Consider the following 56031-nt stretch of genomic DNA (forward strand, 5'->3'; position numbering starts at 1 on the left):
ACCGGTGGCGGCGAGGGCGCCGAGCGCCTCCGTACGCACCTTGGAGGGGCCCGCGCCGAAGCGTCCGTCGGCGGGCTTGATGTCAGCGGGAATCTGGATCTCGACCATGATGGAAACCTAGGTGCTGCGCTGGGTCGACTGAGCCCACAGACGCCGGAAGAGGTACCGGCGGTATCGAAGGAAGCATGCCACCCACACCCACCGAGCCCTTGGATGTAAGGCGAGGTGTCGTTTGGGTCCCAGTCTTCCACGCTCCCCACTCGCTTCCTAAGCTCGAACCGGACGTCGCCCCTGTCGGCGGCGTATCGCTACGAAAAGGGGGACTGTGGTGAGTTGGACCGACGTGGGGATCCGCCACCTGCGAGCTTTTCTCGCGGTATCGGAAACACTCAGTTTCACCAGAGCGGCAATCACGCTGCAAACCAATCAGCCCAGTCTCACCCGCAGCATTCATCGTCTTGAAGAAGCCATGAAAGTCCAGCTGTTCGAGCGTACGACGCGATCCGTGCATCTCAGTCCAGCAGGTTGGGGGCTCCGTGACGATCTGCGCGTGCTGCTCCCCCGCCTCGAAGAAGCTCTGTCTTCCCACACAGGCAATTCCGTACTGCGCCTGGGGTTCACCTGGCTCCTTCCGGACGGCTGGATACAAGACGCCGTTTCCCGCTTCGAAGCGAAGACGGGAGTCGGCGTCTCGCTCGTACGACGCGACGAAACGCTGGCCGGGGTCGACCAAGGGGCCGTGGACGTCGCGCTGTTACGTATCGATCCCGCGGCCAGGGGTATGCGGGTGACACGGCTGGGCCAGGAGCGCCGGGCGGCCGCGGTGCCATGCAGTTTGCCGTTATCCAGGCGAAATCAGCTGTACTGGAACGAACTCGCCCACCATTCCCTCGTCATGAACACCGTGAGCGGCATCACTCGCGTCGAGGACTGGCCGGAAGAGAACCGCCCGTCGTCGATCATCGACTGTGGAAACTTCGATGAATGGCTCGAACTGATTGCTGCCGGAAAGGGTGTTGGCGTCGTCCCGGAACTGGTGCTCCGCCGCCGCCTCCACCCGGACGTCCGGTTCATTCCGATTGCCGACGCGCCGGCCATTCCGCTGACCATGCTGCACCCGATTCAGGGTGCCCACCCACTTGCTCGACAGTTCACCGAGCTGGCCCAGGACGCCTTCGCCGAGCACCACACCCGGACGGCCTTCCAGGGGCCGGCCCGGACCGCCGCAGCCGCCTGAACACTGTTACCGGGTGGCGGCGCCCGGACATCGGTTCCCCGGATACCGGATATCCGGGGAACTCTTCCCTCACAGCTGAAAGGACCGCGGACCATGCCGGGCTGCGCCGCACGTACTTCCACCATGCTCGTCAGTGTTTTTGGCAGGGACCAGCCCGAGATCACCGGGAGTCTGTTCAGACAGCTGGCCGCATTCGACGCAACGGTCGTCGACGTAGAAAAGATGCGCACCCGGGACTACATCACGCTGTGTGCCCACATCACCACCCCGAAGGCCGACGGATATGCGGAGGGACGGCTGCGCGCCGCCGTCCATGACTGGGCGGTTTCCCGCGAATTACATGCGGAGGTAACTCCCAGTCACGGCATGGATGATGAGCCCTCGTACGAGCGGCAGCGCTCGCATGTAGCCGTTGTCGGCCATCCGCTCAGTGCGCGCACCACCGCGATGATATCCGCGAAGATAACCGGCCTGGGTGGCACCATTGAGCGCATCTCACCGCTGGCCCGACGCCCGGTGACCGCGGTCGACTTCCTGGTGTCCGGAGTGGATACGAAGCTGCTGCGCGCGGGCCTTTCCGCCATGGCCGGGGAGGTGGGAGCGGACCTTGCGATATCGGAGGCCGGGCTGTCCCGCAGGGCTCGTCGGCTGGTGATGATGGACGTCGATTCCACGCTCATCCAGGACGAGGTCATCGATCTTTTCGCCCAGCACATCGGATGCGGCCAACAGGTAGCGGCGATTACCGATGCGGCGATGCGCGGGGAGTTGGATTTCCAGGAGTCGCTGCGCGCACGGGTGGCACTCCTGGCGGGGCTGGACGCCTCCGTGGTGGACAAGGTGCGCGCACAGGTGCGGCTGACGCCCGGCGCTCTCACCCTGGTCCGCACGCTGCAGCGGCTCGGCTACCGGGTCGGGGTGGTCTCCGGGGGCTTTATGCAGGTGACCAGCTATCTCGCCCAGCACCTCAACCTCGATTACAACGCGGCCAACACGCTGGAAATACAGGGTGGCAGGATCACCGGACGGCTGGTCGGCGACATCGTGGACCGCGCGGCCAAGGCCCGGCTGCTGACGCAGTATGCGCGGGAGTCCGGCGTGCCGCTGGCGCAGACCGTGGCGATCGGCGACGGCGCCAATGACCTCGACATGTTGAACACGGCCGGCCTGGGCGTGGCCTTCAACGCCAAGCCGATCGTGCGCGCGGCGGCGCCCGCGACGCTGAGCGTGCCCTTCCTGGATTCTCTCCTCTATCTGCTCGGGATTCCTCGTGCAGAGGCGGAAGTTGCACAGAGCCACGAAGTCCTTGTGGCTCACTGACGCCAATTGCTCCAAGGCTTCCCGCCATTTTTCATCAACCGCATAGACGGCACTGCGAGAACAGCCTTCGAAGGAGCTATTGCGGGGTCTGCCCATCCCCGCATCGACCGAGGTTCACCGCTTCGAAGGGCACGGATGGGGCATGGGCGGGGTTGGTTTATGGGTCGGGGTACACCGCGGAGCAGGTAGCTCCCGGCGTCGTTCACTGGCGCTGAGACGGGCGATTGACGTGCCGGGGGTTCCCTGCCAGGAGCCTGTGGCCGGGGTTCCTGCAAGGAGCTTGCGGTTTGCAGCCGCCACGCCTGTGCGGGTGTTCCTGCTTGCGCGGCCGTACCTGAGTCTTCCCAGCCGCGAGCCCTACGCGTCGACCACGCCGTCGGCCTCGGCCGGGTCGCGGGAGTCGACGTCCTCCATGAAGCTCAGCATCCGGGCGTTGACCACGTCGGGGTGGTCGATCTGCGGGCCGTGGCCCGTCGCGGCGATGATCTCGGCGCGGGCTCCGGGGATCAGTCGCGGCACCCGTTCCAGCTGCCGCTGCGGATGTACCAGCAGGCTGCGCTTGCCCATGATGAGGTGGAGCGGGGTCCGGATGGAGCGCAGCGCGTCCTCGGTCAGCGGCAGCGGCGCGGGGCGGCGGATCCGGAAGGCGCGGGCGCCCGCCTGGATCCACGTCCGCAACTCGGGAACGGCGATGACCGGTTGCTCCAGCCAGGAGGCGAGGCGTGGGCGCAGGGCTTTGGGGGCGAAGCTGGCGAAGAGACTGACGAAGACCCAGGCGAAGAAGCGCAGGCCCACCTTCTCCAGGCCGCCGGGGTCGAGGGCGGTGACCGACGCGAGCCGTCCGGGCCGGCGGTGGGCCATGTTGAGCACCAGCCAGCCGCCATACGAGGAGCCGACCAGGTGGACCCGGTCGAGGCCGAGTGCGTCGAGCGCCTCGTCGAGCCACTGGGCGGCGCGCTCCGGCTGCCACATGGGCTCGCGGTGGATGCTGCGTCCGGCGTCGCCAGGGGTGTCGAGCGCGTAGACGGGCCGTTCGGCGCTGAGCGCGGGGGTGTTGGGGTACCACATCGCCGAGCAGTAGCCCGCGCCGTGGATCAGGACCACCGGCGTACGGGAGTCGGCTGCCGGGTCCGTGGGGCCGTACCGGTAGACGTGCGTGGTGCCGAAGCTGGTCTCGACGTCCGTCTCGGAGCGGGCGGGCGCACCCATCGCGTAGACGGCGTCGCAGGTGGCGAAGTAGCGCTCGCGCAGCTCGTCGTTCACGTAGCGGCCGACATCGCGGCGCACACGGGTCGTGTTCTCGGGCACGGGGCACCTCCGGGAAGATCCGTTCTTCGTGATACGACGGTACCATGATGATGGTACAGCGGTACCATCAAGGAGTCCGGGTTGATCCGGACCGCGAACCCAACACCGACGGGCGGAGACACCGGCACATGCCAAAGCGCGTGGACCACGAGGAACGGCGCGCCCAGATCGCCGAGGCGCTCATCCAGGTCGCGGGGCGTCGAGGACTGCACGCCGTCGGCATGCGCGACGTGGCCGCGGAGGCCGGCGTATCCCTCCGACTCGTGCAGTACTACTTCGAGACCAAGGAGAAGCTGCTCTTCCACGGGCTCCAGCACCTGACCGACCGCTTCACCGCACGGGTGGGCGCTCGCCTGGCCGCCGCCGGTCCGGACCCGGGTCCCCGCGCGACCGTTGAGACGCTGCTGCTGGCCTCCCTCCCGACCGATGAGGAGAGCCGCACCTTCCACCTCCTCTACAGCTCCTACTCGGTCCTGTCCGTGACCGACGACGCGCTGGCCGCCCAGCCCTTCATCGACAAACCCGACGCCGCCGAGAACGTCCTGACCGGCCTGCTCGAACAGGCCCGGGCGTCAGGTCCGGCCGATCCCGGCATCGACGCGCGCACGGAGGCGATCAGCCTGCTCGCGATGACGGCGACCATGGGCACCAGCATCCTCGTGGGCCAGCGGAGTCCGGAGTCGGCCATCGCGGTGCTCCGGCACCATCTCGACCGGATTTTCGCGACCGTCGAGACGCCGGCGGCCGGGTAGGACCCAATCTGGCGCACTGCTACGGCACTTGTGACACCCGCATGGCACACGGCTCCGAGATCTTCAGCAAAGAAGAAGTCCCGGGTCATCGACCTGGGCCTCAACTGTCGAGCGGGTGACGGGAATCGAACCGGCGCTCCGGGTCAGGAGGCCGCCGATGCGATGCCGTGCCCGCCCCTCGCCTGTAACTGAGTGGTGTGGTAGGCCAGTTGAGCGCATGGGTGGACAGGGTGGCGCGAGCGGGGGGCAACGGGCGGTTTCCGGTGATCTCACCGAGTTGCCGAGTCGCCGAGTCGCTGGTCGCCGGGAAGCCTTGCGAGTTGCCGGCCGTAGACCTGCTGGAAGGCGGTGAAGCGTCACTGTCCGACGGGCCGTCAGAAGTCGTACGGCTTCTTGGTGTTCCAGTTCAGCACATCGGCCTCGTTCCAGCTGAACTGGGTCTTCTCGCCCTGGAGGTCGACCGAGTAGGAGGGGCCGTCGTGGCCGTCCGCGCCGCGCAGTGCGAGGGCGAACGACTGCGCCGTGTGGTTCTTCGAGCCGTAGTCGAAGAGGTTCACCGCGGTGTATGCCTTGCCGCCGGGCTGGAGCGTGAGGTGCTTGTTGCCGCCGGGGTTGTCCTTCTTCGAGTGCGGCAGTGCGGCGCTGTCGACGTCGCCGAGCTTCACGGTCGGGTACGAGGTGACCCTGCCCTCCGGAATGTCTCCGTCTCATGGCTCGGCGACCAAGGCCGGGCACACCCACCTCGTCGGTCTCCTCAGTAGCCACTTGCCGTCGACCAAGGCGAGTTCACCACCGCCCCGGTCTTCGGCCGGCGGCGTCCGGCAGCGGAAGCGGAGCGGCTGGGAGGCGGCCCTGGGCAGGGGCTGGACGGCGAATACAGGCATAGCGGGGCCCACTGATAAAGCCGCTTCGGCCCCGCCCGAAACACCTTCTGCCGTGCGCTGAGCCTCTCTAGCGTCTTGCTTGCGCCGCCATACAAAGCGGCGCCGGGATCGCGCCCACCGCCCACCGGGCGTACTACGGGGACAACTCACGATGAACAACCGCACACGCCTGTCCATCGGCGTTACCGCCCTCGCCCTGGCAGGGGGAACTCTGGGCACCGGCGCCGCCATGGCTGGAAGCAACACACCCGCCCACACCACCGGCAGTCAGATCGCCGCGCAGAGCGCTCAGGACGGCCGGTCCGCCGCAGCCGCCAAGCCCCGTCTCTTCCTGCCGTTCCCCTGCGGGACGAAGTGGCGGGTGTCTTCCGGCGCCGCTTCCCACTCCCCCGCCCTCGACATCGACAAGGGGAACGCGAAGGCGGAAGGGAAGACGGTACAGGCCGCAGCCGCCGGCGAGGTCGTCTTCTCCACCCGCTTCGCCCAGGGCTCGGGCAACACCATCCAGATCAAGCACAAGGGCGGCTACTACACGACCTATCTCCACCTGAAGTCGCGCAGCGTCAGCAAGGGCGACAAGGTCAAGCGCACCACGAAGATCGGCACCGTCGGCAAGGACGGCCCCACCGCCAACGGCCACCCCCACCTGCACTTCGAGGTCGCCAAGGGCAAGAAGAACGCGGACCATTGGGGAGGGACAGACGGCGGGGCGCACCGGAGCACCGCCAGCCTCTACCCGATGACGTACAACGGCGCCGGCCACACCTGGAAGAACGAGGTCTCCCACTCCTGCTCGGCCCCCAAGCCGACCAAGTGGGCACCGTTCAAGGTGGTCAAGTCCGTCAACAAGCGTGCCTGGGCCGGCACCAAGTACAAGTCCTACGGCAAGTTGAAGAAGGGCAAGACGGTCATGCTGGGCTGCAACCACACCCGTAAGCCCGACGGAAAGCTCTACCGCCGTCTGGACGGCGGTGGCGGTGCGGACGGCAAGGGCGCGTGGGTGCGGTCGTCGACCACGTACGTCAAGCAGCTCAAGGGCTGTACGAAGTGAGGTTGAGCCTCTCTCGACTGCGCTGAGGCGCGGTCGGCCCCTTCCATCGGGGTCCCCGTGCACAGGGGCCCCGATGGGAGTTCCGTATGTTCCGGGCAGGCGTTGCATGTCCACCCGCGCGGTCGGGGCCCGCGTGCACTACTGACGGAATGTGACCCCTGGGTTCTCATCCCGCGCGGGATTCGATCAGCACCGGCTCCTCGCCAAAGCTGATCCGGTCACCAGCCTGGAGGCGTACCGTCCTGCCGTCCATGTGACGCAGGCGGTACGTGCCCTCGTTCGCGGACACGTCCGCGCGCCCCTTCGTGGTCCAGCGCACGAAGAACGGCTTGCCGTCCCGCTCGAAGCGGCAGGTGTACGCGCCTTCCGGCAGGCCCATCTGCGCGCCCTGTCCGCAGGCGGCGATCCGGGCGCCGTCCAGCCACTGCCGCAGCCGGCCCATGCGCAGCCCGGCCTCCGTGGGGCGCCCGCCGACAGGCTGCACCACGAGTGGCACGCCAGTGCTCCCCCAGCTGTAGAAGTACATCCGCCGCATTCCGTAATGCCAGCTGTAGAGCCCCGCCAGGTAGAAGCGCACCGCGTAGTCGCGGGCGTGGCGGGCGTCCAGCGGCAGAGTGACGGCGACGCTCCTGTCCGGTCCGGTGTTCCACAGCTGGATTTCCCTCAGGCCCTCCTTGAACAAGAGGTCATGCACATTCCGTGCGAGATCGATGATCTCCTCCGGCGGCGAGTCAGCCCTGTGCGGCGGCATCTTCAGCGCCGCGACGTCGCAGCTCTCGTACGCGCCGGTGCGCGCGAACTGCCGTAACAGCTCCCGGCCGCGTTCCTCCCACAGTTCGCCGAAGGACGGGCAGGCCACCAGCGCCCCGGGGTCCGCGCGATGGATGATCGCGGCCGCCCGCTCGACCATCTTCGCCAGGACGGCGATGCTCCCGGCGTAGTGCAGCGGGTGGCTGGGATAGTCCCAGAGCTCGTACGACCCGATGCGGCCGCGGTAGCGCGTGGCGACCTTCTTCACGAAGTGGTCCCAGTCCGTGAGGTCGGCCGGGGGCGAGGCCAGCGAATCGCCGTAGGCGGACTTACGGCCGCCCGTGGCCGCCCACAGCGGCGTGCCGGAGAGGGTGAAAAGGACCGGCAGTCTGTGCCGTTCGGCAGACTTGACCGTCCGCTCCAGGACTGACCAGTCGTAGTGGTGGCGCCGGGGTTCGATGGTGCCCCAGCGGGTCCCGCTTTCCCACAGGCGTACGGCACCCGTGCGAAAAGCAGGCATCTCTCCCGTATCGGTGTTCATCGTCAGCCCGAAGAATTCCGGCGGCACCCGGCGCGGCGTGACGGACCAGAGCGGCCCCTTGAGCTGCTGACCGGCGGGGGCCCGGCTCCCGCGCCCGGTGCCCGTACCTGAGCTCCTCCCGCCGCCGCTGTCCTCACTGCCGATGATCAGGGCCCCGCTCGCGACGGAGGCGACAACAAGGACGAGCAGCAGTGCCGCTGCGCGCAGCAAGGAGGGTGCGCGAGGCAGCGGCAGCCGGGCCCTGCGCGCGCCCTGGCTCGCATCGGTCTCACTCGCGCCGGCCGCGCGCAGATCCGCTCCCGCGGCCGTCCCGTACTCCTCGTCCGCTTCGTGGTCCGGGAGCTCCTTGTCGCCGTCCGGGGCCTCCTGGGCGGTCGTCCGCGACCACACCCGGTACAGCCGGTCCAGCTCAGCCGGACTCGCCCCGCAGACGCGCGCCACCCGCTCGACCGCGCCGAAGCTGCCCGGGACGGTCATGCCTTGGCAGTAGCGGTGGAGAGTGGACCGGCTCAGGCCGGTGCGGTGGGCCAGCGCGGTATAGCTGCGTCCGCTGCGCTGCTTCAGTTCCTCCAGCAGCTCGGCCAGTTCCGACGGTTCCTGCGTTCCCGTATCGGACGACACCGCACCCCCATTGTCCCGATTCCCCATTGGGCGTGGGACGCGCGCCCTCGTCCCGTCCCACTGGGCCAAAACCTGGCAGCTGAGGCCCGTTCCGGCGTCCCGTTGTCCCATCTCCCCGATTCTTCTTGCCTTGGAACCCGCCGTCGCCGCAAGGTCACAGCACGAACGTCGACAGTCGCTGCTTCCATGACGGTGTCGACGGCGCCGCTCAGGGGGAGCGGTGAACGCGTTCCGCACAGGGGGACACATGCTGCGCATCCACTTCTCGGCCGGAGACCTGGCCCGTACACGTGTTGCTGACGGCCCTGATCCGCTCTGGGAATCCGTACTGAGCCTGCACCAACTACGGGAACGCCAGTCGGACCCCGCCATGGCCCGCTGGCAGAGACATGTCGTCAGGAACTGCCGGGCCGCGCTGCGCCTGCTCGTGCCTCTGGTTCCCGTCCGTGGCTATTTCCCGGACTTCCTCACCCCCGCTGAGAGCGCGGAAGGGTTCGAGGTGGGACTCGACGCGTTGCTGTCGACACCGCGTGCCCAATTATGCGGCCAGATCTCGCAGTTGTCGGTGGAACGGCCGATCGATCCCTGGGTCCGGTCGGTCGCGGAGGGTACGTCGCCCGTGCTCCACCGCCTCGGGGAAGCCCTGCGCGACTACCGGCACCACGCCCTCGGTACGTCGTGGCAGCGTATCCGCGCGCGGATCGAGGCCGACCGCACCTGGCGGGCGCGAACCCAGTGGTACGGCGGCACCGACGCGATGCTGCGCACCTTCGGGCCCGCTCTGTGCTGGCGGCCGCCCGTCCTGGAATCCGACTATCCGGTCGACACTGACCTACACCTGGAGGGCAGGGGGCTGCTCCTGATTCCGTCGTACTTCTGCCACCGGACGCCGGTCGCACTGGCCGACCCGTCCCTGCCGCCGACCCTCGTCTATCCGGCACGCCCCGCAGGGTCCGGCCTGACACCGCCGTCCGCCGCGGAGGGCCCGCACCTCGCGCGGCTCCTGGGACATACCAGGGCCGCTGTCCTGGAGTCCCTCGGTGGCGAATGCACCACAAGCGAACTGGCCCGGCGCGCCGGAGTCTCGCTCTCCTCCGCCAGTGAGCATGCGGCCGTCCTGCGGAGCGCCGGCCTGATCTCCAGCAATCGCCTGCGCAACTGCGTGCATCACAGCCTCACTCCGGTGGGCCTGGCACTGCTCGACGGCCGGCGCACCGCCCGGCCGCCCGGGGCGATCGGCCGGAGCGTCCGGGGCCGGAGCCGATGATGATGATCTCGCGCACGTCCGTGTCCGTCACGGTGCTCACGCCTCCGGCTTCGCGTCGATCTCGGCGATGAGCGCCTCGATGCGGGTCTTGATCTCGTCGCGGATCGGGCGGACGGCCTCGATGCCCTGGCCGGCCGGGTCCTCCAGGGCCCAGTCGAGGTACTTCTTGCCGGGGAAGACCGGGCAGGCGTCGCCGCAGCCCATGGTGATGACGTAGTCGGACGCCTGGACGGCCTCGGTGGTGAGGATCTTCGGCTTCTGGTCGGCGATGTCGATGCCGACCTCGTTCATCGCCTCGACGGCGGCGGGGTTGACCTGGTCAGCGGGGAGGGATCCGGCGGAGCGGATCTCGACGCGGTCTCCGGCGAGGTGGGAGAGGAATCCGGCGGCCATCTGCGAGCGCCCGGCGTTGTGGACGCAGACGAACAGGACGGACGCGGCGGGGTTTGAGGGCATGTGGATCTTCCTTTGCGATCAGCAGGTCCCGCGGAGGGCGGACGACTCAGGCGTCGGAGAGGGTGCTGAGGAGGTCGGTGACGTGGCCGTCGAGCTCGTCACGGATTCTTCGGAGAACGGCGATCGGGGCGCCGTCGGGGTCCGCTACGGGCCGAGACGGGCGGCGCCGGCGGCCGGCCTCTCGTCCGGCAGGAGGGGAGGCGGTGACGGAGATGCGGTCATGAGAACCCCTTCGACGGGCTCCAAGGGTCAGCCTGGACTGGTGTCAGCCTCAAGTGATGTGACAGTATCAGTCCATGATGACGTCAGTCGACACTGACCTGATGCGGGTGCTGGCCGACCCGCTCAGGCTCCAGATCGTGACCCTGCTCGCCCACGAGACCCTGTGCACCACGCACCTGGTCGAGGAGACCGGCGCCAAGCAGACCAACCTCTCCAACCACCTGCGCGTGCTGCGTGAGGCCGGGGTGGTGGAGACGGAGCCGTGCGGGCGCTTCACGTACTACAAGCTCCGGCCGGAGGTCATCGAAGCCGTGGCGGGCTCCTTCACCGCCCTCGCCGCTGCCGCCCGAGAGACCCAAGCCGCCGAGAAGAAGAGGGTCTGCCCGTGACCAGCACCGAACCGACCGCCACCCCATGTGTGGAGCCTGACGGAGACTCGGTCGTCGCCAAGCTCTCCACGTTGGACCGCTTCCTGGCGGTGTGGATCCTCGCCGCGATGGCGCTGGGCCTCGGGCTGGGGCGGCTGATCCCCGGCCTGAACGATGCCCTGGCCAAGGTGGAGATCGGAGGGATCTCCCTGCCGATCGCCGTCGGTCTGCTGATCATGATGTACCCGGTGCTGGCCAAGGTCCGCTACGACAAGCTCGACGCGGTCACCGGTGACCGCAGGCTGATGGTGTCGTCGCTGGTCATCAACTGGATCCTCGGCCCGGCGGTCATGTTCGCGCTGGCCTGGATCTTCCTGCCGGACCTGCCCGAATACCGCACCGGCCTGATCATCGTCGGCCTGGCCCGCTGCATCGCCATGGTCATCATCTGGAACGACCTGGCCTGCGGCGACCGCGAAGCCGCCGCCGTGCTGGTGGCGCTGAACTCGGTCTTCCAGGTCATCGCGTTCGGTCTGCTCGGCTGGCTCTACCTCGACCTGCTGCCCGGCTGGCTCGGCCTCGGTGACGGACAGCACCTCGACATCTCGATGTGGAAGATCGCCCTCAACGTCGTCATTTTCCTGGGCGTGCCGCTGCTGGCCGGCTTCCTGACCCGCCGCATCGGCGAGAAGAAGCTGGGGCGCGAGGGCTACGAGTCCAACTTCCTGCCCAAGATCGGCCCTTGGGCGCTGTACGGGCTGCTGTTCACGATCGTCATCCTCTTCGCGCTGCAGGGGAAGACCATCACGTCGCAGCCGCTGGACGTCGCACGGATCGCGCTGCCGCTGCTCGTCTACTTCGGCCTGATGTGGTTCGGCCCGTTCCTGCTCGGCAAGGCCATCGGTCTCACCTACGACCGCACCGCCACGCTTGCCTTCACCGCCGCCGGCAACAACTTCGAGCTGGCCATCGCGGTGGCCATCGCCACCTTCGGCGTCACCAGCGGGCAGGCCCTCTCGGGCGTCGTCGGCCCGCTGATCGAGGTTCCGGTGCTGGTGGCGCTGGTGTACGTCTCGCTGGCCTGGCGCCGGAAGTTCGCCGCCCGCGCCGAGGCACCGCAGTTGTGACCTGAGTGGCCGGTCCGTGCCAGAGGGGGCGGACCGGCCGACCGGGCGGCCGCATGGGCGGGTCCGGGGAGAAGAGGGGTCTGTACGCGAGCGTGGCCGACCTCAAGGAGGTCGCTGTGGGATACCCGGGCCTCGCGCTTCGGGATGGACGTACGCGGAGTGCTCAACCACCCCGGCGTTTGCACAGCGGTCGGAGACCTGAGTGGCAGAGACCCGGCCCAGCACGGCCCCGTCCGTGCCGAGAGCGGTGAACCGGTGCTCGGGCAGCTTCGCGGCGTCGAAGGCGTCCCAGGTCGGCCCGGTCGTCTCGAAGGTGGCGCTGCCTTCGTCGATGCCTGCCTGGAGATCGCCAGGACGCCGTCGGCGTGCTCGGCGGTCAGCGGAACGATGACCGCGCTCAACGGGTCGGTGTGGCTGGACTCCCTGCTGGCCCCCTCTGTGCTGAAGATGGTCAGGGCGCCGCGGACGTGTTCGTGAGGAGCTGGCCCATCGCGGTAAGTACCGATGGTTCCACGCGGTAATACACCCACGTCCCGCGCCGCTCCGAGGTCAGCAGCCTGGCTTCCTTGAGCTTCTTCAGGTGGTGGGAGACGGTCGGTTGCGAGACGCCGACATCGGAGATGTCGCACACGCATGCCTCGCCCCCTTCGTGCGAGGCGACCGCCGAGAACAGGCGCAGGCGCACCGGGTCACCGAGCGCCTTGAACATCTTCGCGGCCCGCTCGGACTCCTCTGCGCTCATCGGCCGTTCGGTCAGCGGCGGGCAGCACGGCATCACGCCCTCCGGCTCCAGCACCGGCAACGCCTTCGTAGTGGACATGCCCTCCATTCTCCACAGGGATTCGACGACTGTCTATGTTGACGAACGTCGATTCAAGGCCCATGCTGGACCGTGTCAGATATCGACAAATGTCGAAGCAGGGGAAGGGGGTGGCCGTGGACGCACCCACCGCCGAGCTTCCCGTCGTCGTGATCGGAGACGGTCCCGTCGGCCTGGCGGCCGCCGAGTGGGTCGAGCCGGCTGTCCCGGAGACCGGATTCTCCGGCGGCGCCGGCCTCTTCGACGAGCCCGACACCACCACGCCCCAGGAGGGCGCCGGCTGCTGCGCGGTCCCGAGCACCCTCCAGATTGGCACCGGAACACCCGCCGCACGCGGCGGCTGCTAAGACCTCACCTCACCCATCAGGAGATACGCCATGTCCCGCGTACAGCTCGCCCTTCGCGTCCCTGACCTGGCCGCGTCCGTCGCTTTCTACAGCAAGCTCTTCAACACCGAGCCCGCCAAGCGCCGTGACGGCTATGCCAACTTCGCCATCACCGAGCCCCCGCTGAAGCTGGTTCTCCTCGAAGGCGACGCGGACGAGGACACCCGCATGGACCACCTCGGTGTCGAGGTCGAAAACACCGACGACGTGCACGCCGCCACCGCACGGCTGGCCGCCGCAGGTCTGACTACGGACGAGGAGAACGACACCACCTGTTGCTACGCCCTCCAGGACAAGGTCTGGGTTCACGGTCCGGGAAAGGAGCCCTGGGAGGTGTACGTCGTCAAGGCCGATGCCAACTCCCTTGCCAGGCAGGAGAGCAGTACCTGCTGCGCCACCCCGGCCACCGACGACGTCAGCGCCGACGAACCCGCCACCGCCGCCTGCTGCTGACATCACGCCAGCGGGTCGGAGACAGGCCGTGGGCCTTGAGGCATCACCGTCCGTCTGGTCAACTCCGTGCTCTCCGCCATGCAGGTCAGAGCCAGTTACCGCGACTGAATGATCACGACGCCATCGGCAGCGCCGCGCCTTCGCGCCACTTGGGGATCAATTGGCGTGGGGGCCCGGCCTGACCTGCGGCTGCACAGCGAAACGACTGCGGACCGGAGGAGACTACGCTCGGTAGTGCTGGTCACCGGTTGTCATCCTCTGTCGCGCTCGGATGGACAGCCGCCACAGCGTGCAGGAGGTCCCGACCAGGCGTGCTGGTCCGGGTCGCCGGGGACGCGGCCGACGATGGTGGACTGGTCAACCATGGGAATCCGGGTCGTCAGGACCTCCCGCATCGCGGCCTCGGGCACCTCGAACTTCGTGCCGGCCATGATCTCGCGGTAGTGCCGGCCGAGGTGATCCTTCGCGGGTATGCCGTGGATACGTTCCAGGGCAGCGTTGACCGCCACGTACCGCAGACCAGTGTCGAGGATCGCCAGCCCAATCGGCCGGCTTCGTCGGCGGGATGGGTGGCTGCGCGTGATGGGCCAGACGGTGATCAACGTCAAAAACGGGGCCAGGACGCGGCTGTCCGCCTTTCTCGCCGCTTCTTCCTCCGCTGATCTTCTGCATCGCCCCCGGCCGGATCCTCTCCAAGATCCCCATGGCCGTACCGGTCGCCGCGATGGTCCTCGGCTCGGTCGGCACCATCGACTGGCTTGCTGATCAGTCGCCGAGGGAGGCCGGCCGTGCAGCTCGGCTCGATACCGGCTGTCGTTCAGAGGGGCGCGTCAGTGTGGGAAGGCGTCGCTCCTGGCCTTCCGTAGTCCGTAGACGGCAGCGCCGGCCATCAGGACCGCCACCCCGGAGATGACCGAGGCCAGGGGCAGGGCGAAGGCGAGGGCCGCGCAGCCGGCCAGGCCGATCAGGGGAACTGGGCGGGGCGGACGCCCCTCGTTGGGGCTCAGCGTCCAGGCGGCGGCGTTGGCGATGGCGTAGTAGGCCAGCACGCCGAAGGAGGAGAAGCCGATCGCGCCACGCACATCGACGGTAGCGGCGAGCAGTGCGACTGCCGTCCCGACGGCGAGTTCGGCGCGGTGCGGGACGCCGAAGCGGGGATGGACGGCGGCCAGGGCGTGAGGCAGGTGGTGGTCGCGGGCCATGGCCAGCGTGGTGCGGGAGACGCCGAGGATCAGGGCCAGCAGGGAACCCAGTGCGGCGACGGCCGCGCCGACGCGCACGACCGGGGCCAGGCCCGGGGCGTCGGCCGCGTGCACGGCTTCGGTCAGTGGTGCCGCGGCTTGGGCGAGCCGGCCGGCGCCGAGCACGGCCAGGACCGCAACGGTGACGGCCGCGTACACCACGAGGGTGATGCCCAGCGCGATGGGAATGGCGCGGGGGATGGTGCGCTGCGGGTCGCGGACCTCCTCGCCGAGTGTGGCGATGCGGGCATATCCGGCGAAGGCGAAGAACAGTAGTCCGGCCGCCTGCAGGACGCCGCCCGCGGTGGCGTCGGCACCGATGTCCAGCCGCGCGGCTTCGGCGGACCCGCCGGTCAGACAGGCGGTGACCACGGCTGCCAGTACCGCCAGAACGACGGCGACGATGAGGCGGGTCAGCCACGCGGCCTTCTGGACACCGGTGTAGTTGAGCCCGGTCAGTAGCACCACGGCGGCTACGGCGATCGCGTGGGCCTGGCCGGGCCATGCGTAGGACCCGACGGTGAGGGCCATCGCCGCGCAGGAGGCGGTCTTGCCGACCACGAAGCCCCAGCCCGCCAGGTAGCCCCAGAAGTTGCCGAGGCGTTCGCGGCCGTAGACGTAGGTGCCGCCGGATTCCGGGTATCGGGCGGCCAGTTGCGCTGATGATGTGGCGTTGCAGTAGGCCACGATCGCGGCGAGTGCCAGGCCGACCAGCAGCCCGGAGCCGGCGGCACCGGTCGCGGGGCCGAGGGCGGCGAAGATTCCTGCCCCGATCATCGACCCCAGGCCGATCACCACGGCGTCGGACACAGTCAGGCGCCGCTTCAACTCGGTTGTCCCGGTTGGGGTTCGCGCCGCACTCATCGTTCACTCCTTAGTCGAGCCCTACGGACCGCACCCCGAACAGGGACCTCGGCGCACGGTAGCGGAGCAAGGTGTCCGGCCGGGGAGCAGCTCATGAGCGCGGGTGGGCGCCGGTGCGGAAGTCTTCCGTAGACGCTCGCCGCCGATGCAGGCACGGCTGACCGTTGACACGGCTCGATGTAAAGCTTACTTTCCATCCATGCGGAATGAGGTTCGCCGGCTGCGCGGCGCTCAGGGACTCTCCCAGCAAGCATTGGGTGCGGCACTAGGCGTTTCCCGGCAGACAGTGAACGCCATTGAGCAGGACCGCTACGACCCGTCGCTACCGCTGGCCATACGAATTGCCCGACACTTCGGGCTCACCGTTGAGGAGATCTTCCATGCCGAGGACGCATAGCACCTCTCGCGCGGCGTCCCGGTGGGCCGTCCTCGCGCTGACCGTGGCCGCGGGTGCAGTGATGGCGGTGATCATGGCGGTGCGTGGCGAGATTGCCATGGCTGTCGCATTGCCAGTGATCATCATCGGGTACGGATTGACCGTCAGCTTGTCCGCAGGGCGCAGCGATGTCGCCGCGCAGCTCAGCGGGTACGAGGAGGACGAACGGCGCCGCATGGTCAATATGCGGGCTGGGGCGATGACCGGGAATGTGCTGATGCTCGCGCTCGTGTGCGGCACCTTCTACGAGTTGGTCCGCGGTGAACTCAGTGGCCCGTTCACGTGGCTGAGTGCAGTGGGCGGCATTACGTACGCTGCTTCCTCAGCGGCGTACATCCGGGCCGGGCACAAGTCGACCCCTGGTCAGGGTGAATGAATCCGTCTTGCTGAGCTGTAGGGGGTGTCGCCTGTGCACTCTCGCCGCTCCGGGGTGGGCGGGGTAGACGCTGTCGGCCGCCAACCGCCTTTCAACCCTGCGCATTTACGACCCTGCACAAAAAGGTGGCGCAGACCACGAAAAGCGGATCTTGCGATGTGAGACACCCCTGGCTTGCAGGGTCAGGAGTTGGCTCGCCTTGTACTGGCCGGGCTGAGCGGTCGGGAGAGTTGGGGCACGTGGAGGGCACGCCGCCCCGCAAAAGGTCTAGGCAATCAGCAACCCCCAGATCACTGACCTGGGGGTTCGCTATGGAGCGGGTGACGGGAATCGAACCCGCGCTCTGAGCTTGGGAATCACTGGCGTTGTGGCTCCCCTGACATCTCTCACCTGCGTAAACGCCCTGTTCGGACCGATGGCGGAGCAGCGCGGTCGGACCATCATTGACCGTGGTTCACCGCTCCTGTGGGCACGATTAGGGCACGGCTGGGAGCTGGGTGCGGAAAGGGGCCGGAGACGGGTGAGTGCGGTCTCACGTCACGGGATACGTGTTTGTTTGCTTTGCGGGTACGAATCATCGGCCAGGCCCGGGTGCGCAGCGCAAGCCGTGGCCTCCGTCGCAGTGGCGGGATGTGAACTCACGGCCCTTCCTGCCGAATGACGCAGAGGTCGGTCACACCCCATCAACCCGTGGGTGGAGGCGCTTATCAACCCGCTGCTGAACCCAGGGGCCGACGATTGGCGGCTGTGGTCGAAGCAGTCTTGGCGCCGTGAACATCACCGATTACTGCGTCAACGGGATCCTCGTCCTACTCGTCGTGCGCCAGGTGCGTGGTAGCCGCCTGGATCTGATCAACCTGGTGCTCCCGGTCGTGCTGGTCGGCGCCACTGCTGTGTACTACCTGCGGTCGGTGCCGACGGTCGGCAACGACCTCGTCCTTGAACTGGTCCTGGCCGGCTCGGGAGCCGCTCTCGGAGCGCTCTGCGGGCTCACCACGCACCTTCGCCGCAAGGCCGACGGCGTCCACGCCAAGGCGGGCTTCGTTGCCGCAGCTCTGTGGGTCTTCGGCATGACGTTCCGGATGGGCTTCGCCTTCGCTGACGACCACGGCGCCGGCGACGCCATCGCCAACTTCAGCCGTCACCATCAGATCTCATCGGCCCAGGCGTGGATTGCGGCCTTCGTCATGATGGCGCTGGCCCAGGCGGTGACCCGGCTGGTGGTGATTCGCTACCGCGCCTACCGGTTGACCTCCTCCGCAGCCCGCGGCTTGGCGGCGGCGTGAACAGCGTGTACCAGCGGCCGGGCCCGGTTTTCCCGGGGCCGGCCGCTCCTATGCTGTCCGGCATGAGCTCAACGCCGCCCGGCGGTTGTCAGGGGGACAGTCCGAGAGTGGCGGAGGCCCGGTCGCGTGCGGCCGAGCGTGCCGCGCGTCAGGCCGCGCGGATGCACTTGGCGCTGTGGGGGGTCATGGTCCTGACTACCGCCTCGGTTCTGCAGAGTCGGCCGCACCCGGGTGTGGCCGGTGAAGGTCTCGTCATCAGCCTGGCGCTGGCCGGGTGCCTGCTGTCACTGGCTCTCGCGGCCTTGGCCCGGGGCACGGGGAAGTCAGAGGCGGCCACCGCTGCGATACCGCTGATCCTGGGCGCCGGCGGAAACGTGCTGGCGTTGCTCCAGACGACCTCGATGATGATGGTCCCCGTCGCCACCGCTGTGGCGATGCTCTTTGCGCGCCTGCGTCCGCGTCTGGCCGTCCTGCTGGCCGCACCGCTGACCGTGGCGAACGCGGTCATCACCGCCTACGTCAGCCCAGCACGCAACGCGGTCCAGAATGCCGGGGCCAGTGCGTTGCTGTGCGTGGTACTCGGTGTCGCCTACGTCTTCGCTCGCCAGGCACGGCTGCGACATGACCACGCCGAACTGCTGCTCGCCGAGCTGGAGGACTCGCGGGAGGCACAGGCACGTGCTGCCGCCGTCGCTGAACGCACCCGCATCGCCCGGGAACTGCATGACATCCTGGCGCAGTCCCTGTCGGCGCTTTCCGTGCAACTGGAGGGCGCCCGCAAGCTCGCCGAGCGCGGCACAGTCGACCCGGCTCTGCACCAGCTGATCGTACGCAGCGGCGAACTGACCCGGGAGGGTCTGGCCGACGCGCGGCGGGCCGTTGCCGCCTTGCACGGGGACGAAGTGCCCATGGTCGACCAGCTCACCACCCTGGTCGGTCGGTGCCGCCGCGACCTCGCGCTGTCGATCACGCTGTCGGTGGCCGGGCAACCGAGAACGCTGACGCCGGAGGCGAACCTCGCGCTCTATCGGGGCACTCAGGAGGCGCTCACCAACGCCGCCCGATACGCTGCCGGTTCGCCCACCACCGTGGTGCTGCGCTACACACCACAGGCCACCACCCTGACCATCTCGGACCATGGCCGCGCAGTGGGAGCGGACCACAACGGCACCGAAGCCGGCGTTCCCGTGCCGCCCGTCGAAGCGTGGACGGGCGGCGGAAACGGATTGCGGGGCATGCGGGAGCGCATCGAACGGGTTGGCGGCCGCATCCATGCCGGACCCGCCGAGCAGGGCTGGACCGTGGAGATGGAGATACCGGCGTGAGCGATTCCCTGGCACCCATCAGGGTGCTGGTCGTTGATGACCAGCGGGTGACCCGCGAGGGCCTGATGTTGCTCGTCGGCCTGAATGTGGGCATGGAGGTCGTGGGTGGTGCGGCCGACGGCGCCGAGGCGGTGGAGATGGCCCTCGAACACCGCCCGAATGTCGTGCTGATGGACCTGGCGATGCCTGGCACGGACGGCCTCGCCGCAACCCGGACGTTGCGCGAAGAAGCCCCGGGGATCGCTGTGCTGGTGCTGACGACCTACGCGGACGACGCGTCGGTCTTTCCCGCACTGCGAGCGGGTGCGAAGGGATATCTCACCAAGGACGCGGGTGCGGACGAGATCGAACGGGCGATCCGTGCCGTGCACGAGGGCCTGACATGGATGGATCCGGTGGTGCAGGAACGTCTGGTCGCGACCGTCACATCAGGCCTGCTGCCACAGTCCGCGACAGTTCCGGACTGGGAGGCGTCGGCTTCCCCGACCGCAACTCCCGAACCGGCTCAGCCCAGGCGGGACGTGCCGGCCCCACTGCCGGAGCCGTTGACCCTCCGTGAGGTAGAGGTGCTGGCACTGATCGCGCAGGGCCTGTCCAACGCCGAGATCGGCGAACGCCTCTACCTCGGCCGCGCCACGGTCAAGACGCACATCAACCGCATCTTCGCGAAGACCGGCGTACGCGATCGCGCCCAGGCCGTCCGCTACGCCTACCGCACCGGACTAGCGGACTGAGCGCTGCACTTGGCTCACCCATTGCGGGGCCCCTCCGCCGGGGACGATCTCGTCGTCGAAGTCCCATTCCATTCCGGCTGCGGTGTTGAACGGCTTCGCGAGTTGGGAGCATGCGGTGTGTACGCTGCCCCGCAACAGGTTCGGACAACAACAAACCCCAGGTCACGTGACCTGGGGTTTCTCTCTGGAGCGGGTGACGGGAATCGAACCCGCGCTCTGAGCTTGGGAATCAACGGCGTCTGAGGTCACCATTGAGGGTCTGACCTGCGTGAACGCGGACTTTGAGGCTGGGCCGGGAGTGCCGAGGGTACCCGCCTTGACCGTGATTGACCGCCCGTTGGGGCACGCGGAGGGTACAGCCTCGTCAGGAGGTTGCCGATTGCCGCCAGGTTCTCCTCGCGGAGAGGAAGAGGCGACTGCGAGCATGGGCGCGGAGCAACAATTTCGGGCAGCAAAGGGCTCCGGCATGGTGATGCCGGGGCCCTCCACTTCGGGGGGCAGAAGCTGTGCGGCCGCCGGCCGCGTGAACGGCCGGGGGAGGGTTTCGGTCGTTCCGTCACCGGCCGTGCAGTCGGGTCAGGACGTGTACAGCGACTGCACCCTGACCACGTCGCCGTCACCGTTGAAGGTGAGGTCGAAGCCGACGAGGTGATTCTCCTTGTCCAACTTGTTCACCTGCTTGGCGAATTCGGCCTGGCTGATCTGCTTCGGGGCGGGTTGGCCGGTGAGCGGCGCCGACGCCAGCACCCGCGCGTTCTTCGCCAGGGACACCGTGTGGAACGCGCCCTTCGTCGGTATGACGTCCCAGCCTTCGGTCGGGCCGGTGACGGGCTTCTTCAGGGCGGGGCGGACCATCAGGTACGTCTGACCGCCGGTGACCCCGGCGCTGTGGATCTGCACGAACTGCTTGGAGTTGGCCCAGTGGCGCTTGTCGGCCTGTCCGGGCGCGCGTCGCTGCTCGCCGGACTTCGACGTGCTGGTCAAGCCGCTCGGCTTGCTGTTGTCGGACCCACTCATCGGCTTGCTGCCGTCGCTCGCCTGGACGCCGGCAACGGCCCCGGCGGGTTTCACGGCGTCGTCCTTGCTGCCGCAGGCGGTCAGGGAAAGGGCGGCGAGGGCGACAGCAACGGCGCTCGCGGCGATGCGGTGGTGCGAGTGGAACATGGTGGTACCCCATCGATCGGGTGTGGTCGGTGTACATGGGCTCTACGCGTGCGGCCGTCCCGCGGGTTACACCGGGAATGTCATGAGCGCGTAACGCCCCGATCCGGTCGTTGCCCGACCTCCCGCAGGGACGCGACCTGGTGCCTGGTGTCGTAGTCGATCCAGAACGTCCACTTCGGCCGCGAGCGAAGCTCCCCGACCAACTGCCCCAGCCTCATATCGGTGGCGCGATTCCCGGACAGCTCATGAGCCTCGACCGGCGTCCATGCCGGCAGGGTCAGCGTGTGGACCGTGCCGGTGTCGACCGCCAGGGCCTCGCCGTCGGCGGGTGCCGTGAGCCCATGGGCCCGCGCGTATGCCGACGCCGCATCCCCACGGAGCTCACGCAACTGCTTGACCGTGATCCGCACTTTGCCGCCCTCGGTCACGGCCCCGTACACGTAGCCGAGTTCGCTCGCGTACTCCTCGCCGGGCACAGGAGTCGGGGTGGTGAAAGCAGACGCGGTCGGCGCGGGTGTGACCTCTGCGGGGTCCGGTGTCGAGGAGGAGGGCATCGACAACAGCCCGGCACCGCCCACGGCGAGGGCAACGGGCAGGAACGCCCCGCCCGCTGTCGCGGCGACACGCTTACGCCGACGGCGCTGGTCGCCGCGGGCCCGCACCCGCTCAGCAGGCGCCGCGACCACACGGCGGCGGCTCGACTCGGTGAGCTCGTGCAGGCGCCGGCCCCATTCGGTCTGGTCAGCCACGCTTCACCTCCGACAGCCCGTCCGAGCGGGGATCCAGCTCCGAGTCGGAGAGAAGCCGGGCCAGGGCCGCGCGTCCCCGACGGAGATGCACCTTGACCGTCCCGACCGGACAACCGGTCTCGGCCGCCACCTCACGCACCGGCAGATCACACAGATGATGCAGCACGATCGCCCGCCGCTGCGCATCCGGAATACTGCGCAACGCCTCCACCAACAGCACATGATCGGGGTCGGGCGGGGGCACATCGGCGGGTGGGCCCTGCCGGCGCACCAAGGTCAGCGCGGCACGCACCCGCCGCCACCGGCTCACCGCCAACCGCCAGGCCACCGTGCGCACCCATGCCTCGGGGGCGCCGCTCGCATCCAGTGCGGTCCGTCGCTCCCAGGCTCGGGCGAACGCCTCCTGCACCACGTCCTGGGACTCCGCGAGATCGCCGGTCATCGCGTACAACTGGCCCGTAAGCCGGCCAACGCTTCCGCTGTAGAACGCATCGAACTCCCGCTCATTCATGCCGTGCCCCGGCGGATCCACTCGGACAACGCCGCACGGACCCCACCCCTGAAGACGGCCGCAGACACCTCACACACTCCCGTCCCAGGCACGCCACGGGCGGACAAACTGTCATTGGGGGCCATCGCTCCACTTGGTACTCCTGCTGCGGCCGACGTACATCGCTGCTTACGCACACACCCACCCCGCCGGTTACAGGCGCACGATCACGAGTGCGTCACGCATGCCGGGCCGCTGTCCCGTCCTGCCCGGCGGGCTGTGGCCTGCGTGTGCCGGACGCCACCGACGGAGGCGGGCCTCCTGCGGCCGAACGGCCCGACCACGGTGGTGGGCTTCCCTCACGTGTCTTTCCAGGTCAGCTCCTACGGGAGGAGCCGTCACTTGTACTTTACCTTCCGGAAGGTAAAGTAGAGTCATGACGGGAAACGCAAAACGCCAGATTCTGGAGGGCGCGCTCGATCTTCTGCGTGCGGAAGGGGGCGGGGCGGTCACTCTGGCCACCGCGGCCAAGCAGGTCGGGCTGACCAAGCCGGGGCTGATGTACCACTTTCCGACGAAGGAAGCGCTGATGCTCGGCGTCGTCGACCATGTCGCCGCCCGGTGGGAGGAGCTCCTGCTCGACCGCCTGGGACAGCCGGTGGAGACGGCCTCGCCGCACCAGCGGATCCGCGCCTACGTCGAGGTGGCACTGGCCGCGCAGTTCGACCGCGCGGACTTCGCGATCTACGCCGACGCCCTGTACCGCGAAGCCCTCACCGCGGCTTGGGTGCGCCGTTTCGAGGGGTGGCTCGACCTGCCCGACGACTTGCCGGCGCCGGCCCGCGGCAGGCTCACGGCCGCACGCCTGCTGGCCGACGGCTATTGGATGGCCGCCGCAACCGACGTCTTCCCCGCCCTGGCACAAGACCGCGCACAGGTGATGGCGGTTGCCGAAGAACTCCTGAAAGACGAGACCGCCCCATGAGGAAATGGCTGCTGCTCCTCGCCGCGATCCTGCTCGAAGCCACTGCCACGATCTCCCTGCGAGCCGCCCTCGACCACGCGGCCTGGTTCGCCGTCGTGGCGATCGGCTACATAGGTTCGTTCGCCGCCCTGACCTTCGCCCTGCGCCTGGGAATGGGCCTCGGCGTCGCCTACGGCATCTGGGGCGCCTCCGGCGTCGCCCTCACCGCCGTCCTGGCGACGGTCATCTTCGGCGACCCGCTCACCGCAACCACGGGTCTGGGGATCGCCCTGGTCATCGGCGGCGCCCTGTGCGTCGAACTCGGCTCCCAGGCCGCGCCCGCCCGCAAGGAAGGAATGGCCTCATGACCTGGATCTTCCTGGCCGGCGCGATCCTTTCCGAGGTCGCCGCCACCCTGTCGCTGCGCATGGCCGCGCAGGCCGAGAACAAGCGGAAGTGGTTCGTCGGCCTGGGCGCCGGCTACCTGGCCGCCTTCGTCTTGCTCACGCTCGCCCTGGACGGCGGACTGGCCCTCGGCGTCGCCTACGGCATCTGGGCCGCCTCCGGCGTGGCCCTGACCGCGCTCGCCTCCCGCATCCTGTTCAAGGAGCCGCTCACCAAGGTCATGAGCCTCGGCATCGCCCTCATCGTCGCCGGCGTTCTGACCATCGAGCTCGGTGCCGCCCACTGACGCGACCGCTGGAGGGCCCCGCACGCACGCCCTCCAGTGCGACGCCATGACCCCAGCCGCCTACCGCCCCACGCACGACAGACCGGCTCCCGCGAGCAGTTCGGTGCGTCGCGCGGGCATCGCCGGAGGCACCGCATGACGACTCTGCTCGAACAGCGCTACCGCACCGCCCTGCGCCTGCTGCCCTCCTACTACCGCGCTGAGCGGGAGGAGGAGATGGTGGAGACCTATCTGCACGGGATCGACGAACAGGACCGGGACGAGATGCGTCTCGCCTGGGGCGAGGTGGCCGGCATCGCCGCCCTCGCCCTCCGCACCCGGATGGGCGCCGCCGGCGCCCCGGCCCGCTACGCCATCTTCGGCGCGACGGTGCGCCTCTTCGCGCTGCTGAGCGTGTTGCTGCATGCGGCCTCTGCACTGACCGAACGGGCCCTCTTCCTCACCTGGCTCAAAGGCGCCCCCGCGTCGGACCGGGAGCTGTCCCTCGGTGGCTTCACCGGCCATGGCGCCCTGCCCGGGCTGTACGGGGCGGCGTTGTGGCTGCTCCCGCTGGCCTGGACGGTGGCCTACATGGCGCTGCTGCGCGACCACAGGCACACCGCCTTCGTCTTCGCCCTCCTCGCGGCCCTTCCTGACCTGGCGTCAGCCCTGCATCACGTGGACGGCGGATGGGGCACCGTGTCGGTCGCCCTCTCACTCACGACTACGGCATTCGCCTGGCTGACCGTCCTCGCCCTGTGCTGCGGCTTCCACCGCGACGCCCCGCCCGCCAGGCTTCCACTGGCCTCACCCGGGCCGGCCCTGATGGGCACCTGCGTCCTCATGGGCGCGTCGATCGTGGTGTGGCCCGGGGTGGCGGACACTGGATGGGCCGGCGGTTCGGCATTCATCGCCGCGGCCGCCCTCTCTCTGGTCGCCCGGCGCCGGTCACCGAAGCACGTGGCAGATCCCGCACTGCCCCTCGCACTGGCCGCACTTGGCCTCGCCGTCCTCGTACAGCGGATCCTCATCCTCGCGTTCGCGCTCCAAGCCCAGGCCCCCGGCTCGCTCATCGCCGCCTCCACCGTGCAGTCGGCCATCATCGCCGCCCTGACGGCAGCCCTGACCGCCACCGGCACCCGCAGCCTGACCGCACAGGTCAGGGCCGCCTGAACCATGCGGTTCTGGCTGGTGAGTACCAGTCGGCGCGGCGGACGACCAGCACATCGAATTCGGTAAGGGCCCTCCACGGCTGTGGACGGCGGGGACAGCCAAGAGTTGGCCTACTCTGCCTTGCCCTCTACAGCCGGGCCTCTTTCGCCAGTACCGTTGCGTGCTCACGCGATGCGGATACGGGATCTCGGGGGCGTGCCCGATGGCGGGAAGCGAACTCACACTTGGCAAGACGATCGCCAAGGCGCGCAGGCGCAAGGGATGGCCGCAGCGGGACCTGGTTGCGATGATCGACCGGTCGGAGAGCTGGGTGTCTCAGGTCGAGCGGGATGTCATCCCGGTCAACGGCCTGGATGCACTGCGTCAGATTTTTCCGATGTCTTAGACATTTCCCTGTCCGCCCTCCTCGCTGCCGCGCCGTCCGGGTCAACGCCGGTATCGACTCGGCGTCGGCCCGCCTCGGCTAGGGCTGATCGCAATCTTGGTCCAGAGGAGGGGGACGACCCCGTGCGACGCCGCGAACTTCTGGCCGCTGCGGCGGTGCTCTAGCCCGAGCAGTGCTACCGGGCTCTGCTGGCGGCCGAACGTGCCGCACCACAGGAGATCCGGCGCGGGTCGGTCAAGAGCCTGGCCAGCGGTCTGCTCCGGCATGACCGGAGCCTCCCGGGCGTCCGGGCGTTCGCCACCCGCGCGGGCGTGCCCGTCAACTGACCCACCCGCAAAGGGACTACTACCTCGCAACCCGGTTGCGGATCTGTCTGTTGCTCCGGCGGTTGACTCGTACTCAGCCGCCAAGGGCCGTGTACAGCCGGCCTCTCCTCGCCCCTGGCGGCGGTGACGACCACCACCGTCTTCGAGGAGGCCTACGAAGGCGGGCACCCGACACCTTTGACACCAAGACCGACGCGGAAGTCTGGCTCTCGCAGATCGAGGCGGACCTCACACGCGGGGGACTGGCGAGACCCGGACGCCGGTGCCGTGAACTTCAAGACCTACGCGCTGAAGTGGGTCGGCGAGCGCGGGCTCTCCGCGACTACCGACGAGCTGTACAGACGTCTGCTGCGGCTGCACCTCCTCCCGCGCCTCGAGGCGGACGACCCGGACCGGATCACTGCGCCGCGTGTGCGTGACCGGGTGCGCAAGGCCGCGCCTGAGCTGACCACCGGCAGGCGTGCGGTGGGCGACACCAAGTCGGAGGCGGGCAAGCGGTACATCGTCTTGCCGGCCTTCCTCCACAAGGATCTGCGCCGCCATCTGGACTGGTACGCGGAGAAGGATCGGGACGGGTTGCTGTTCGTGGGGGAGAAGGGTGCTCCGTTCCGCCGTTCTTCCTTCGGGCGGAAGTGGCGCCGGGCCCGTACGAAGGTGGGGATGCCGGAGAACTTCCGCTTCTACGACCTGCGTCACACCGGGCACACGATGGCCACCCTGCCCGGCGCCACCCTCAAGGACACGATGGTGCGGGCGGGGCAGTCCTCCGAGAAGGCAGCGCTCATCTATCAACACTCGGACCGCGAGCGTCAGAAGGAGGTGGCGGGCGGCCTGGACAGGATGGTGCGAGCCGCGCGGCAGAAGGACTCTGACCAGCCCGATGAGGGGTCAGGTGGTGCGGAGGTGGTGCGTGGCGCCTGAATCGGTCTAGACAACACAGAGGCCCAGCTTGGGGGTTGCGCCCCTGAGCTGGGCCTGAGTCTGTGGAGCGGGTGACGGGAATCGAACCCGCGCTCTGAGCTTGGGAAGCTCATGTTCTACCATTAAACTACACCCGCGTCATCCCGCCTCTGAGCGAGGGCGGAACATCGTCGCACACTCTACCCCATCACCGCTTCGCGGTGCATTTGGCATGCCCGGGTGGGGTGTCGGGGGTGTCCGGCGGGGCCGTTGAGTGGGGTGTCGGGGGTGTGGGTTGCGGGTGATGTGCGGGGTGGGATGCGAGTGTGGGGCGCGGGAGTTGAGGCGTACGGTGGGCGTCGGAGTGCCGCTTGTGAGGGCGCCCAGTTCATCCCCTAATGTGGCTTTTGTTGTCCACGCAGTTGGGAGAGGGACTTGATGGAGCGCACCGTCGTACGTTGTGCCGAGGGCCACGTGTTCAGCACCGCTTCGTTCCCGATGCAGACCACCGACCGGCTCGGTCCCGGACGGCTGTTGCGCTGCCCGCGCTGTGCTCGGCTGCGGCACTCGGTGCCCGTCGAGCACTCGAAGCGGTAGCGATCAAGAGGCGTAGCGGCTCGCGGCAAGAGACGCGATAAGAGATGCAGTAAGAGACGTAGCGACAGGCAGTAGGAGCAAGGATTCTTCAGGGCCCGGCTTCCCCGGTGGGGGGCCGGGCCCTCGTCGTGCGGGGCGGGTGGTGCGGGCGCGTATCCTCATCTGCGTGCTTCTCTCAGACAAGGACATCCGGGCCGAGATCGATGCTGGTCGGGTGCGTATCGACCCCTACGAAGAGTCGATGGTGCAGCCGTCCAGCATCGACGTGCGGCTCGACCGCTATTTCCGGGTGTTCGAGAATCACCGCTACCCACACATCGACCCCGCCGTCGAGCAGCACGACCTCACCCGTGAGGTCGTGCCCGAGGGCGATGAGGCGTTCATCCTGCACCCGGGCGAGTTCGTGCTGGCCTCGACGTACGAGGTCATCACGTTGCCCGATGACCTTGCTTCCCGGCTCGAGGGCAAGAGCTCGCTGGGGCGGCTGGGGCTGCTGACGCATTCGACCGCCGGGTTCATCGACCCGGGGTTCAGCGGGCACGTGACGCTGGAGCTGAGCAATGTCGCCACGCTGCCGATCAAGCTGTGGCCGGGCATGAAGATCGGGCAGCTGTGTATGTTCCGGCTGACCTCGCCGGCCGAGCACCCGTACGGCAGTGAGAAGTACGGCTCCCGCTACCAGGGGCAGCGCGGTCCGACGCCGTCCCGGTCGTTCAGGAACTTTCACCGGACGCAGGTATGACGACGCAGGTATGACACAGCCGCTTCGGTGTGGGGGGCGCGCCCGACAGGGCGGGCGCGTGGCAGAGCGTGTGGACACAGAAGGTCTGAGAGAGATACGTGAGTGACGTGCGGGAGAACCTGACGTACGAGCGGTTCGGCGGGGCGGTCCGCGAGCTGGCGCAGACGATCGCCGATGACGGGTACGAGCCCGATGTCGTGCTGTCGATCGCCCGGGGCGGGGTCTTTGTCGCCGGCGGCCTGGCGTACGCGCTGGACTGCAAGAACATCCACCTGGTGAATGTGGAGTTCTACACCGGGGTGGGGACCACCCTGGAGATGCCGGTCATGCTGGCGCCGGTGCCGAATGCGATCGACTTCTCGGACAAGAAGGTGCTGATCGCCGATGACGTCGCCGACACCGGCAAGACGCTGAAGCTCGTGCACGACTTCTGCCAGGGGACCGTGGCGGAGGTCCGCAGCGCGGTGATCTATGAGAAGTCGCAGTCGCTGGTGAAGTGCGAGTACGTGTGGAAGCGCACGGACGAATGGATCAACTTCCCGTGGAGCGTCGAGCCGCCGGTCGTGCGGCGTGCGGGGCAGGTCCTCGACGCCTGAGGTGACGGGCGGACCACCGATCGCCGTCCCCGGTAAGGGAGTTGGCGGTCGGGTGGGTTTCCCTGCGCTGCTTTCGGCCAATCCCGTTCCGGGTGTTCCACCGTCTGCTACCTGCGAGTACAACCCGCGGTAACAGCAGACCGGAGGGGAGGCCCAATGGTGCGCGCGAGACGCGGGCGGTGGGCGTTACGTGGGCGGCGTACGGGATCAAGGTCGCGTACGGACGCAGGGCGGCGTACGGGAGCAGCAGCGCATACGGGATGCCGGGCGCGGGCCGGGCGGGGGCGGTGGCTCAGGGGCGGCGTGGTGACGTCGACCGTGGCGCTGGCCGTGGTGTTCTCCGTGGCGGCGGGTGGGGCGAGTGCCGCCACCGGGGCCGCGGCGGGCCGGGCGCCGGCCGGGGCCGTGTCCGCCACGCCGTTGCCGCCCGAGCTGGAGAAGATCCGGGCGCGGGAGGCGGCGAAGCTCTATGGGGATCCGGCCGAGCGATCCCTCGGGGAGCGGAAGACCTCGTTGATCTCGCTGGGGGACAGCGAGATCTCGGGGGAGGGTGTCGGGACGTATGAGCCGGGCACGGACGGGCCGGACAACTGGTGCCATCGGTCGCCGGACTCGGCGATCCACCGGACCGGTATCGCGGCGGATGTGACGTACAACGCCGCCTGCTCGGGTGCGTCCAGCGGCAACATCGTGATCGGCGGCAGCAAGCAGTACGCCGACGAGCTGGTACAGAGCGACAGTCTCGCCATCGCGGCCCGGAACACCCGGCTGAAGATGGTGCTCCTGGTGGCCGGCGCCAATGACGATCTCCAGTTCGGGCCGGTGATGACGGACTGTGTGGTGCGCTGGTTCACGCTCCAGGGCACCTGTGAGCCGAAGTACCAGCCGGGCTGGCAGGCGCGGGTCGACGGACTGGTGCCGAAGGTCGGGCGGACGCTCGGCGATCTGCGGACCGTGATGCGGGACGCGGGGTACGCGGACGGCGACTACCGGCTCGTGGTGATGTCGTATCCGAGCCCGATCGGGCCGGACGTGGAGGACAACCCGCACTACCCGGGGAAGCTGCTGGGCGGCTGCACGGGCTACACCTCCGATGCGGGCTGGGGGCGCAATGCCGCCGTGCCGGCCTTCGAGAAGGGCATGCGGAAGGCCGCGCAGGACGCGGGGGCGACCTATCTCGACGCGTCGCGGCTGTTCCACGGGCACGAGGTGTGCATGGAGGACACCTGGGCCCGCGGCCTCTACGTGAATCTCGCCAACCCCTTCCCGCCGGACTCGAATTCCGTGCGGCAGTCGTTCCACCCCAACGCCCGCGGGCACGGCGCCTTCGCCTCGTGTCTGACCCAGCTGTACGCCGCGGGGCTGCGCGAGGCGTCCTGCGCCGATCCGGCGAGCACCGGGCAGCCGAAGCTGTACGCGGGGGCCTGGGACGACGCGTACCGGCCGCTGAAGAACGCCGGTACGGGGAGTTGTGTGGATGCGACCGGCGGTGCCAGCCGTAACGGGACGGCGGTCGGCGGCTGGGACTGCAACGGCCAGCGCCACCAGGACTGGTGGTACGACGGCGGTCGGCGGTCGGTGCATGTGGGGCTGACCCAGGACCGGTGTCTGGACGTGCCGGGCGCGCGGTACCGGGCCGGTGCCGGGCTGGTGCTGTGGAACTGCTCGGGCACGGCCAACCAGCAGTTCGTCCGGGACGGCGGCGGCACGATCCGGCCCGCCGCCGCACCGTCGCTGTGCCTGACGCTGGGGGCGGCGAAGGAACCGCTGCGGTTGCAGGGGTGCGACGGGTCGGCGGGACAGCGGTTCGCCTAGGGCCCGTCCTTCGGATCACGCCGTGATCGCCACGCGGTGAGCCCGCCGTACGGCAAGCGGTCAGTCCGCCGTACGGCAAGGGGCCCGCTCCGGAGCCTGGTGCTCCGGGGCGGGCCCCTTGCGGTGGCCGGTCCGGCCTTACAGGGTGCCGAGCTTCAGCAGGGCGAGCAGCGCGACCAGCTGGATCGAGGCGGCGCCGAGTGCCTTGGGCCACGGCAGGTCGTGCGACTTGCTGACCATGGAGGTGAGCAGGTAGCCGGCGGCGAGCCAGGTCAGCCAGCCCAGGACCTGGACCAGGGTGCTGTCGCCGCCGAGGAACATCGCGAAGAGCAGCCGGGGCGCGTCCGAGATCGTCATGATCAGCATGGCCAGGCCGATGGTCGGCTGCCAGGCGCCGTCGCCGCCGAGCTGGCGGGCCAGGGTGTGGGTGACCGTGCCCAGGATCAGGCTGCCGATGATGAACATCACGGCGGTGATCGCGACCCACGGGATGCTGTTGGAGAGGGTGGCGTTGAGCACATCCTCGCGGGCCTTGTCGAAGCCGAAGACCGCGAGCAGGCCGTAGATGAAGGTGACGATCAGCGCCGGGGCCCAGACCGCGTGGTCGCGCATCTGCCAGAACGTGGCGTCGGGGCGCAGCACGATGCCGGACAGCAGCTGCTTCCAGTGCAGCCGGGGGCCGGCCGGCGGTGCGCTGGTCCGGCCGGCGCGGTAGGTGCCGCCGGACGCGTACTCACCGTCGGTGCCTTGGTCGTACTGGTCCTGGGGCGCACCGTAGGCGTCCGGAGTGTCGCCGACGCTGAACTGCTGCGTGTGGCCAGGGTTGTTGTCGTTCGAGTACGGCGCGTAGGACTGCTGCTGGGCTTGGTAGCCGCCGTCGCCGAAGTACTCGGGTTCGCCGTACTGCCCGTGCGGCTGTGTCTGCCCCTGCGGCCCGCCGTACTGCTGGGGGGCCTGCTGCGGCGCCTGCTGCCATTGCCCATGGGGTGGCGGGGGCTGCTGCCCGTACGGCCCTTGCTGCCCGTACGGAGCCTGCTGCCCCTGCTGTCCCTGCTGTCCGTTCTGCGCGGGGCGGGTATCCCGTCCGCGACCCATCCTGAATCCAGCCACGTACTCGAAAGTACCTGGTCCGTGCGGATCGGGTGGCGGAGCAGGCGGATCGGGGCGGGGTTTGCATCTGACCTGTGACATCCCTTAGGGGGTTCCCCGAGGGATCAGAGGCCCCGGGGCCGGGGTCCAGCGGAGGGTGAGCTCCGGGAGGTTCTCCATGTTGGCGCGGCCGTCGTGGATGGCCACCACCCGGAAGCCGTGGTGGGCGTAGAACGCCCGCGCGTCGGCGTTGAGTTGGAAGACATGCAGGGACAGGCCGTCGGGGCGGTGGCGCCGCGCCTCGGCGAGGAGGAGGGTGCCGATGCCGGCGCGCCGGACGTCCGGCCGGAGGTAGAGCTGGTCGAGCAGGTCGCCCTGTACGGCCGCGTAGCCGAGGAGCTCGGGACCCCGGGTGGCGACGAAGGTGTGGCACTGCGGCAGCACGATCTCCCGGATCCAGCGGGTGACCTCTTCGTGGGTACGGCGCTGGGGCGGCAGGTAGGGCATGGTGGCCTGCCGTGACGCCTGGTGGACGGCGGCGATCGCGGGGGCGTCGATGGGGAGGGCGAGCCGGATCGTGACGGGCGAGGTGGGCGGCGTCCCCGGCGGGGCGGGGCGTGCCATGGCGCCCGGACCGTCGGCCGTGTCCCTGCCCGTATCTGTGTCCATGGCGTCATGGTCGGCGCGCGATCGGCGCCGGGCAACTGTATTAGCCACGCACCACAATCCGCGGCGCGAGCGGTCAGGGAGCCGCGAAGTCAGCAGTGGTGAAGGAGAGGGCGGGTTGGGCGGCGAGGCCCGAGGGGCCGCCGGTGAGGACCGTCACCCGGTCGTGGGTGCGGCCGCGCCGGGTGAGGAGGACGAGGTCGGCCCGGCGGTCACCGTCGAAGTCGGCGAGGGCGAGAACCGTGGAGTACGGGCGGCCGGCGCCGGGGAGACGGGGCACGGGGAGGCGGCGGGGGGTGGCGGACAGCCCGTGTGCGGTGCCACTCAGCAGGGCCGGGCGGGTGCCGCCGAGGACGAGATCCGGGTAGCCGTCGTGGTGCACATCGCCGGCCGCGAGGGTGGGGACCTGGCCCGTGCCCGTACGGATCCTGCCGGGGCGGCCGCCGACGGACAGCAGACCGTCGGTGTCGGCGGTGACGGACGTCACCCCCCGGCCGGGCCCGGCGAAGCGGCCGAAGGCCGTGGCGTAGCCGGGCGGGTAGACGGCCGGGCCGGCGCGGAGCGGGCCCCGGGGGCCGCCGAGGGCGAGGCGGCTGCGGGCGCGGCGGCCGGGGCCGGCGGAGCGTACGAGGAGGTCGTCGGCGCCGTCGTGGTCGATGTCGGACGAGGGCGCGAGGGGCGCGGTGGCGGCCAGGGCGGTTCCGGGGATGCCGAGGGGGGCGCCGGCCGCCTCGGGGGCGCCGGTGCGGGTGAACGGGCCCCGCAGATAGCTGATCCGGGGGCCGGAGGCGGTGACGGCCAGGTCGGGCGCGCCATCGCCGTCGAAGTCACCGCAGACCGGCTGGTCGGGCCACTCGTTGCCGAAGCGCGCCCGGTCGGGGAGGCGGAGCCTGACGGCGCGGGCGGAGCCGAGGCCCCGGGGCGAGCCGAAGAGGAGCTGTACGGGGACGGGCGGGCGGCCCACGCCGTCGTAGGGCGGGTCGGTGGTGACGACGAGGTCGCTGAAGCCGTCCCGGTCGAGATCGCAGACGGTCTCGGCGTCGAAGGCGGCGGGGACGGCCGTCCGGGTGCGGGCGGCGTTCCGGGCCGGGGTGAGCAACCCCCGGGTGGCCGGGGCGAGTCCGTGTGCGGAGCCGTAGACGATGCCGATGCCCGGGTCGTCGTCCTGGCCGCGGGCGAGCAGGCTGTCGAGGACCAGATCGGGGTGGCCGTCGCCGTTGAAGTCACCGGCGGCCTTGCTGCCTTGGCCGAGGGGTACGGGGCGCGCGGCAGGGAGTGACGAGGTGCGGTGCGGGGCGGCGCGGGGTGCGTCGCCGGAGGGGGAGAGCAGACCGCAGGAGGAGCTGAGAAGGACGATCAGTCCGAGCCCTGCTGCCGTGACGATCCGTCTGTGCATACCGCCCACCCCACCCGTGCCGCTGTTGTCGTCTCGTCCTCCGCGGCCCCCGATGCTCCCCGGGGGCCTGCCGCCCCGCAATGCCCGCCGCACCCGCTGCCCGGCACGCCGAGGGCCGGCCCCCGTACGGAACAGGGACCGGCCCTCGGCCAACGCGCTTGTCCGCGCCGTTACTTCACCGGCTCCGGCTCCGGCGCGTCTTCCGGCGCCTCGTCGGCCGCCGGGTCGGCGGGGGTCCTGACGGAGTCCAGCAGCAGCTGGGCCACGTCGACGACCTGGACGGATTCCTTCGCCTTGCCGTCGTTCTTCTTGCCGTTGACCGAGTCGGTCAGCATGACCAGGCAGAAGGGGCAGGCCGTCGAGACGATGTCGGGGTTCAGCGACAGCGCCTCGTCGACGCGCTCGTTGTTGATGCGCTTGCCGATGCGCTCTTCCATCCACATGCGGGCACCGCCGGCGCCACAGCAGAAGCCGCGCTCCTTGTGGCGGTGCATCTCCTCGTTCCGCAGGCCCGGCACCTTGGCGATGATCTCGCGCGGCGGGGTGTAGACCTTGTTGTGGCGGCCCAGGTAGCAGGGGTCGTGGTAGGTGATCAGGCCCTCTACCGGGGTGACGGGGGTGAGCTTGCCCTCGTCCACCAGGTGCTGGAGCAGCTGGGTGTGGTGGATGACCTCGTACTCGCCGCCCAGCTGGGGGTACTCGTTCGCGATCGTGTTGAAGCAGTGCGGGCAGGTCGCGACGATCTTCTTCGACGCCTTCGGCTTCCTGGTCGACTCGTCCACCCCGCCCTCCTCGTTGAGGGACTCGCCGAAGGCGGCGTTGAGCGTCGCGACGTTCTCGGCGCCGAGCTGCTGGAAGAGGAACTCGTTGCCCAGACGGCGCGGCGAGTCACCGGTGCACTTCTCGTCGCCGCCCATGATCGCGAACTTCACGCCCGCGATGTGCAGCAGCTCGGCGAAGGCCTTGGTGGTCTTCTTGGCGCGGTCCTCCAGGGCGCCGGCGCAGCCGACCCAGTAGAGGTACTCGACCTCGGTGAGGTCCTCGACGTCCTGGCCGACGACCGGAACCTCGAAGTCGACCTCCTTGGTCCACGCCAGGCGCTGCTTCTTGGCCAGGCCCCAGGGGTTGCCCTTCTTCTCCAGGTTCTTGAGCATCGTGCCCGCCTCGGACGGGAACGAGGACTCGATCATGACCTGGTAGCGGCGCATGTCGACGATGTGGTCGATGTGCTCGATGTCGACCGGGCACTGCTCGACACAGGCGCCGCAGGTGGTGCAGGACCACAGGACGTCCGGGTCGATGACGCCGTTCTCTTCGAGGGTGCCGATCAGCGGGCGCTCGGCCTCGGCCAGCGCGGACGCGGGGACGTCGGCGAGCTGCTCGGCGGTCGCCTTCTCGTTGCCCTCTTCGTCCTTGCCGCCGCCCGCGAGCAGGTACGGCGCCTTGGCGTGCGCGTGGTCGCGCAGCGACATGATCAGGAGCTTCGGGGAGAGCGGCTTGCCGGTGTTCCAGGCGGGGCACTGCGACTGGCAGCGGCCGCACTCGGTGCAGGTGGAGAAGTCGAGCAGGCCCTTCCAGGAGAAGTGCTCGATCTGGGAGACGCCGAACTGGTCGTCCTCGCCCGGGTCCTCGAAGTCGATCGGCTTGCCCTGGGTGGTCATCGGCTGAAGGGCGCCGAGGGCGACGTCGCCGTCCGCCTCGCGCTTGAACCAGATGTTGGGGAAGGCGAGGAAGCGGTGCCAGGCCACACCCATGTCGGTCTTGAGCGAGACCGTGATCATCCAGATGAAGGACGTCGCGATCTTGATGCCCGCGAAGAGGTAGGTCAGGTTCTGCACCGTGCCGAGGCTCATGCCCTTGAAGGCCACGACCAGGGGGTACGAGACGAAGTACGCGGGCTCGTAGTGGTCGACGCCGTGCTGGGCGCCCTCCAGGGCGTGCAGCGTCACGATGCAGATGCCGACGATGAGGATGACGGTCTCGACGAAGTACGCCTGGCCGGTGTTGGAGCCCGCGAAGCGGGACTTGCGGCCCGCGCCGCCGGGACGGTTCAGCTGCCGGATGACGATCAGGGCGATGATGCCCACGGTCGTCATCGTGCCCATCGCCTCGACGAACATCTCCCACGGCAGCCAGTCGCCGATCACCGGGATCAGCCAGTCGGCCTGGAAGAGCTGGCCGATGGCGTTGACGATCGTCAGCAGCAGGGTGAGGAAGCCCACCGCCACGAACCAGTGCGCCACGCCGACGACGCCCCAGCGGTTCATGCGAGTGTGGCCGAGGAACTCCTTGGCCACCGTGACGGTCCGTTGGGCGGGAGCGTCGGTCCGGGTGCCTGCGGGCACCGGCTGGCCCAGCCGCATCTGGCGGTAGATCTGCAGGAGGGCGCGGCCGAACAGCGCCACGGCGACCGCGATGAGCACCAGCGACACGATGATCGCGGCGAGTTGCATGGGAGGCTCCTCGTACCTGCGAGAGCGGAAAACGGTGGGAACTACTAAGCGGTAACTTTTTGGGTCTGCCGCTGAGGTTACCCATTCTCCTCCGCCCCATGAAGCCGCCCGGCCGGTGATCTGCGTCGCGAAGGCAACCCTGGGTAAGCCCTCCGCGTCTGGGGGATGGAACCCTGGTGACGGTAAGGGCGATATAAAACTTGAGCGCACTCGACTCAGGTCTGTTGACAGGATTTCTTCCGTGCTGCACTGTTGAGCCTGTTCCACTCAAGTCAGCTGGAGGAATTGAAATGGCACGTGCGGTCGGCATCGACCTGGGCACGACGAACTCCGTCGTCAGTGTTCTCGAAGGCGGTGAGCCCACCGTCATCACCAACGCCGAGGGCGCCAGGACCACGCCGTCCGTTGTCGCCTTCGCCAAGAACGGCGAGGTGCTGGTCGGCGAGGTCGCCAAGCGCCAGGCGGTCACCAACGTCGACAGGACCATCCGGTCGGTCAAGCGCCACATGGGCACCGACTGGAAGATCGACATCGACGGCAAGGGCTTCAACCCGCAGCAGATGAGCGCCTTCATCCTGCAGAAGCTCAAGCGCGACGCCGAGGCATATCTGGGCGAGAAGGTCGTCGACGCGGTCATCACCGTTCCGGCCTACTTCAACGACTCCGAGCGCCAGGCCACCAAGGAGGCCGGTGAGATCGCGGGCCTCAACGTCCTGCGTATCGTCAACGAGCCCACCGCGGCCGCCCTGGCCTACGGCCTGGAGAAGGACGACCAGACCATTCTGGTCTTCGACCTCGGTGGCGGCACCTTCGACGTCTCGCTGCTGGAGATCGGCGACGGCGTCGTCGAGGTGAAGGCCACCAACGGTGACAACCACCTCGGTGGTGACGACTGGGACCAGCGCGTCGTCGACTACCTGGTCAAGCAGTTCCAGAACGGCCACGGCGTGGACCTCGCCAAGGACAAGATGGCGCTCCAGCGCCTGCGCGAGGCCGCGGAGAAGGCGAAGATCGAGCTGTCGTCCTCCACGGAGACGACGATCAACCTTCCCTACATCACCGCCTCCGCCGAGGGCCCGCTGCACCTGGACGAGAAGCTCACGCGCTCGCAGTTCCAGCAGCTCACCTCGGACCTCCTGGACCGCTGCAAGACCCCGTTCCACAACGTGATCAAGGACGCGGGTATCAACCTGTCCGAGATCGACCACGTGGTCCTGGTCGGCGGCTCCACCCGTATGCCCGCCGTCGCCGAGCTCGTCAAGGAGCTGACCGGCGGCAAGGACGCCAACAAGGGCGTCAACCCGGACGAGGTCGTCGCCATCGGCGCCACCCTCCAGGCCGGTGTGCTCAAGGGTGAGGTCAAGGACGTCCTCCTGCTGGACGTCACCCCGCTGTCCCTCGGTATCGAGACCAAGGGCGGCATCATGAGGCGGCTCCTCGCTGCCGAAGGACGAGGTCGACCGGATGCGCCAGGAGGCCGAGAAGTACGCGGACGAGGACCACGCCCGCCGCGAGGCCGCCGAGTCCCGTAACCAGGGCGAGCAGCTCGTCTACCAGACGGAGAAGTTCCTCAAGGACAACGAGGACAAGGTCCCCGGTGACGTGAAGACCGAGGTCGAGGAAGCCGTCAGTGAGCTGAAGGAGAAGCTCAAGGGCGAGGACTCGGCCGAGATCCGCACCGCCACCGAGAAGGTCGCGGCCGTCTCCCAGAAGCTGGGTCAGGCCATGTACGCCGACGCCCAGGGCGCGCAGGCCGCCGGCGGTGCCGAGGGCGCCGCTGCCGGTGAGCAGGCCCAGGACGCCGCCGATGACGTCGTGGACGCCGAGATCGTCGACGACGAGAAGCCGAAGAAGGATGGTGCCGCGTGACGGAGGAGACCCCGGGCTTCGACGAGAAGCCCGACGTCCCTTCCGACGCCGCTCCCGAAGACGCGGCGCAGGCCGAGTCCGCCGACAAGGCGGGCTCGGCCCCGGCCGGGGACGTAACGGACATAGCGCTCCAGGCGCAGCTGGACCAGGTACGCACCGCGCTCAACGAGCGCACGGCGGACCTCCAGCGGCTCCAGGCGGAGTACCAGAACTACCGCCGTCGGGTGGAGCGGGACCGGGTCACGGTCAAGGAGATCGCCGCGGCGAACCTCCTGTCCGAGCTCCTTCCCACGCTCGACGACGTCGGCCGTGCGCGTGAACACGGCGAACTGGTCGGCGGCTTCAAGTCGGTGGCCGAATCGCTGGAGACCGTGGTCGCCAAGCTGGGTCTCCAGCAGTTCGGCAAGGAGGGCGAGCCCTTCGACCCGACGATCCACGAGGCGCTGATGCATTCGTACGCACCGGATGTCACCGAGACGACGTGCGTGGCGATCCTTCAGCCCGGGTATCGCATCGGTGAGCGAACGATCCGCCCCGCGCGGGTCGCCGTCGCCGAACCGCAGCCGGGCGCGCAGGGCGCCAAGTCCACCTCCGACGAGGACGTGAAGGCTTCGGACGAGGAGAGCGGTGGCCCGGACGAGGGCTGACGTGAGGGCAAACAGAAAATCCGCGCGGGAGGAGGGACGTCGGGGATGAGCACCAAGGACTTCGTCGAGAAGGACTATTACAAGGTCCTCGGCGTCCCGAAGGACGCCACCGAAGCGGAGATCAAAAAGGCGTACCGGAAGCTCGCCCGCGAGTTCCACCCGGATGCCAACAAGGGCGACGCCAAGGCCGAGGAGCGCTTCAAGGAGATCTCCGAGGCGAACGACATCCTGGGGGACAGCAAGCGCCGCAAGGAGTACGACGAGGCGCGCACGCTGTTCGGCAACGGCGGCTACCGGCCGGGTCCCGCCGGTGGCGGCGGCTCCTTCAACTTCGACCTGGGCGACCTCTTCGGAGGCGCGCCCGGTCAGAGTGGCGGGGGCGGCGGCTTCGGCGGCGGCCTGGGGGACGTCTTCGGCGGTCTGTTCAACCGTGGCGGCGCCGGTACGCGTACCCACGCACGCCGCGGCCAGGACATCGAGTCCGAGGTGACGCTCAGCTTCACCGAGGCGGTCGACGGGGCCACGGTCCCGCTGCGGATGTCCAGCCAGGCGCCGTGCAAGGCGTGTTCGGGCACCGGCGACAAAAACGGTACGCCCCGGGTCTGCCCGACCTGTGTCGGCACCGGCCAGGTCAGCCGGGGCGCGGGCGGCGGCTTCTCGCTGACCGACCCGTGCGCCGACTGCAAGGGCCGGGGCCTGATCGCCCAGGACCCCTGTGAGGTCTGCAAGGGCAGTGGTCGCGCCACCAGCGCCCGCACGATGCAGGTCCGTATCCCCGCGGGCGTCTCCGACGGGCAGCGCATCCGGCTGCGCGGCAAGGGCGCCCCGGGCGAGCAGGGCGGTCCGGCCGGCGATCTGTATGTGGTCGTGCATGTCGACGCCCACCCGGTCTTCGGCCGCAAGGGCGACAACCTCACCGTCACGGTGCCGGTCACCTTCCCGGAGGCCGCCCTCGGCGGCGAGGTGAAGGTACCGACCCTGGGCGGTCCGCCGGTGACGCTGAAGCTGCCGGCCGGCACCCCCAACGGGCGCACCATGCGCGCCCGGGGCAAGGGTGCCACCCGCAAGGACGGCACCCGCGGTGATCTGCTGGTCACCATAGAGGTGCTGGTCCCCAGCGACCTCAGCGACAAGGCGAAGGACTCGCTGGAGTCCTATCGCGAGGCGACCGCGGGCCCGGACCCGCGGGCAGAGCTGTTCCAGGCCGCGAAGGGAGCTTGAGATGGACAGCCGGGGCGGGCAGCGTCGTAACCCCTATCAACTGACCGATGAGTCGCCGGTGTACGTCATCTCCGTCGCGGCTCAGCTCTCCGGCCTGCATCCGCAGACCCTTCGTCAGTACGACCGGCTCGGGCTGGTCTCGCCCGACCGCACGGCCGGGCGGGGCCGCCGCTATTCGGCCCGGGACATCGAACTGCTCCGTACGGTGCAGCAGTTGTCCCAGGACGAGGGCATCAACCTCGCCGGCATCAAGCGCATCATCGAGCTGGAGAACCAGGTCGCGGCCCTTCAGCAGCGGGTCATCGAGCTCCAGGGCGCCCTGGAGGGCGCGGCCAGCGCGATGCAGCAGCGGGAGGCGGCGGTGCACGCCTCCTACCGGCGCGATCTGGTGCCGTATCAGGATGTGCAGCAGGGCAGCGCGCTGGTGGTGTGGCGGCCCAAGCGGCCGGAGTGAACGGCCGTCCCGGGGCGCGAGCACCCGGCGCGTGACGTGGCAAAGGGCCGGGGAAACCCGGCCCTTGTCGCGTCTCTGCGTGCTGTTCCCTGCCCCGCGCGTCTTCCGGTGTCCTCCTGCGGCTGTCGTCCTGCGGCCTCCGTCTGCGGGCATCCGCCTGCGCACGGCCCGCGCCCGCTCAGCAGCCGCTGTACCCCGCCGTCGGCATCGACAGGCGCCGGTGCACATGCGACTTCATCGCCAGGGTGTAGACCGGCTCGTCGAGGTCGGCGGTCTCCAGGCGCACCCCGGCCGCGGCGCACCGCGCGGTGAACTCGGCGGTGCCGTCGATGGCGTTCTCCAGGGCCCGGCGGTTGGGCGTCACGAACACATCGACCAGGCCGTCCTCGACATCGCGCCACAGTGCGCTGTGATCGGCGCGCAGGTGGTGCAGGCTGAGCCGGCAGGTCAGGTGGTAGTCACGGGCTGCCGCCCACTGTTTGCACATGTCGTGCTGGCTGCGGTCATCGACCAGGAACGGATCCTCGTCCAGCTCGGACAGCGGCATCAGGCAGGCGATCGCCGTCACTCGGACCGAGTTCATCGTGCCCTCCGGGGCGTGGCGACTGTGGGGGCGACGATACCCCCGTGGGTGGCCCGTGGAGGAGGGGCTGTACCGGGCGGCGAAGCGTAACCGCAGGCGTGGCAGATCTTCCAGCCGTCCTGGTTGACGGCCAGTTGGCCGCCGCAGCGCGGACAGAGCTCGGCATGCGGGCGCGGCCGGGTGGGGGGCGGCCGGCGCGGAACGGTCGTCACGATGTGCAATGCCGACGCCATGCGGCCTCCAGCTGCCGTCTTTTGCCTGGGGCAGGCCCGATGCCGTCCGCCCTTGCACGGAGCTGTTCGGTTCCCGTCGCTCCTGAGTACCAGGTGGACGGCCCACGGCGGAGCGGAAGGGTCCGTTTTCGGCCAGGGGACGGTGTGCCCGGCGGGACGGGGAGGCGGCGGGACGGGGGAGCGGCGGGCAGGCTCTCAGGCCCGGCCCATCGCCTTGGTCACCGCGATCTCGATCATGACGCGATCGGGGTTGGGCGTCGGCGTCCGGCCGTAGCGCTCGGCATACCGGTTCACCGCGTCGGCCACCGACTCGGTGTCCGTACGCACCCGCGCGATGCCCTCCAGGGTCGCCCAGCGCCCCTTGTCGACCTGGCACACGGCGACGGTGGCGCCGTCCGCCCCGGCGGCGAGGATGTTCTTGACCTTGGCGCTGTCCTTGCGGGTGATGATCCGCGCGATGCGCTGCCCGGCGTCGTAGGTGACGCCTACCGGGACGACGTGCGGCGTCCCGTCCGTACGCAGCGTGGTGAGCGTCGGCATCAGATACTCGCCCCAGAAGGCGAGGTACTCCGGGCTGAGGGCACTGAGGTCATGGGCCATGGGGGCAAGGGTAGTTCCGGGCCCGGGGTTCAGAGGAAGTCGGTGGTTTCCAGGTCGAAGGAGAAGGGGGCGGGGAGGGGGCGGGGTTTGCCGAAGGGGGCGATGTGAGTGTTGAGGTAGTCCTCGCCCTCCGGCTCGCTGAACAGTGTGACCGCTGACTTGTCACGGTCGACCAGGAGACAGAGCGGAATGCCGGAGCGGGCGTAGCCATGGCGCTTGGCGACACGGTCCTTGTGGGGCTTGCTCGACGTCACCTCGATGACCATGGCAACGCCGTCGCTGGGCATCCAGGGAGGGGCGCCGCGGAAGAGACGCAGCGCGCGTGGGGCGATGGTGGCGTCGGGGATCACGTGGTCCGCGGGCCGGCCCGCCGCGTGGGAGAGGAGGAGTCCTTTGTGTCCCGAGAACTGCATGGCCGTTGCAGACAACTGCATGACCTGCTCGAAGACGAGACTCAGGCAGTCCTCGTGGTCGCCATCCGGCGGCGGTGTCACCGCGATCTCCCCCTCGATGAGCTCGGCCCGGAAACCTGTCGGGGTCTCCAGCGCCAGAAAGCCTTCCAGGAGGATGTCGTCCTGCGTGGGCATCGGCTCGTGTGCCATAGCCGTCATGCTGCACCTCCTTGTGGTTGAAGGCCAGTGTCGCCGGGCGGCGTGGGGCGGGACGGCGCGTTCAGCGCGATTCCCTCGCACGAGTGAGCGAGGGTGGGGTGGGCGGCTCCCCGAATCAACCTTGAGTGGAATAGACTCAACTTATCGCACGTTGGCACGAGCAGGATGTGCCGCGCGGGCGCGCCGACCGGGCCCAGACTGGGCGTAGAGGCTGTTGAGGACGAGTCGAGGAGGATCGCGAGGACGTGGACGCCGAGCTGACCAACAAGAGCCGGGAGGCGCTGAGCGCCGCCAACGAGCGGGCGGTCACCGCCGGACATGCGGACATGACGTCCGCGCATCTCCTGCTCGCGCTGCTGGCCGGGCAGGACAACGAGAACATCATGGACCTGCTGTCCGCCGTCGAGGCGGACGCCGCCGTGCTGCGCAACGGCGCCGAGCGGCAGCTCGCCGGGCTGCCCAGCGTGCAGGGCTCGACGGTCGCGCCGCCGCAGCCGGACCGCGATCTGCTCTCCGCCATCGCGGACGCCACTCAGCGCGCCAAGGAGCTCGGCGATGCCTATGTCTCCACCGAGCACCTCCTCATCGGTATCGCCGCCAAGGGCGGACGGACCGGTGAGCTGCTCGCCGAGCAGGGAGCGAGCGCCAAGAAGCTGCTCGCCGCTTTCGAGGCGACCCGCGGCGGGCAGCGGGTGACCAATGCCGACCCGGAAGGCACGTACAAGGCGCTGGAGAAGTTCGGTACCGACTTCACGGCGGCCGCCCGCGAGGGCAAGCTCGACCCGGTCATCGGCCGGGACCACGAGATCCGGCGTGTGGTGCAGGTGCTCTCCCGCCGTACGAAGAACAACCCGGTGCTGATCGGTGAGCCGGGTGTCGGCAAGACCGCCGTCGTCGAGGGGCTGGCGCAGCGGATCGTCAAGGGCGATGTGCCCGAGTCGCTGCGCAACAAGCGGCTGGTCGCGCTCGACCTGGGGGCGATGGTCGCGGGCGCCAAGTACCGCGGTGAGTTCGAGGAGCGGCTGAAGACCGTCCTGGCGGAGATCAAGTCCAGCGAGGGCCAGATCATCACCTTCATCGACGAGCTGCACACCGTCGTGGGCGCGGGCGCCGGCGGCGACTCCTCGATGGACGCCGGCAACATGCTCAAGCCGATGCTGGCCCGTGGTGAGCTGCGGATGGTCGGCGCAACGACGCTGGACGAGTACCGCGAGCGGATCGAGAAGGACGCGGCGCTGGAGCGGCGCTTCCAGCAGGTGCTGGTCGCCGAGCCGACCGTCGAGGACACGGTGGCGATCCTGCGCGGGCTCAAGGGCCGCTACGAGGCCCACCACAAGGTGCAGATCGCGGACTCCGCGCTGGTCGCCGCCGCCTCCCTCTCCGACCGCTACATCACCTCCCGCTTCCTGCCCGACAAGGCCATCGACCTGGTCGACGAGGCCGCCTCCCGCCTCCGTATGGAGATCGACTCCTCTCCCGTGGAGATCGACGAGCTCCAGCGTGCCGTGGACCGGCTCAAGATGGAGGAGCTGGCGCTGCGGAACGAGACCGACGCCGGCTCGCTCCAGCGGCTGGAGAAGCTGCGCAAGGACCTCGCCGACAAGGAGGAGGAGCTGCGCGGTCTGACCGCCCGCTGGGAGAAGGAGAAGGAGAGCCTCAACCGGGTCGGTGCGCTCAAGGAGAAGCTCGACGAGCTGCGCGGCCAGGCCGAGCGTGCCCAGCGCGACGGCGACTTCGACACCGCCTCCAAGCTGCTCTACGGCGAGATCCCGGGCGTGGAGCAGGCGCTGGAGGAGGCGGCCGCCGCCGAGGCCGAGCAGGAGGCGTCCAAGGAGTCCATGGTCAAGGAGGAGGTCGGTCCCGACGACATCGCGGATGTGGTCGGCGCCTGGACCGGCATCCCGGCCGGCCGTCTGCTGGAGGGCGAGACCCAGAAGCTCCTGCGGATGGAGGAGGAGCTCGGCAAGCGGCTGATCGGGCAGACCGAGGCCGTACGGTCGGTCTCCGACGCCGTCCGCCGTACCCGCGCCGGCATCGCCGACCCGGACCGCCCCACCGGCTCCTTCCTCTTCCTCGGCCCGACCGGTGTCGGCAAGACCGAGCTGGCCAAGGCGCTCGCGGACTTCCTCTTCGACGACGAGCGGGCGATGGTCCGTATCGACATGTCGGAGTACGGCGAGAAGCACAGCGTCGCGCGGCTGGTCGGCGCGCCGCCCGGCTATGTCGGCTACGAGGAGGGCGGCCAGCTGACGGAGGCGGTCCGCCGTCGCCCGTACTCCGTCATCCTGCTGGACGAGGTCGAGAAGGCCCACCACGACGTCTTCGACATCCTGCTCCAGGTCCTCGACGACGGCCGGCTCACGGACGGCCAGGGCCGAACGGTCGATTTCCGCAACACCATCCTCATCCTGACCTCCAACCTCGGCTCCAGCTTCCTCATGGACCCGCTGCTCAAGGAGGACCAGAAGCGGGAGAAGGTACTGGAGACCGTCCGCGCGTCCTTCCGCCCCGAGTTCCTCAACCGGCTCGACGACGTGGTGGTCTTCCACCCGCTCGGCACGGACCAGCTCCAGCGGATCGCCCGGATCCAGCTCGACCACCTCCAGCGCCGCCTCGGCGACCGCCGGCTCCGGCTGGACGTCACCGACCGTGCCCTGACCTGGCTCGCCTGGCTCGGCCAGGAACCGGTCATCGACGCTCCGGCCCCGGACATGTCCTACGGCGCCCGGCCGCTGCGCCGTCTGATCCAGACCGCCATCGGTGACCAGCTGGCCCGCGCCATCCTGGCGGGCGAGGTGCGCGACGGGGACACCGTGCGGGTGGATGTGGACGGTGATCAGCTGTCGGTGGAGTCGGACGGGGCGCCCGGGGCCTGACCGGCGCCGCGATCCGGGCGCCCGGTCTCCCGCCCGGCCGCGTCCCTGATCATGTCCTTGACCGACAGCTTGACCGCCACCTTGACCGCCACCTTGCCCGTATCCGCTCCGTCCCGGGTTGCCAGGACGGGGCGGATGTGGGGGAGGATGGCAGGGACCATACGAAGGGAATTCCACGGTGAGCATCGACCCGTCCTCGATTCCGAATTTCGGGGGCCAGCCCGAACCCGAGCCCGCGGGGCCTGATGGTCCCGTCGTGCCAGACCAGGACCTGGTCAAGCAGCTCCTCGACCAGATGGAGCTGAAGTACGTCGTCGACGAGGAGGGTGACCTCGCCGCCCCGTGGGAGCAGTTCCGCACGTACTTCATGTTCCGGGGCGAGGAGGAGCAGCAGATCTTCTCCGTCCGTACGTTCTATGACCGTCCCCACGGCATCGACGACAAGTCGAAGCTGCTGGAGGCGATCGACGACTGGAACCGCCGGACGCTGTGGCCCAAGGCCTACACCCACACCCATGACGACGGCACGGTCCGTCTGATCGGTGAAGCATCGATGCTGATCGGCACCGGTGTTTCGCTCGAACACTTCGTGTCGAGCACGGTCAGCTGGGTCCGCGCCTCGATCGAATTCGACAAGTGGATCGTCGAGCAGCTCGGCCTGGAAGCCGAGATCGAAGGCGACTCCGACGAGAAGCCGGGTGACGACGAGGCCTGAGCCCCGTCCGTCCCACACCCACCCTGCTGCGCGGGCCCCGGAGCTTTCGGCTCCGGGGCCCGCGTCTGTCGTGTGACGGGGGACCCGGTCGGTCGGTGCGGCGCACGGCTCGCGCTCCGGCCCTGTCAGCGATTCCCCTTACCGCCGACTTGATCATCTTCGGTCGGCCGTGGAACCGTACTGGGCACATCGCTCGTCCACATACGCGGAGTTGAGCGGACGCGGAGCCAAGGGGGAGGCCGGCGGTGTCCATCGAGCTGCCTGGTGAAGTCGTCTGGATCATGGACCTGATGGGTCTGGAATGGCCCGACATCGACGAGGACGAACTGCGGGCCTGGGCCGGGCATGTGCGGGAGTTCGGCCAGAACCTCGCGGAGGGGCACAGCGGGCTGGACTCCACGCTGAAAGGGCTCGCGGACGCCTACGAGGGTGCCTCCTACGATGCCTTGCTCAGCCGGTGGAACCAAGTCTCCGGCGAACACCACACGGTCCTGACCAACTGCTGCGAAGTGCTCGCCACGGCACTTGAGGTGGCGGCCGTCGGCGTGGTCGTGGCCAAGGGCGTGGTCATCGCCCAACTCGTCATCACCGCAGTCGAGATGGCGGCCGCAGCCGCCGCGACGGTGGCCACCCTCGGCATCGCGGCAGCCGCCGAGGCGGCAGCCATCGAGATCGGGAAACGCATCATCAGAGAGGTCATCCAGGAGATCGAGGACGTCCTCATCGCCGAACTGGTCTCCATGGCGATCGAGCCCTTCCAGGCGGAGATCGAGAAAGCCGTATCCGGTCTTGTCTTCAAGGGTGTTGACGCGGCGCTGGGCGCTGCGGGGGGTGCGGCGTGAGCAAGGGATTCAAGGCACACCCCGACAATCTGGCGAAGGCGGCCAAGGACGCCCATGGTCACGCGGAGAAGGTGGAGCGGTTCAGCAGCAACCTGGACTCCAAAACCCGCGGCCGACTGCTCGGCAAGGGCAAGTACGGGCAGATCGTGGAGAAGGCGATCCGCCCGATCATCGACTCGATGATCACGGACATGTCCAAGGCGATGGCCAAGGGGCACCGGTCGATCGGCCACGGGCTGGACATCACCAGGAAGAACATCAACGAGGCCGAGGAGGCGATACGCAAGGACATGCGGCGCCACCAGGACGACCGGGATGCGGTTCACCTGAAGCTCGGCCAGCGGGTACTCAACGAGGACGATCTGCGGGACAGGCACAGGAAACAGGTCGCTGAGCGCGTCGACGACCTTCGCAAGCAGGGGCACGGGCCGCAAAGGCACCTGGACCCGACCGATGAGATGTTGAAGGAGCGGCTGGGAGAGCCGGCCAAGCGCGTCGACGGGAATGGCAACCCGATCTTCGACAGCCATGGAAAACCGATCTATAGCCAGCAAGATGGCTACATTCAAAGTTCCGGCAAGGTCGACCCCGCGCATGGCCCGAATGCCAAGGAACGGTTGGGTGAAGACGCCTACCTGGATGCGGAGAAAAAGGACAAAAGACACAAGTGCGATGCGTTCTCCACGGGCTTCAATCACGGCCAGGACGAGGCCTTCATGCATGCCGATCTCTATGGCAGATCCTTGCTGGATCCCGCCAAGGCGGGTCGGCAGGACATTCGGTTCGCGCCCGAGGACGCCTGGGGTCCCGGTGGCGATCACCACGAGAGATTCCGCGGATTCTACATTGACCCGGACCGGCCGATGACGGGTGAGGATATTAATTACAAGCCGGTGGACTTCCGTGACGGTGGACTCCTTGCGATTTACGAGCCGGATGGTATGGGTGGGCATAAACTGGTGACGATGTACCCGGAGCCGAAGAGGGAGAGAAACACATGAGGTACCGCGGGGAGGGCATTCCGCACTTTGCCACCGATCCCGATATCTGTACATTCTTCGAAGTCGCGCTCGGCGTCGAATGGATTGACGACATCGACAAGACGAAGGCGAATGCGACGTCGGACACGGCGTTCTCCCGGCATTTGCGGGAGGCGCTGGAGTATCTGCTCCGCGAGCGGCCGGTCACCGCGAAGCAGTGGGGGCAGCTGAACCACGTCTTCTTCTACGAGGATGACCGTCTGTACGCTTACCTACAGGATCTCTATGACTACTTCTATGGTGACCGGCAGGAGCCGCCGGAGGCCCCGGACCCGGAGGCACCGCCGCCTGCTTGGTACTGGGAATGACGGATATAAATTGGTGACGATGTTCCCGGAGCCAGTCGGATCGCACAATGCGTGAGGTGAAGGTGAACTCTGAGGAGGTCAGGCCATCGAGTATCCCGCATTTTTTCGCGGAGGTAGGCGGGGTTGGTAAATTCTTCAGGCCCTGCCTCAATATTGAGTTCATCGATGACGTCCCCGTTTGCAAGTCGCACATCGTCCGAAACCCCAAATCACCAGACACCCGGAATCTGCGTGAAGCGTTGGAGTACCTGCTTCGTGAGCGGTGTGCCACCGTAGAGGACTGGTACGAGCTGACCAGGTCAACTTCTGGCGCGATGACCTTCTGTACGCCTACCTGCGGAATCTGTACGACTACTTCTACGGCGACCGCAAGGAGCCGCCGGAGTCGCCGGATGATGTCCCGCCGCCCGGCTACGAGGCTTGACGCCCGTCGCACCACGGGTTGCTCGTGGGAAGATTGGCCACGCCCGATCAGCTCGAACTCTCGATGGAAGGAGCCTCCGTTTCATGACAATGCGCGACCAATTGCCACCGCGCACCGGCCCGTGGGCTAGCCGTTTCGACACCGAGGACGCTCTGGTCCAAGCGGACGACGCCCTGCGTGAGGCGGCGCTGAAGAATCACGACCTCTCGCCGATCCTGCCGTTCGAGGCCGTTTACGGAGAGGGGGAGAAGTGCCTGGGGAAGGCCACGGCGATCACCATCGATCCCAGGCGGCCGTACAGCCCCGACGGTGAAGTGAACTACGTCTACGCGGACTTCTCGACGCGCGGCCTGCTGTACGGCGTGTACCGCCCGGCGCAGGATCTGGAGAGCGAGGATGGACCGGAGAACGAGGCCGACCTGCGAAACACCACGCTCTACCCATATCCGGGCGGCTACGAGGAGATAGACCCGGTCACCGTCCCGCTGGCGGATATCGGTCTGGAGGTACCTGGTGTCGACCGCCGGTTGGTGAACTTCTGTGCCGGAATTCTTGGCGTCGAAGCGGTCGACGACCTCGGAATGCTGCGGGAGACGTTCGATGCGGCCTGGCCCGACTATCAGGACACGATTCGTGCGGGGCTGAAGCACCTTGTGGCGAACCAGCCGCTGACGGTGGAGCAGTGGTTCGGGCTGACCTATGTGCCCTTCCCGGACCAGCGGGAGCTGAGGGCGTACCTCGCTCAGGTTTATGCATACCTCTTCGACGGCTTCGAGGCCATGCCGCTCGCTCCTCGGTGAGGAAGTCCGGAACTCAGGGAGATACATGAAGTACAAGGGGTCGGGGATCCCGCATTATGCGACGGATAAAGATATTTGCATATTCTTCGAATGCTCCCTGAATGTCGAGTTCATCGACGATATCGACAAATGTCGGGGAAGTGTGGTCCAGTGGCACAGGAAGAAGGGGGAAGTGGTCCGTGATACGCCCTTCGCCCGGCATCTCAAGGAGGCCCTGGAACACCTCCTGCGGGAGCGGTCCGTCTCCGCGGCGGAGTGGTGTTACATGACCAGCGTCCCCTTTTGGGAGGACGACCGCCTCTACGCCTATCTCCAGGACCTCTACGACTATTTCTACGGTGACCGGAAGGAGCCGCCGGTCGCCCCCGACCCGGAGGCGCCGCCGCCCGAGGGCTTCTGGGCGTGACGGCGGGCCGTATGTCCTGTACGGGCCGTACGGGACGTAAGAGCGTCCGGCTGTATTCCTCAGAGCTTCTGTAGGCGGCCGGCCGCCTCCCGCAGTACCTCTTTCTGCTTGCAGAACGCGAAGCGGACGTACGGTGCGCCCTGGTCCTTGTGGTCGTAGAAGACGGCGTTGGGGATGGCGACGACGCCGGCGCGTTCGGGCAGGGCGCGGCAGAAGGCGAAGCCGTCGTCGTGGCCGAGGGGGCGGATGTCGGTGGTGATGAAGTAGGTGCCGGAGGGGCGGAAGACCTGGAAGCCGGCCTCCGCGAGACCGGTGGCCAGGATGTCGCGCTTGGCGCGCAGATCGTCGCGCAGCTGGGTGAAGTAGCTGTCGGGGAGGGCGAGCGCCTCGGCGACGGCGTACTGGAACGGGCCCGCGGAGACATAGGTGAGGAACTGCTTGGCCGAGCGGACCGCGCTGACCAGCTCCGGGGGCGCGGTGACCCAGGCCACGACGCGTTCATACACCCATTTGCCTGCGGTCCGGCGGATCAGCCTGCCGAGGAAGGCGACGGCCATAGACTGTCGATGTGAGCGCTGCATTCGCTACGAGGCCGGGTTGGTGGCCCTGATCGGCAGCGTCAATGGACCCGAGAACCTTGCCGAGGAGCATGACGACTACATCCGTGAGCGAATGCGCGAGCGCTTCGGCGACTCGGCGTGATTGCCACAGTCCTGGACACCGGCCCGCTGGCCGCAGCGTTGGACGCCACCGACTGGCGGCATCCCGAGTGCGCCGCCCTGCTGACGTCGCCAACCGGCCGACGTTTGCTCCCGAGCCCGGTCATGACTGAGGTCTGCTGAATCCTGGAGCGCTGGCCGAGGGTCGAGGCGGCGTTCCTCACTGAGGTCGCACGGGGAACGTTCGAACTGGTGCACCTGACCCCCGCCGACCTCACTTCCAGCGCCGCATGCAGCCCTTCGGCAACCACCGCCTGGTCGCCGACTTCAACGAGCGCGTCCGGGAGTTCGCAGCGGCGGCGTAGCACGACGCCCGAACCGATCGTGGCGCTGCTCGTGAGACCGGCGGTGCCGTGCTCAACCGTGGCCCCTGGTCCGCGGCCGAATGGATAGGCAAACCCGGAGCAGGGATGGAGGCAGGCGTAGCGCGTGATCTCCCGGCCGTCAGATTCGCATCCTCGGTAGCGACCCCAGATCCAGCGGGTCTGCGAACACCGCCGCCGGACGCCGCGCCCACACCGACCACCACCGAGCCCTCATGCCATACCGGATCGAGTGATCACACCAACGCGGACATAGGCCAACTACTCCGGTGCCCCGAAGCCGGGCAGGCCAGCGGATTGACAGACCTCAGCGCGGCCGAACTCGGGTCGTTTCCAGGGAATCTGGGGACCAGAGGGTTTCTCCCGAGAAAAACGGCCCGCCGGTGAAATCGGCGGGCCGTCGGGGCTTCTGCGGGTCAGTTCAGCGGAATGTCAAAGTTCTTCGCGGAGATGGAAGTGCCGTTGGACGTCTTCGCGGCGAGACGCTTGTACCGAAGCACAAGCTTCTTCGTGTCCTTGCCCGGGTTGAACACGACCCAGCCGGTCGTGGTCTTGCCCGTTTCAGCGTCGGGCAGCGGCGGGTATCCGGCGGCCTTGATCTCGTCGTCGAGGATCGTGGTGCTCGCCTGGTCGATCCCGTTGGGCATGCCCGTGAGATAGAACGAGCCGGCGCCGAAGGAGTCGTAGTACTTGCTGCTCGCCGTCACCTTCACTTGGACGAGGACGACCTCCTCATCCGCCAGCGCGGAGTATTTGCTCTTCGACGCGGCCGAAGGCTGGTACCCGCTCACGTACTTGAGGACCGTCGCCTTTTCGCCCATCACATCGTCGGTGAACGACTTGTTCACTGTCACCGGGCTGCCGGACGACCCGCTGTCCGCGCCGACCGCCGACGCCGACGTGCTGGGCGTACCCGCGGCGCTGGTGTCACTCGGCGCGGGTGCCGACGTCGTCTGCGACGGAGAGGTGGCGTTGTCGGACGAGCTGCCCGAGTCGTCGTTGCACGCGGTGAGCAGCGCGCTTCCGGCGACTATTGCCGCCACGACAGGAAGGCAGGTGCGAATACGAACGCGCATAGCGCAATCCCCTTAGATTCGAATGCGAGCCCCGAAACCAGCCGCCCTGGCCGTTCCTGAGCCGCCCCCGTTCACTCGAATAGTCAACAATGGCTCGCAACTATACACGCGGCCAACCTCCGCTTTTCGGCCCGTGTTTATGGTGATTCATATGGCTTTCCAGCCCGCCCGAGATGGCCTCGCTCGGTGGCTCGGGCCGGGTGGGAGCAGGGGCCAGGGGCGTCCCTGGTCCGGTGGACGGTGTTCCCGATCGTCCAGTGCACGCGAGCCCAGGCGGTGAGTTCCTCGACGCCGACCTGCTCGGCCGTCAGGTCCGTGACGGCGTAGACGGTCTCGGTGCCCCTGCGTCTCGTGCCGAACTTGCGGCGGCGGCACGGGATCCGCAGACCTGGCGAGCGTGGGGGAACAGCAGGGGCCTTGACGGTGGCGGCCTGGATCAGGCGTGGCTCGTCCCGGCCGTGTCCGCGTCCGGCCTGGCGGTGCAGGACCGGGATGTCCTTCCGGGGCAGGGCCTGGAGCTGCCGGGCCAGGTCGGGCTGGCTGTCAGGACAGGAACACTATTTCGTTATCGCAGGCGCCGTAGGCGCGCAGTGGCCTCCTGGAGTACTTTCTCCTGTTTGCAGAAGGCGAAGCGGACGTAGGGGGCGCCTTGGTCCTTGTGGTCGTAGAAGACGGCGTTGGGGATGGCGACGACGCCTACGCGTTCGGGGAGGGTGCGGCAGAAGGCGAAACCGTCGTCGAAGCCGAGGGGTCGGATGTCGGTGGTGATGAAGTAGGTGCCGGAGGGGCGGAAGACGGTGAAGCCGGCGTCGGCGAGGCCGGTCGCCAAGAGGTCGCGCTTGGACCGGAGGTCGTTCCGCAGTTCGTTGAAGTAGCTGTCGGGTAGGGCGAGTGCCTCGGCGACCGCGTACTGGAAGGGGCCGGCGGAGACGTAGGTGAGGAATTGCTTGGCGGCGCGGACGGCGGTGACCAGTTCCGGGATGGCCGTGACCCAGCCGACCTTCCAGCCGGTGAAGGAGAAGGTCTTGCCGGCCGAGCCGATGGTGACGGTGCGTTCGCGCATTCCGGGGAACGACGCGAGGGGGAGGTGCTCGCCCTCGAAGACGAGGTGCTCGTAGACCTCGTCGGTGATGACCAGGAGATTGTGCTCGCAGGCGAGGCGGGCGATCTCGGTGAGCTCCTGGTGGGACAGGACGGTGCCGGTGGGGTTGTGCGGAGTGTTGAGCAGGATCAGGCGGGTGTTGTCGGTGATGGCGTCGCGCAGTTCGTCCAGGTCGAGGCGGTAGGTGCCGGACTCCGGGTCCGCGCGCAGGGTCACCGGGACGCGGCGGCCGCCTGCCAGCGCGATACCGGCGGCGTAGGAGTCGTAGTAGGGCTCCAGGGCGATGACCTCGTCGCCCGGTTCCAGCAGTGCCAGCAGAGAGGCCGCGAGGGCTTCGGTGGCGCCCGCGGTGACCAGGACCTCGGTGTCGGGGTCGTAGGAGAGGCCGCGGTGGCCGTAGAAGCGCTGCTGGTGGGCGGCGACGGCGGTGCGCAGCTCGGGGATGCCGGGGCCGGGTGGGTACTGATTGCCGCGGCCGTCGCGCAGGGCACGCACCGCGGCCTCCCTGACCTCTTCCGGGCCGTCGGCGTCGGGGAAGCCCTGGCCGAGGTTGATGGCGCCGGTCCGGACGGCGAGTGCCGACATTTCGGCAAAGATCGTGGTGCCGAATTCGGCGAGGCGGCGGTTCAGCAGCGGTCGGTCCATGTGCGCCATCCTCCGTCGAACCTCTTGAGTTCCTCAACTGTGCTTTGAGACGTCGGGGACCAGGGCATCAGCCCCGCACGAAGGACAGTGAGGGCCGTCGACGAGGACGGTCCACGGCGCGGGACGGCGCCGGAATCGGCGCACCGGGCGCCGGACTGGAGCGGGTGCCTCGCTTCGGGGGAACGGAAGGAGTGTGAGGCAGATGGGGATCGTGATTTTCCTGGTGATCTGTGCAGGGGTGATCGGTCTGGTGGCCTTGGCCTCGCGGAACGGTGGCGGCGGCGGAGGCCGTGGCGGACGGCGTTCCGGCGGTTCGAGCGGGGGCAGCTGGTGGGCCGGCGGTGACGCGGGCTCCGGCTTGGGCGGGCATCACGGGGGCGGGCACCACGGGGGTCACCATGGCGGTGGTGGCGGCTGCGGCGGTGGCTCCTCCTGCGGTGGCGGTTCCTGCGGTGGCGGTGGCGGCGGCTGCGGTGGCGGCGGCGGTGGTTCCTGAGCCGACGGCGGTTCCTGAGTCGGCGGCCGCTCCAACTCCACTTGCATAAAAGGGTTGTTGCTTGCTGCATATGCGCCTGGCGGGTGCTGGCGATATCGCCAACACCCGCCAGGCGCTTGGTTGTTGAACAACTGAACTGCATGGCCCCCGAGCGGATGGAAACCCGGCGAAGATGGGTAAAAGCGCTGTGGATGACAGGGCTTTCATGATTCCCTCTCCCTGGAGAATCCCCCAGTTCTCCTATCCCACGTGGGCACGAGCCGGCAGGCATTCGGACATCTGTCCCTGGCCTTCAACGGGCGGGCCGGCCCACCATTCCACTGCGTGCTTGCGGAGCCGACCCATGCTCACCACTTTGCAGACGGCGTACACCGATACCCGTGCCTCCGACCTGGCCTGGGCGCTGGGCAGGGAACCCCTGCCCGCCCTCGCCGTACTCGATCTTCAACTCCATGGCGCTCAGGTGCAGTTGAGACTGCTCGGCGCCTCTCACCAGGTGCTTCTCGAAGAGGAGCGCGGTACCTGTTCCGAAACGGTCGCCTGTATGCCGGGCAGCAGCACACCGCTGCCGCTGGGTGTGGCCAAACGGCTCGGCGACTGGGAATACGAATTCGCCGCCCATGTGGAGACGCTGTCGCGCGGCTCGTTCGCGGGGCGCGCGCAGGAATTGCTCGCGCTGGTGGCCGAGCATCCGCACGGCCTCGCCGGTACGTTCCCGGGCTCGCCGCACGCCTTCACCGCGATGCTGGCGCAGTGTCAGCAGGGGCAGGTGCGCTGGCGGACCTGGCACGCGTATCCGCAGGAGGGCCGCTTGGTGGCCACTCGCACCCGCGTGGGCGTACGGGCGGCGGTCGCGGCGGTCTAACCGGGGTGGGCGAAAGTAGCCGGTCCGGTCGGCCGGAGGGGCGCGGGGCGTGGGGAGTGCGAGGGGCGTGAAGGGCGTGCGCCGGGGGCGTGGATGTCCGATGGGGCGTGGACGGTGTGGTGTGCGCGGTCCGACGGTCCGGACGGGTGCGGAGGCGCCTGCTGTGCCCCGTGCACCGGCAACGCCCCAATTGGTGCGTGTAGCCCGCAGACTGCACCCGTGTGGGTGACGTAGAGCCACGGAATCGTCACGTAGCGTTCACGTTATGAGCGACCCGCCAGAGCCGGTTCTCCCCGGCGCCCCCGGGGTGCCGGAGGCCATGACACCGGCACGGCTGCCCGTGCCGGCCGGGCCGGGCCGGCTCCTCGTCCTTGCCGTCGTCTTCGTCTGCGCCGCCTGCGGACTGGTCTACGAACTCGAACTGGTCGCCCTGGCCACGTACTTGGTCGGTGACTCCGTCACCCAGGCCTCGGTCGTGCTGTCCGTCATGGTCTTCGCGATGGGCGTCGGGGCGCTGCTCGCCAAGCGGCTGCGCTGCCGGGCGGCGGTCGGCTTCGGTGCGATCGAGGCCGGTCTGGCGCTGGTCGGCGGCTGCTCCGCGATGGCGCTCTACGCCTGCTTCGCCTGGTTCGGCCAGTCCCGCTCCGCGCTCGTCGGCTTCTCCCTGGCCATCGGCATCCTGATCGGCGCCGAGGTGCCGCTGCTGATGACGCTGATCCAGCGGGTGCGCCGGCAGGACGCGGGCGGCGCGGTCGCCGACCTCTTCGCCGCGGACTATGTCGGCGCGCTCGTCGGTGGGCTGGCCTTTCCTTTTCTGCTGCTGCCGAGCTTCGGCCAGCTGACCGGGGCGCTGCTCACCGGCGGGGTCAACGCGGTGGCCGGGGGCGTGCTGGTGCTGTGGCTCTTCCGCCGCGATCTGAGCGGCCGCGCCCGCTGGGCACTGTTCGCCGCCAATGCCCTGGTCCTCGCGCTGCTCGCCGCGGGGATGGTGCTGGCCGCACCGTTCGAACGGGCCGCCCGGCAGGCGGTGTACGGCTCCTCGGCGCGGGTCGCGGTGCAGACCGGCATCCAGGAGGTGGTGATGACCGGCGGCACGGGGGCCGGAGCCGGGGCGGGGCGCGGGAGGAAAGGTTCCGGCGGACCGCTGGCGCTGTATCTGGACGGCCGGCTCCGCGT

The 56031-nt window shown here is 68.7% G+C and carries 55 protein-coding genes, 1 tRNA gene and 4 pseudogenes (1 of these 60 only partly in view); 37 read left to right on the forward strand and 23 right to left on the reverse strand.

The annotated features are described in order from the left end of the window. Window positions 1-328 precede the first annotated feature (328 nt). Window positions 329-1237, forward strand: a complete 909-nt coding sequence (locus IF67_RS0124645) for a LysR family transcriptional regulator (RefSeq protein WP_199812775.1) — start codon at window positions 329-331, stop codon at window positions 1235-1237. A 93-nt stretch (window positions 1238-1330) separates the two neighbouring features. Further along, on the forward strand, window positions 1331-2557 hold the full coding sequence (serB, locus tag IF67_RS0124650) for a phosphoserine phosphatase SerB (RefSeq protein ID WP_030989140.1): 1227 nt from the start codon (window positions 1331-1333) through the stop codon (window positions 2555-2557). A 357-nt stretch (window positions 2558-2914) separates the two neighbouring features. Here the strand turns inward: serB and IF67_RS0124655 are convergent, their stop codons facing one another. After that, on the reverse strand, window positions 2915-3865 hold the full coding sequence (locus IF67_RS0124655; RefSeq protein ID WP_030989141.1) for an alpha/beta fold hydrolase: 951 nt from the start codon (window positions 3863-3865) through the stop codon (window positions 2915-2917). A gap of 128 nt (window positions 3866-3993) precedes the next feature. On the opposite strand from IF67_RS0124655, the gene IF67_RS0124660 reads away from it, so the two are divergent. Then, window positions 3994-4617: a TetR/AcrR family transcriptional regulator gene (locus IF67_RS0124660; protein WP_030989142.1), complete on the forward strand. Its 624-nt coding sequence runs from the start codon at window positions 3994-3996 to the stop codon at window positions 4615-4617. 374 nt (window positions 4618-4991) lie between these two features. On the opposite strand, the gene IF67_RS0124665 is transcribed toward IF67_RS0124660, so the two are convergent. Continuing rightward, window positions 4992-5282, reverse strand: coding sequence for a hypothetical protein (locus IF67_RS0124665; protein ID WP_234341308.1), 291 nt, complete (start codon window positions 5280-5282; stop codon window positions 4992-4994). Window positions 5283-5652: 370 nt separating this feature from the next. On the opposite strand from IF67_RS0124665, the gene IF67_RS40440 reads away from it, so the two are divergent. Further along, the gene (locus IF67_RS40440) at window positions 5653-6552 is read left to right on the forward strand and encodes a murein hydrolase activator EnvC family protein (protein ID WP_051818553.1); all 900 of its coding nucleotides are present in this window, start codon (window positions 5653-5655) and stop codon (window positions 6550-6552) included. Between the two features lie 166 nt (window positions 6553-6718). On the opposite strand, the gene IF67_RS0124675 is transcribed toward IF67_RS40440, so the two are convergent. Then, complete coding sequence (locus IF67_RS0124675; RefSeq protein WP_030989147.1) at window positions 6719-8464, reverse strand: helix-turn-helix domain-containing protein; 1746 nt, start codon at window positions 8462-8464, stop codon at window positions 6719-6721. Window positions 8465-8711: 247 nt separating this feature from the next. On the opposite strand from IF67_RS0124675, the gene IF67_RS0124680 reads away from it, so the two are divergent. Then, window positions 8712-9731, forward strand: coding sequence for an ArsR/SmtB family transcription factor (locus IF67_RS0124680; protein ID WP_051818556.1), 1020 nt, complete (start codon window positions 8712-8714; stop codon window positions 9729-9731). 36 nt (window positions 9732-9767) lie between these two features. Here the strand turns inward: IF67_RS0124680 and IF67_RS0124685 are convergent, their stop codons facing one another. After that, window positions 9768-10187 (reverse strand): arsenate reductase ArsC, encoded by a 420-nt coding sequence (locus tag IF67_RS0124685; RefSeq protein WP_030989150.1) that lies wholly within the window; start codon window positions 10185-10187, stop codon window positions 9768-9770. 296 nt (window positions 10188-10483) lie between these two features. Here IF67_RS0124685 and IF67_RS0124690 point away from each other — a divergent pair, with 296 nt between their 5' ends. Together IF67_RS0124690 and arsB are read left to right on the forward strand one after the other, a co-directional pair. Then, complete coding sequence (locus IF67_RS0124690; RefSeq protein ID WP_030989152.1) at window positions 10484-10798, forward strand: ArsR/SmtB family transcription factor; 315 nt, start codon at window positions 10484-10486, stop codon at window positions 10796-10798. Further along, on the forward strand, window positions 10795-11904 hold the full coding sequence (gene arsB / locus IF67_RS0124695) for an ACR3 family arsenite efflux transporter (protein ID WP_030989154.1): 1110 nt from the start codon (window positions 10795-10797) through the stop codon (window positions 11902-11904). The genes IF67_RS0124690 and arsB overlap by 4 nt, the downstream gene beginning before the upstream one ends. Window positions 11905-12024: 120 nt before the next feature. Here the strand turns inward: arsB and IF67_RS45185 are convergent. Both IF67_RS45185 and IF67_RS0124705 read right to left on the reverse strand, forming a co-directional pair. Beyond that, window positions 12025-12305, reverse strand: a pseudogene (locus tag IF67_RS45185) (GNAT family N-acetyltransferase); the annotation flags it as partial. Between the two features lie 50 nt (window positions 12306-12355). After that, the gene (locus IF67_RS0124705; RefSeq protein WP_030989157.1) at window positions 12356-12724 is read right to left on the reverse strand and encodes an ArsR/SmtB family transcription factor; all 369 of its coding nucleotides are present in this window, start codon (window positions 12722-12724) and stop codon (window positions 12356-12358) included. Between the two features lie 89 nt (window positions 12725-12813). On the opposite strand from IF67_RS0124705, the gene IF67_RS0124710 reads away from it, so the two are divergent. Beyond that, window positions 12814-13071 (forward strand): hypothetical protein, encoded by a 258-nt coding sequence (locus tag IF67_RS0124710; protein WP_158713160.1) that lies wholly within the window; start codon window positions 12814-12816, stop codon window positions 13069-13071. 30 nt (window positions 13072-13101) lie between these two features. After that, window positions 13102-13563 (forward strand): ArsI/CadI family heavy metal resistance metalloenzyme, encoded by a 462-nt coding sequence (locus IF67_RS0124715; protein WP_030989160.1) that lies wholly within the window; start codon window positions 13102-13104, stop codon window positions 13561-13563. A gap of 251 nt (window positions 13564-13814) precedes the next feature. Here IF67_RS0124715 and IF67_RS45190 read toward each other — a convergent pair whose 3' ends face one another. After that, window positions 13815-14072 (reverse strand): PAS domain-containing protein, encoded by a 258-nt coding sequence (locus tag IF67_RS45190; protein ID WP_030989162.1) that lies wholly within the window; start codon window positions 14070-14072, stop codon window positions 13815-13817. 321 nt (window positions 14073-14393) lie between these two features. Further along, complete coding sequence (locus tag IF67_RS0124725) at window positions 14394-15668, reverse strand: APC family permease (RefSeq protein ID WP_030989164.1); 1275 nt, start codon at window positions 15666-15668, stop codon at window positions 14394-14396. A gap of 199 nt (window positions 15669-15867) precedes the next feature. Between IF67_RS0124725 and IF67_RS41985 the strand changes: the two genes are divergently transcribed. The 5 genes from IF67_RS41985 (at window position 15868) to IF67_RS0124750 (ending at window position 19825) form a co-directional block, all read left to right on the forward strand. Further along, entirely contained in the window at window positions 15868-16065 is a 198-nt protein-coding gene (locus tag IF67_RS41985) for a helix-turn-helix transcriptional regulator (protein ID WP_030989166.1), read from the forward strand. A 61-nt stretch (window positions 16066-16126) separates the two neighbouring features. Continuing rightward, entirely contained in the window at window positions 16127-16480 is a 354-nt protein-coding gene (locus tag IF67_RS0124735; protein WP_158713161.1) for a hypothetical protein, read from the forward strand. A gap of 770 nt (window positions 16481-17250) precedes the next feature. Beyond that, the gene (locus IF67_RS0124740) at window positions 17251-17766 is read left to right on the forward strand and encodes a hypothetical protein (RefSeq protein ID WP_030989170.1); all 516 of its coding nucleotides are present in this window, start codon (window positions 17251-17253) and stop codon (window positions 17764-17766) included. Between the two features lie 107 nt (window positions 17767-17873). After that, on the forward strand, window positions 17874-19091 hold the full coding sequence (locus tag IF67_RS0124745) for a sensor histidine kinase (RefSeq protein WP_051818558.1): 1218 nt from the start codon (window positions 17874-17876) through the stop codon (window positions 19089-19091). Further along, complete coding sequence (locus IF67_RS0124750) at window positions 19088-19825, forward strand: response regulator transcription factor (RefSeq protein ID WP_030989173.1); 738 nt, start codon at window positions 19088-19090, stop codon at window positions 19823-19825. Before IF67_RS0124745 ends, IF67_RS0124750 begins: the two co-directional genes overlap by 4 nt. A 576-nt stretch (window positions 19826-20401) precedes the next feature. Here IF67_RS0124750 and IF67_RS40445 read toward each other — a convergent pair. The 3 genes from IF67_RS40445 to IF67_RS0124765 all read right to left on the reverse strand — a co-directional run bounded on the left by IF67_RS40445 (window position 20402) and on the right by IF67_RS0124765 (window position 22249). Further along, window positions 20402-20989, reverse strand: coding sequence for a hypothetical protein (locus IF67_RS40445; RefSeq protein ID WP_051818560.1), 588 nt, complete (start codon window positions 20987-20989; stop codon window positions 20402-20404). A gap of 80 nt (window positions 20990-21069) precedes the next feature. Then, window positions 21070-21738 carry a hypothetical protein gene (locus IF67_RS45195; RefSeq protein ID WP_030989177.1) on the reverse strand — a complete coding sequence of 223 codons (669 nt, stop codon included), beginning with the start codon at window positions 21736-21738 and terminating at the stop codon, window positions 21070-21072. Beyond that, window positions 21731-22249: a SigE family RNA polymerase sigma factor gene (locus IF67_RS0124765; RefSeq protein WP_030989179.1), complete on the reverse strand. Its 519-nt coding sequence runs from the start codon at window positions 22247-22249 to the stop codon at window positions 21731-21733. Before IF67_RS0124765 ends, IF67_RS45195 begins: the two co-directional genes overlap by 8 nt. Window positions 22250-22664: 415 nt before the next feature. Between IF67_RS0124765 and IF67_RS0124770 the strand changes: the two genes are divergently transcribed. The 6 genes and pseudogenes from IF67_RS0124770 to IF67_RS39505 form a co-directional block, all read left to right on the forward strand. After that, window positions 22665-23213 (forward strand): TetR/AcrR family transcriptional regulator, encoded by a 549-nt coding sequence (locus IF67_RS0124770; RefSeq protein WP_030989180.1) that lies wholly within the window; start codon window positions 22665-22667, stop codon window positions 23211-23213. After that, entirely contained in the window at window positions 23210-23560 is a 351-nt protein-coding gene (locus tag IF67_RS0124775) for a DMT family transporter (RefSeq protein WP_030989182.1), read from the forward strand. Before IF67_RS0124770 ends, IF67_RS0124775 begins: the two co-directional genes overlap by 4 nt. Further along, window positions 23557-23883, forward strand: a complete 327-nt coding sequence (locus tag IF67_RS0124780; protein ID WP_030989184.1) for a DMT family transporter — start codon at window positions 23557-23559, stop codon at window positions 23881-23883. Before IF67_RS0124775 ends, IF67_RS0124780 begins: the two co-directional genes overlap by 4 nt. A 135-nt stretch (window positions 23884-24018) precedes the next feature. After that, window positions 24019-25035 carry a hypothetical protein gene (locus tag IF67_RS43870; protein ID WP_030989185.1) on the forward strand — a complete coding sequence of 339 codons (1017 nt, stop codon included), beginning with the start codon at window positions 24019-24021 and terminating at the stop codon, window positions 25033-25035. Window positions 25036-25237: 202 nt separating this feature from the next. Then, window positions 25238-25420 (forward strand): helix-turn-helix domain-containing protein, encoded by a 183-nt coding sequence (locus tag IF67_RS0124790; protein ID WP_030989187.1) that lies wholly within the window; start codon window positions 25238-25240, stop codon window positions 25418-25420. Between the two features lie 475 nt (window positions 25421-25895). After that, a pseudogene (locus tag IF67_RS39505) lies at window positions 25896-26667 on the forward strand (hypothetical protein); the annotation flags it as partial. Window positions 26668-26730: 63 nt separating this feature from the next. On the opposite strand, the gene IF67_RS0124800 reads toward IF67_RS39505, so the two are convergent. Further along, window positions 26731-26804, reverse strand: a tRNA-Gly gene (locus IF67_RS0124800). A gap of 605 nt (window positions 26805-27409) precedes the next feature. Between IF67_RS0124800 and dcd the strand changes: the two genes are divergently transcribed. The 3 genes from dcd to IF67_RS0124820 all read left to right on the forward strand — a co-directional run bounded on the left by dcd (window position 27410) and on the right by IF67_RS0124820 (window position 30396). Beyond that, window positions 27410-27985, forward strand: coding sequence for a dCTP deaminase (dcd, locus tag IF67_RS0124810; RefSeq protein ID WP_030989188.1), 576 nt, complete (start codon window positions 27410-27412; stop codon window positions 27983-27985). 98 nt (window positions 27986-28083) lie between these two features. Continuing rightward, entirely contained in the window at window positions 28084-28581 is a 498-nt protein-coding gene (locus tag IF67_RS0124815; RefSeq protein ID WP_030989189.1) for a phosphoribosyltransferase, read from the forward strand. 303 nt (window positions 28582-28884) lie between these two features. Further along, the gene (locus IF67_RS0124820; RefSeq protein WP_030989190.1) at window positions 28885-30396 is read left to right on the forward strand and encodes a ricin-type beta-trefoil lectin domain protein; all 1512 of its coding nucleotides are present in this window, start codon (window positions 28885-28887) and stop codon (window positions 30394-30396) included. 138 nt (window positions 30397-30534) lie between these two features. Here IF67_RS0124820 and IF67_RS0124825 read toward each other — a convergent pair whose 3' ends face one another. The 4 genes from IF67_RS0124825 to IF67_RS0124840 form a co-directional block, all read right to left on the reverse strand. Beyond that, complete coding sequence (locus IF67_RS0124825; protein ID WP_030989191.1) at window positions 30535-31491, reverse strand: Yip1 family protein; 957 nt, start codon at window positions 31489-31491, stop codon at window positions 30535-30537. 99 nt (window positions 31492-31590) lie between these two features. Continuing rightward, window positions 31591-32154: a GNAT family N-acetyltransferase gene (locus tag IF67_RS0124830; RefSeq protein WP_030989192.1), complete on the reverse strand. Its 564-nt coding sequence runs from the start codon at window positions 32152-32154 to the stop codon at window positions 31591-31593. Window positions 32155-32227: 73 nt separating this feature from the next. Beyond that, entirely contained in the window at window positions 32228-33547 is a 1320-nt protein-coding gene (locus IF67_RS0124835; protein WP_030989193.1) for an FG-GAP repeat domain-containing protein, read from the reverse strand. A 170-nt stretch (window positions 33548-33717) separates the two neighbouring features. Beyond that, complete coding sequence (locus tag IF67_RS0124840) at window positions 33718-36000, reverse strand: (Fe-S)-binding protein (RefSeq protein ID WP_030989194.1); 2283 nt, start codon at window positions 35998-36000, stop codon at window positions 33718-33720. A gap of 290 nt (window positions 36001-36290) precedes the next feature. Here IF67_RS0124840 and dnaK point away from each other — a divergent pair. The 4 genes and pseudogenes from dnaK to IF67_RS0124860 all read left to right on the forward strand — a co-directional run bounded on the left by dnaK (window position 36291) and on the right by IF67_RS0124860 (window position 40191). Next, window positions 36291-37869, forward strand: a pseudogene (dnaK, locus tag IF67_RS39510) (molecular chaperone DnaK). Beyond that, entirely contained in the window at window positions 37866-38516 is a 651-nt protein-coding gene (gene grpE / locus IF67_RS0124850; RefSeq protein ID WP_030086077.1) for a nucleotide exchange factor GrpE, read from the forward strand. Before dnaK ends, grpE begins: the two are co-directional and overlap by 4 nt. Window positions 38517-38561: 45 nt before the next feature. Beyond that, window positions 38562-39737 carry a molecular chaperone DnaJ gene (dnaJ, locus tag IF67_RS0124855; RefSeq protein WP_030989195.1) on the forward strand — a complete coding sequence of 392 codons (1176 nt, stop codon included), beginning with the start codon at window positions 38562-38564 and terminating at the stop codon, window positions 39735-39737. Between the two features lies 1 nt (window position 39738). Continuing rightward, the gene (locus IF67_RS0124860) at window positions 39739-40191 is read left to right on the forward strand and encodes a heat shock protein transcriptional repressor HspR (RefSeq protein ID WP_030086081.1); all 453 of its coding nucleotides are present in this window, start codon (window positions 39739-39741) and stop codon (window positions 40189-40191) included. Between the two features lie 178 nt (window positions 40192-40369). On the opposite strand, the gene IF67_RS0124865 is transcribed toward IF67_RS0124860, so the two are convergent. The 3 genes from IF67_RS0124865 to IF67_RS0124875 form a co-directional block, all read right to left on the reverse strand. After that, the gene (locus IF67_RS0124865; protein WP_030989196.1) at window positions 40370-40774 is read right to left on the reverse strand and encodes a hypothetical protein; all 405 of its coding nucleotides are present in this window, start codon (window positions 40772-40774) and stop codon (window positions 40370-40372) included. Between the two features lie 428 nt (window positions 40775-41202). Next, complete coding sequence (locus tag IF67_RS0124870) at window positions 41203-41607, reverse strand: pyridoxamine 5'-phosphate oxidase family protein (RefSeq protein ID WP_030989197.1); 405 nt, start codon at window positions 41605-41607, stop codon at window positions 41203-41205. A gap of 29 nt (window positions 41608-41636) precedes the next feature. Further along, window positions 41637-42209, reverse strand: a complete 573-nt coding sequence (locus tag IF67_RS0124875; protein WP_030989199.1) for a Uma2 family endonuclease — start codon at window positions 42207-42209, stop codon at window positions 41637-41639. Between the two features lie 254 nt (window positions 42210-42463). Between IF67_RS0124875 and clpB the strand changes: the two genes are divergently transcribed. Beyond that, window positions 42464-45094 (forward strand): ATP-dependent chaperone ClpB, encoded by a 2631-nt coding sequence (clpB, locus tag IF67_RS0124880; RefSeq protein WP_030989201.1) that lies wholly within the window; start codon window positions 42464-42466, stop codon window positions 45092-45094. On the opposite strand, the gene IF67_RS0124885 is transcribed toward clpB, so the two are convergent. Then, the gene (locus IF67_RS0124885) at window positions 45055-45255 is read right to left on the reverse strand and encodes a hypothetical protein (protein WP_030989203.1); all 201 of its coding nucleotides are present in this window, start codon (window positions 45253-45255) and stop codon (window positions 45055-45057) included. The two genes, clpB and IF67_RS0124885, sit on opposite strands and share 40 nt — an antisense overlap. Before the next feature lie 17 nt (window positions 45256-45272). Between IF67_RS0124885 and IF67_RS0124890 the strand changes: the two genes are divergently transcribed. From IF67_RS0124890 to IF67_RS45205, 7 genes are all read left to right on the forward strand, one after another. Next, window positions 45273-45809, forward strand: a complete 537-nt coding sequence (locus IF67_RS0124890; RefSeq protein WP_030086092.1) for a YbjN domain-containing protein — start codon at window positions 45273-45275, stop codon at window positions 45807-45809. A gap of 245 nt (window positions 45810-46054) precedes the next feature. After that, window positions 46055-46651 carry a WXG100 family type VII secretion target gene (locus tag IF67_RS39515; RefSeq protein WP_037839806.1) on the forward strand — a complete coding sequence of 199 codons (597 nt, stop codon included), beginning with the start codon at window positions 46055-46057 and terminating at the stop codon, window positions 46649-46651. Continuing rightward, window positions 46648-47652 carry a hypothetical protein gene (locus IF67_RS39520; RefSeq protein ID WP_037839808.1) on the forward strand — a complete coding sequence of 335 codons (1005 nt, stop codon included), beginning with the start codon at window positions 46648-46650 and terminating at the stop codon, window positions 47650-47652. Before IF67_RS39515 ends, IF67_RS39520 begins: the two co-directional genes overlap by 4 nt. Beyond that, window positions 47649-47999 (forward strand): hypothetical protein, encoded by a 351-nt coding sequence (locus IF67_RS0124900; protein WP_051818565.1) that lies wholly within the window; start codon window positions 47649-47651, stop codon window positions 47997-47999. Before IF67_RS39520 ends, IF67_RS0124900 begins: the two co-directional genes overlap by 4 nt. A 262-nt stretch (window positions 48000-48261) precedes the next feature. After that, window positions 48262-48423, forward strand: coding sequence for a hypothetical protein (locus IF67_RS45200; RefSeq protein WP_234341310.1), 162 nt, complete (start codon window positions 48262-48264; stop codon window positions 48421-48423). Window positions 48424-48506: 83 nt separating this feature from the next. Beyond that, entirely contained in the window at window positions 48507-49223 is a 717-nt protein-coding gene (locus tag IF67_RS0124910) for a hypothetical protein (protein WP_030989206.1), read from the forward strand. 172 nt (window positions 49224-49395) lie between these two features. Continuing rightward, the gene (locus IF67_RS45205) at window positions 49396-49629 is read left to right on the forward strand and encodes a hypothetical protein (RefSeq protein WP_234341312.1); all 234 of its coding nucleotides are present in this window, start codon (window positions 49396-49398) and stop codon (window positions 49627-49629) included. Between the two features lie 59 nt (window positions 49630-49688). Here the strand turns inward: IF67_RS45205 and IF67_RS0124920 are convergent. The 3 genes and pseudogenes from IF67_RS0124920 to IF67_RS0124940 form a co-directional block, all read right to left on the reverse strand. Then, window positions 49689-50120 (reverse strand): annotated as a pseudogene (locus IF67_RS0124920) (aminotransferase class I/II-fold pyridoxal phosphate-dependent enzyme); the annotation flags it as partial. Between the two features lie 967 nt (window positions 50121-51087). Continuing rightward, window positions 51088-51747, reverse strand: a complete 660-nt coding sequence (locus tag IF67_RS43875; RefSeq protein WP_158713162.1) for a hypothetical protein — start codon at window positions 51745-51747, stop codon at window positions 51088-51090. Window positions 51748-52312: 565 nt separating this feature from the next. Next, entirely contained in the window at window positions 52313-53494 is a 1182-nt protein-coding gene (locus IF67_RS0124940) for a pyridoxal phosphate-dependent aminotransferase (protein WP_037839822.1), read from the reverse strand. Window positions 53495-54333: 839 nt separating this feature from the next. Between IF67_RS0124940 and IF67_RS0124945 the strand changes: the two genes are divergently transcribed. Both IF67_RS0124945 and IF67_RS0124950 read left to right on the forward strand, forming a co-directional pair. Beyond that, window positions 54334-54855 (forward strand): DUF2617 family protein, encoded by a 522-nt coding sequence (locus IF67_RS0124945; protein ID WP_030989215.1) that lies wholly within the window; start codon window positions 54334-54336, stop codon window positions 54853-54855. 265 nt (window positions 54856-55120) lie between these two features. Beyond that, on the forward strand, window positions 55121-56031 hold the 5' portion of the coding sequence (locus IF67_RS0124950) for a polyamine aminopropyltransferase (RefSeq protein WP_030989225.1). The gene runs 811 nt beyond the window's last position; 911 of the gene's 1722 nt are visible here — the first part of the coding sequence; the start codon lies at window positions 55121-55123; its stop codon lies beyond the right edge, outside the window.

This window comes from Streptomyces sp. NRRL S-1813 (genome assembly GCF_000719605.1).
Taxonomy (GTDB): Bacteria; Actinomycetota; Actinomycetes; order Streptomycetales; family Streptomycetaceae; genus Streptomyces; species Streptomyces decoyicus.

Coding starts and splice junctions, on each gene's coding strand:
- serB (WP_030989140.1), top strand. CDS start 1,331: ATGCCGGGCTGCGCCGCACGTACTTCCACCATGCTCGTCAGTGTTTTT.
- IF67_RS0124660 (WP_030989142.1), top strand. CDS start 3,994: ATGCCAAAGCGCGTGGACCACGAGGAACGGCGCGCCCAGATCGCCGAG.
- IF67_RS40440 (WP_051818553.1), top strand. CDS start 5,653: ATGAACAACCGCACACGCCTGTCCATCGGCGTTACCGCCCTCGCCCTG.
- IF67_RS0124680 (WP_051818556.1), top strand. CDS start 8,712: ATGCTGCGCATCCACTTCTCGGCCGGAGACCTGGCCCGTACACGTGTT.
- IF67_RS0124685 (WP_030989150.1), bottom strand. CDS start 10,187: ATGCCCTCAAACCCCGCCGCGTCCGTCCTGTTCGTCTGCGTCCACAAC.
- IF67_RS0124690 (WP_030989152.1), top strand. CDS start 10,484: ATGATGACGTCAGTCGACACTGACCTGATGCGGGTGCTGGCCGACCCG.
- IF67_RS0124705 (WP_030989157.1), bottom strand. CDS start 12,724: ATGTCCACTACGAAGGCGTTGCCGGTGCTGGAGCCGGAGGGCGTGATG.
- IF67_RS0124710 (WP_158713160.1), top strand. CDS start 12,814: ATGTCGAAGCAGGGGAAGGGGGTGGCCGTGGACGCACCCACCGCCGAG.
- IF67_RS0124715 (WP_030989160.1), top strand. CDS start 13,102: ATGTCCCGCGTACAGCTCGCCCTTCGCGTCCCTGACCTGGCCGCGTCC.
- IF67_RS0124725 (WP_030989164.1), bottom strand. CDS start 15,668: ATGAGTGCGGCGCGAACCCCAACCGGGACAACCGAGTTGAAGCGGCGC.
- IF67_RS41985 (WP_030989166.1), top strand. CDS start 15,868: ATGCGGAATGAGGTTCGCCGGCTGCGCGGCGCTCAGGGACTCTCCCAG.
- IF67_RS0124735 (WP_158713161.1), top strand. CDS start 16,127: ATGGCGGTGATCATGGCGGTGCGTGGCGAGATTGCCATGGCTGTCGCA.
- IF67_RS40445 (WP_051818560.1), bottom strand. CDS start 20,989: ATGTTCCACTCGCACCACCGCATCGCCGCGAGCGCCGTTGCTGTCGCC.
- IF67_RS0124765 (WP_030989179.1), bottom strand. CDS start 22,249: ATGAATGAGCGGGAGTTCGATGCGTTCTACAGCGGAAGCGTTGGCCGG.
- IF67_RS0124770 (WP_030989180.1), top strand. CDS start 22,665: ATGACGGGAAACGCAAAACGCCAGATTCTGGAGGGCGCGCTCGATCTT.
- IF67_RS0124775 (WP_030989182.1), top strand. CDS start 23,210: ATGAGGAAATGGCTGCTGCTCCTCGCCGCGATCCTGCTCGAAGCCACT.
- IF67_RS0124780 (WP_030989184.1), top strand. CDS start 23,557: ATGACCTGGATCTTCCTGGCCGGCGCGATCCTTTCCGAGGTCGCCGCC.
- IF67_RS43870 (WP_030989185.1), top strand. CDS start 24,019: ATGACGACTCTGCTCGAACAGCGCTACCGCACCGCCCTGCGCCTGCTG.
- IF67_RS0124790 (WP_030989187.1), top strand. CDS start 25,238: ATGGCGGGAAGCGAACTCACACTTGGCAAGACGATCGCCAAGGCGCGC.
- IF67_RS0124825 (WP_030989191.1), bottom strand. CDS start 31,491: ATGGGTCGCGGACGGGATACCCGCCCCGCGCAGAACGGACAGCAGGGA.
- IF67_RS0124830 (WP_030989192.1), bottom strand. CDS start 32,154: ATGGACACAGATACGGGCAGGGACACGGCCGACGGTCCGGGCGCCATG.
- IF67_RS0124835 (WP_030989193.1), bottom strand. CDS start 33,547: ATGCACAGACGGATCGTCACGGCAGCAGGGCTCGGACTGATCGTCCTT.
- IF67_RS0124840 (WP_030989194.1), bottom strand. CDS start 36,000: ATGCAACTCGCCGCGATCATCGTGTCGCTGGTGCTCATCGCGGTCGCC.
- dnaJ (WP_030989195.1), top strand. CDS start 38,562: ATGAGCACCAAGGACTTCGTCGAGAAGGACTATTACAAGGTCCTCGGC.
- IF67_RS0124860 (WP_030086081.1), top strand. CDS start 39,739: ATGGACAGCCGGGGCGGGCAGCGTCGTAACCCCTATCAACTGACCGAT.
- IF67_RS0124865 (WP_030989196.1), bottom strand. CDS start 40,774: ATGAACTCGGTCCGAGTGACGGCGATCGCCTGCCTGATGCCGCTGTCC.
- IF67_RS0124870 (WP_030989197.1), bottom strand. CDS start 41,607: ATGGCCCATGACCTCAGTGCCCTCAGCCCGGAGTACCTCGCCTTCTGG.
- IF67_RS0124875 (WP_030989199.1), bottom strand. CDS start 42,209: ATGGCACACGAGCCGATGCCCACGCAGGACGACATCCTCCTGGAAGGC.
- IF67_RS0124885 (WP_030989203.1), bottom strand. CDS start 45,255: ATGGTCCCTGCCATCCTCCCCCACATCCGCCCCGTCCTGGCAACCCGG.
- IF67_RS0124900 (WP_051818565.1), top strand. CDS start 47,649: ATGAGGTACCGCGGGGAGGGCATTCCGCACTTTGCCACCGATCCCGAT.
- IF67_RS0124910 (WP_030989206.1), top strand. CDS start 48,507: ATGACAATGCGCGACCAATTGCCACCGCGCACCGGCCCGTGGGCTAGC.
- IF67_RS43875 (WP_158713162.1), bottom strand. CDS start 51,747: ATGCGCGTTCGTATTCGCACCTGCCTTCCTGTCGTGGCGGCAATAGTC.
- IF67_RS0124940 (WP_037839822.1), bottom strand. CDS start 53,494: ATGGACCGACCGCTGCTGAACCGCCGCCTCGCCGAATTCGGCACCACG.
- IF67_RS0124945 (WP_030989215.1), top strand. CDS start 54,334: ATGCTCACCACTTTGCAGACGGCGTACACCGATACCCGTGCCTCCGAC.